56 protein-coding genes (1 of these 56 running past the window's edge) are annotated in these 56,605 nt (G+C 59.7%); 20 read left to right on the top strand and 36 right to left on the bottom strand.

Going from position 1 to position 56,605, the window contains the following annotated elements; all coding sequences use genetic code 11:
* Positions 1–163, bottom strand: partial view of an ATP-dependent RNA helicase HrpA gene (hrpA, locus tag BHE81_RS04855; protein ID WP_023301998.1) — the start only. 3,740 nt of this gene lie to the left of the window's left edge; 163 of the gene's 3,903 nt are visible here — the first part of the coding sequence; it begins with the start codon at positions 161–163; the stop codon falls past the left edge of the window.
* A gap of 204 nt (positions 164–367) precedes the next feature.
* On the opposite strand from hrpA, the gene azoR reads away from it, so the two are divergent.
* The gene (gene azoR / locus BHE81_RS04850) at positions 368–973 is read left to right on the top strand and encodes an FMN-dependent NADH-azoreductase (RefSeq protein WP_149888786.1); all 606 of its coding nucleotides are present in this window, start codon (positions 368–370) and stop codon (positions 971–973) included.
* Positions 974–1,009: 36 nt separating this feature from the next.
* On the opposite strand, the gene BHE81_RS04845 is transcribed toward azoR, so the two are convergent.
* From BHE81_RS04845 to paaA, 14 genes are all read right to left on the bottom strand, one after another.
* A complete protein-coding gene (locus tag BHE81_RS04845) occupies positions 1,010–1,420 on the bottom strand; it encodes a GFA family protein (protein ID WP_024622993.1) in 411 nt (136 codons plus the stop codon).
* An 8-nt stretch (positions 1,421–1,428) separates the two neighbouring features.
* Positions 1,429–2,025: a phenylacetic acid degradation protein PaaY gene (gene paaY, locus BHE81_RS04840; protein ID WP_002902883.1), complete on the bottom strand. Its 597-nt coding sequence runs from the start codon at positions 2,023–2,025 to the stop codon at positions 1,429–1,431.
* A 9-nt stretch (positions 2,026–2,034) separates the two neighbouring features.
* Entirely contained in the window at positions 2,035–2,961 is a 927-nt protein-coding gene (gene paaX / locus BHE81_RS04835; protein WP_004194367.1) for a phenylacetic acid degradation operon negative regulatory protein PaaX, read from the bottom strand.
* A gap of 99 nt (positions 2,962–3,060) precedes the next feature.
* Entirely contained in the window at positions 3,061–4,377 is a 1,317-nt protein-coding gene (gene paaK / locus BHE81_RS04830) for a phenylacetate--CoA ligase PaaK (protein WP_020803996.1), read from the bottom strand.
* Positions 4,378–4,403: 26 nt separating this feature from the next.
* Positions 4,404–5,609, bottom strand: coding sequence for a 3-oxoadipyl-CoA thiolase (pcaF, locus tag BHE81_RS04825; protein ID WP_004151578.1), 1,206 nt, complete (start codon positions 5,607–5,609; stop codon positions 4,404–4,406).
* Positions 5,609–6,031 carry a hydroxyphenylacetyl-CoA thioesterase PaaI gene (gene paaI, locus BHE81_RS04820; protein WP_002902876.1) on the bottom strand — a complete coding sequence of 141 codons (423 nt, stop codon included), beginning with the start codon at positions 6,029–6,031 and terminating at the stop codon, positions 5,609–5,611. Before paaI ends, pcaF begins: the two co-directional genes overlap by 1 nt.
* Positions 6,021–7,445, bottom strand: a complete 1,425-nt coding sequence (locus BHE81_RS04815; RefSeq protein WP_024622994.1) for a 3-hydroxyacyl-CoA dehydrogenase — start codon at positions 7,443–7,445, stop codon at positions 6,021–6,023. The genes paaI and BHE81_RS04815 overlap by 11 nt, the downstream gene beginning before the upstream one ends.
* Positions 7,446–8,234 (bottom strand): 2-(1,2-epoxy-1,2-dihydrophenyl)acetyl-CoA isomerase PaaG, encoded by a 789-nt coding sequence (gene paaG / locus BHE81_RS04810; protein WP_004140117.1) that lies wholly within the window; start codon positions 8,232–8,234, stop codon positions 7,446–7,448.
* A gap of 2 nt (positions 8,235–8,236) precedes the next feature.
* Positions 8,237–9,004 (bottom strand): 2,3-dehydroadipyl-CoA hydratase PaaF, encoded by a 768-nt coding sequence (gene paaF, locus BHE81_RS04805; protein WP_023342863.1) that lies wholly within the window; start codon positions 9,002–9,004, stop codon positions 8,237–8,239.
* Entirely contained in the window at positions 9,001–10,071 is a 1,071-nt protein-coding gene (gene paaE, locus BHE81_RS04800) for a 1,2-phenylacetyl-CoA epoxidase subunit PaaE (RefSeq protein WP_023302002.1), read from the bottom strand. The genes paaF and paaE overlap by 4 nt, the downstream gene beginning before the upstream one ends.
* A 7-nt stretch (positions 10,072–10,078) precedes the next feature.
* On the bottom strand, positions 10,079–10,576 hold the full coding sequence (paaD, locus tag BHE81_RS04795) for a 1,2-phenylacetyl-CoA epoxidase subunit PaaD (protein WP_016947247.1): 498 nt from the start codon (positions 10,574–10,576) through the stop codon (positions 10,079–10,081).
* An 11-nt stretch (positions 10,577–10,587) separates the two neighbouring features.
* Positions 10,588–11,343 carry a 1,2-phenylacetyl-CoA epoxidase subunit PaaC gene (paaC, locus tag BHE81_RS04790; protein ID WP_004224493.1) on the bottom strand — a complete coding sequence of 252 codons (756 nt, stop codon included), beginning with the start codon at positions 11,341–11,343 and terminating at the stop codon, positions 10,588–10,590.
* Positions 11,344–11,350: 7 nt separating this feature from the next.
* A complete protein-coding gene (gene paaB / locus BHE81_RS04785) occupies positions 11,351–11,638 on the bottom strand; it encodes a 1,2-phenylacetyl-CoA epoxidase subunit PaaB (protein WP_004224492.1) in 288 nt (95 codons plus the stop codon).
* A gap of 11 nt (positions 11,639–11,649) precedes the next feature.
* The gene (paaA, locus tag BHE81_RS04780) at positions 11,650–12,579 is read right to left on the bottom strand and encodes a 1,2-phenylacetyl-CoA epoxidase subunit PaaA (protein WP_004176377.1); all 930 of its coding nucleotides are present in this window, start codon (positions 12,577–12,579) and stop codon (positions 11,650–11,652) included.
* Between the two features lie 286 nt (positions 12,580–12,865).
* Between paaA and paaZ the strand changes: the two genes are divergently transcribed.
* The gene (gene paaZ / locus BHE81_RS04775; RefSeq protein ID WP_023302003.1) at positions 12,866–14,911 is read left to right on the top strand and encodes a phenylacetic acid degradation bifunctional protein PaaZ; all 2,046 of its coding nucleotides are present in this window, start codon (positions 12,866–12,868) and stop codon (positions 14,909–14,911) included.
* Positions 14,912–15,387: 476 nt separating this feature from the next.
* On the top strand, positions 15,388–17,655 hold the full coding sequence (gene tynA / locus BHE81_RS04770; RefSeq protein ID WP_023302004.1) for a primary-amine oxidase: 2,268 nt from the start codon (positions 15,388–15,390) through the stop codon (positions 17,653–17,655).
* A 2-nt stretch (positions 17,656–17,657) separates the two neighbouring features.
* Here tynA and BHE81_RS04765 read toward each other — a convergent pair whose 3' ends face one another.
* The 7 genes from BHE81_RS04765 to BHE81_RS04735 form a co-directional block, all read right to left on the bottom strand.
* Positions 17,658–18,641 carry a zinc-dependent alcohol dehydrogenase family protein gene (locus tag BHE81_RS04765; protein ID WP_024622995.1) on the bottom strand — a complete coding sequence of 328 codons (984 nt, stop codon included), beginning with the start codon at positions 18,639–18,641 and terminating at the stop codon, positions 17,658–17,660.
* Between the two features lie 22 nt (positions 18,642–18,663).
* Positions 18,664–19,482: a phytanoyl-CoA dioxygenase family protein gene (locus tag BHE81_RS04760; RefSeq protein ID WP_023302006.1), complete on the bottom strand. Its 819-nt coding sequence runs from the start codon at positions 19,480–19,482 to the stop codon at positions 18,664–18,666.
* 24 nt (positions 19,483–19,506) lie between these two features.
* On the bottom strand, positions 19,507–20,676 hold the full coding sequence (argE, locus tag BHE81_RS04755) for an acetylornithine deacetylase (protein ID WP_024622996.1): 1,170 nt from the start codon (positions 20,674–20,676) through the stop codon (positions 19,507–19,509).
* On the bottom strand, positions 20,669–21,343 hold the full coding sequence (locus BHE81_RS04750) for a DUF1028 domain-containing protein (RefSeq protein ID WP_016532663.1): 675 nt from the start codon (positions 21,341–21,343) through the stop codon (positions 20,669–20,671). Before BHE81_RS04750 ends, argE begins: the two co-directional genes overlap by 8 nt.
* Positions 21,340–21,774 (bottom strand): RidA family protein, encoded by a 435-nt coding sequence (locus BHE81_RS04745; RefSeq protein WP_004190423.1) that lies wholly within the window; start codon positions 21,772–21,774, stop codon positions 21,340–21,342. Before BHE81_RS04745 ends, BHE81_RS04750 begins: the two co-directional genes overlap by 4 nt.
* Before the next feature lie 24 nt (positions 21,775–21,798).
* Positions 21,799–23,058, bottom strand: a complete 1,260-nt coding sequence (locus tag BHE81_RS04740) for a flavin-containing monooxygenase (protein WP_004148215.1) — start codon at positions 23,056–23,058, stop codon at positions 21,799–21,801.
* A 168-nt stretch (positions 23,059–23,226) separates the two neighbouring features.
* Positions 23,227–24,141, bottom strand: coding sequence for a LysR substrate-binding domain-containing protein (locus BHE81_RS04735; RefSeq protein ID WP_004190428.1), 915 nt, complete (start codon positions 24,139–24,141; stop codon positions 23,227–23,229).
* Between the two features lie 488 nt (positions 24,142–24,629).
* On the opposite strand from BHE81_RS04735, the gene BHE81_RS04725 reads away from it, so the two are divergent.
* The 4 genes from BHE81_RS04725 to BHE81_RS04710 are packed head-to-tail and all read left to right on the top strand — an operon-like array spanning position 24,630 to position 28,640.
* Positions 24,630–26,150, top strand: coding sequence for an amino acid ABC transporter permease/ATP-binding protein (locus BHE81_RS04725; RefSeq protein ID WP_004148211.1), 1,521 nt, complete (start codon positions 24,630–24,632; stop codon positions 26,148–26,150).
* Between the two features lie 26 nt (positions 26,151–26,176).
* Entirely contained in the window at positions 26,177–27,049 is an 873-nt protein-coding gene (locus BHE81_RS04720; protein WP_016947241.1) for a phytanoyl-CoA dioxygenase family protein, read from the top strand.
* Positions 27,050–27,072: 23 nt separating this feature from the next.
* The gene (locus tag BHE81_RS04715) at positions 27,073–27,903 is read left to right on the top strand and encodes an ABC transporter substrate-binding protein (protein ID WP_016947240.1); all 831 of its coding nucleotides are present in this window, start codon (positions 27,073–27,075) and stop codon (positions 27,901–27,903) included.
* Between the two features lie 5 nt (positions 27,904–27,908).
* Complete coding sequence (locus tag BHE81_RS04710) at positions 27,909–28,640, top strand: class II aldolase and adducin N-terminal domain-containing protein (RefSeq protein ID WP_016947239.1); 732 nt, start codon at positions 27,909–27,911, stop codon at positions 28,638–28,640.
* A 17-nt stretch (positions 28,641–28,657) separates the two neighbouring features.
* Here the strand turns inward: BHE81_RS04710 and BHE81_RS04705 are convergent, their stop codons facing one another.
* Positions 28,658–29,548, bottom strand: a complete 891-nt coding sequence (locus BHE81_RS04705; RefSeq protein WP_023302008.1) for an oxidoreductase — start codon at positions 29,546–29,548, stop codon at positions 28,658–28,660.
* A gap of 124 nt (positions 29,549–29,672) precedes the next feature.
* Positions 29,673–31,172: an aldehyde dehydrogenase family protein gene (locus BHE81_RS04700; RefSeq protein WP_004140136.1), complete on the bottom strand. Its 1,500-nt coding sequence runs from the start codon at positions 31,170–31,172 to the stop codon at positions 29,673–29,675.
* Between the two features lie 235 nt (positions 31,173–31,407).
* Between BHE81_RS04700 and feaR the strand changes: the two genes are divergently transcribed.
* Positions 31,408–32,310, top strand: coding sequence for a transcriptional regulator FeaR (gene feaR, locus BHE81_RS04695; RefSeq protein ID WP_023302010.1), 903 nt, complete (start codon positions 31,408–31,410; stop codon positions 32,308–32,310).
* Here feaR and BHE81_RS04690 read toward each other — a convergent pair whose 3' ends face one another.
* From BHE81_RS04690 to BHE81_RS04680, 3 genes are read right to left on the bottom strand one after another with little or no spacing between them, the layout of a single operon-like run.
* On the bottom strand, positions 32,311–32,634 hold the full coding sequence (locus BHE81_RS04690) for a YdbL family protein (RefSeq protein WP_002902522.1): 324 nt from the start codon (positions 32,632–32,634) through the stop codon (positions 32,311–32,313).
* A 7-nt stretch (positions 32,635–32,641) separates the two neighbouring features.
* Positions 32,642–32,827 (bottom strand): YnbE family lipoprotein, encoded by a 186-nt coding sequence (locus tag BHE81_RS04685; protein WP_004140145.1) that lies wholly within the window; start codon positions 32,825–32,827, stop codon positions 32,642–32,644.
* The gene (locus BHE81_RS04680) at positions 32,824–35,463 is read right to left on the bottom strand and encodes a YdbH family protein (protein WP_004224451.1); all 2,640 of its coding nucleotides are present in this window, start codon (positions 35,461–35,463) and stop codon (positions 32,824–32,826) included. Before BHE81_RS04680 ends, BHE81_RS04685 begins: the two co-directional genes overlap by 4 nt.
* Positions 35,464–35,669: 206 nt before the next feature.
* On the opposite strand from BHE81_RS04680, the gene BHE81_RS04675 reads away from it, so the two are divergent.
* The 3 genes from BHE81_RS04675 to hslJ all read left to right on the top strand — a co-directional run bounded on the left by BHE81_RS04675 (position 35,670) and on the right by hslJ (position 37,870).
* Positions 35,670–36,170, top strand: coding sequence for a DedA family protein (locus tag BHE81_RS04675; RefSeq protein ID WP_023302011.1), 501 nt, complete (start codon positions 35,670–35,672; stop codon positions 36,168–36,170).
* 147 nt (positions 36,171–36,317) lie between these two features.
* Positions 36,318–37,307 (top strand): 2-hydroxyacid dehydrogenase, encoded by a 990-nt coding sequence (locus tag BHE81_RS04670; RefSeq protein WP_002902515.1) that lies wholly within the window; start codon positions 36,318–36,320, stop codon positions 37,305–37,307.
* Positions 37,308–37,429: 122 nt separating this feature from the next.
* Positions 37,430–37,870 carry a heat shock protein HslJ gene (gene hslJ / locus BHE81_RS04665; RefSeq protein ID WP_009309014.1) on the top strand — a complete coding sequence of 147 codons (441 nt, stop codon included), beginning with the start codon at positions 37,430–37,432 and terminating at the stop codon, positions 37,868–37,870.
* 45 nt (positions 37,871–37,915) lie between these two features.
* On the opposite strand, the gene BHE81_RS04660 is transcribed toward hslJ, so the two are convergent.
* The gene (locus BHE81_RS04660) at positions 37,916–38,179 is read right to left on the bottom strand and encodes a DUF333 domain-containing protein (protein WP_004140155.1); all 264 of its coding nucleotides are present in this window, start codon (positions 38,177–38,179) and stop codon (positions 37,916–37,918) included.
* A 362-nt stretch (positions 38,180–38,541) separates the two neighbouring features.
* Here BHE81_RS04660 and nifJ point away from each other — a divergent pair, with 362 nt between their 5' ends.
* The 5 genes from nifJ (at position 38,542) to ttcA (ending at position 45,591) form a co-directional block, all read left to right on the top strand.
* Entirely contained in the window at positions 38,542–42,069 is a 3,528-nt protein-coding gene (gene nifJ / locus BHE81_RS04650; RefSeq protein WP_004176395.1) for a pyruvate:ferredoxin (flavodoxin) oxidoreductase, read from the top strand.
* Positions 42,070–42,425: 356 nt separating this feature from the next.
* A complete protein-coding gene (ompK37, locus tag BHE81_RS04645; RefSeq protein ID WP_014907693.1) occupies positions 42,426–43,550 on the top strand; it encodes a porin OmpK37 in 1,125 nt (374 codons plus the stop codon).
* 143 nt (positions 43,551–43,693) lie between these two features.
* A complete protein-coding gene (locus BHE81_RS04640) occupies positions 43,694–43,906 on the top strand; it encodes a KTSC domain-containing protein (protein WP_002902432.1) in 213 nt (70 codons plus the stop codon).
* Positions 43,907–43,987: 81 nt separating this feature from the next.
* Entirely contained in the window at positions 43,988–44,422 is a 435-nt protein-coding gene (gene uspF / locus BHE81_RS04635; protein ID WP_004140161.1) for a universal stress protein UspF, read from the top strand.
* A 233-nt stretch (positions 44,423–44,655) separates the two neighbouring features.
* Positions 44,656–45,591, top strand: a complete 936-nt coding sequence (ttcA, locus tag BHE81_RS04630; protein ID WP_002902422.1) for a tRNA 2-thiocytidine(32) synthetase TtcA — start codon at positions 44,656–44,658, stop codon at positions 45,589–45,591.
* 45 nt (positions 45,592–45,636) lie between these two features.
* Here the strand turns inward: ttcA and dbpA are convergent, their stop codons facing one another.
* The 3 genes from dbpA to zntB all read right to left on the bottom strand — a co-directional run bounded on the left by dbpA (position 45,637) and on the right by zntB (position 48,518).
* A complete protein-coding gene (gene dbpA, locus BHE81_RS04625; protein ID WP_004151591.1) occupies positions 45,637–47,010 on the bottom strand; it encodes an ATP-dependent RNA helicase DbpA in 1,374 nt (457 codons plus the stop codon).
* 14 nt (positions 47,011–47,024) lie between these two features.
* The gene (locus BHE81_RS29005; RefSeq protein ID WP_303632692.1) at positions 47,025–47,201 is read right to left on the bottom strand and encodes a hypothetical protein; all 177 of its coding nucleotides are present in this window, start codon (positions 47,199–47,201) and stop codon (positions 47,025–47,027) included.
* 333 nt (positions 47,202–47,534) lie between these two features.
* On the bottom strand, positions 47,535–48,518 hold the full coding sequence (gene zntB, locus BHE81_RS04620; RefSeq protein WP_004148192.1) for a zinc transporter ZntB: 984 nt from the start codon (positions 48,516–48,518) through the stop codon (positions 47,535–47,537).
* A 279-nt stretch (positions 48,519–48,797) separates the two neighbouring features.
* On the opposite strand from zntB, the gene BHE81_RS04610 reads away from it, so the two are divergent.
* The 3 genes from BHE81_RS04610 (at position 48,798) to BHE81_RS04600 (ending at position 51,053) form a co-directional block, all read left to right on the top strand.
* Positions 48,798–49,541 (top strand): DeoR/GlpR family DNA-binding transcription regulator, encoded by a 744-nt coding sequence (locus BHE81_RS04610; protein ID WP_023302015.1) that lies wholly within the window; start codon positions 48,798–48,800, stop codon positions 49,539–49,541.
* Positions 49,504–50,622, top strand: a complete 1,119-nt coding sequence (locus BHE81_RS04605; RefSeq protein ID WP_023302016.1) for an oxidoreductase — start codon at positions 49,504–49,506, stop codon at positions 50,620–50,622. The genes BHE81_RS04610 and BHE81_RS04605 overlap by 38 nt, the downstream gene beginning before the upstream one ends.
* A gap of 236 nt (positions 50,623–50,858) precedes the next feature.
* Complete coding sequence (locus BHE81_RS04600; RefSeq protein ID WP_004176404.1) at positions 50,859–51,053, top strand: hypothetical protein; 195 nt, start codon at positions 50,859–50,861, stop codon at positions 51,051–51,053.
* A 112-nt stretch (positions 51,054–51,165) separates the two neighbouring features.
* On the opposite strand, the gene BHE81_RS04595 is transcribed toward BHE81_RS04600, so the two are convergent.
* From BHE81_RS04595 to BHE81_RS04580, 4 genes are all read right to left on the bottom strand, one after another.
* On the bottom strand, positions 51,166–51,912 hold the full coding sequence (locus BHE81_RS04595) for a hypothetical protein (protein ID WP_019705261.1): 747 nt from the start codon (positions 51,910–51,912) through the stop codon (positions 51,166–51,168).
* Positions 51,913–52,202: 290 nt separating this feature from the next.
* A complete protein-coding gene (locus BHE81_RS04590) occupies positions 52,203–52,871 on the bottom strand; it encodes a methionine ABC transporter permease (RefSeq protein WP_004892563.1) in 669 nt (222 codons plus the stop codon).
* Positions 52,864–53,877, bottom strand: a complete 1,014-nt coding sequence (locus BHE81_RS04585; protein ID WP_004152912.1) for a methionine ABC transporter ATP-binding protein — start codon at positions 53,875–53,877, stop codon at positions 52,864–52,866. The genes BHE81_RS04590 and BHE81_RS04585 overlap by 8 nt, the downstream gene beginning before the upstream one ends.
* Positions 53,878–53,885: 8 nt before the next feature.
* Complete coding sequence (locus BHE81_RS04580) at positions 53,886–54,692, bottom strand: MetQ/NlpA family ABC transporter substrate-binding protein (protein ID WP_002902393.1); 807 nt, start codon at positions 54,690–54,692, stop codon at positions 53,886–53,888.
* A gap of 220 nt (positions 54,693–54,912) precedes the next feature.
* Here BHE81_RS04580 and BHE81_RS04575 point away from each other — a divergent pair, with 220 nt between their 5' ends.
* Entirely contained in the window at positions 54,913–56,088 is a 1,176-nt protein-coding gene (locus tag BHE81_RS04575; protein ID WP_023285056.1) for an aminotransferase class I/II-fold pyridoxal phosphate-dependent enzyme, read from the top strand.
* A 44-nt stretch (positions 56,089–56,132) separates the two neighbouring features.
* Here BHE81_RS04575 and BHE81_RS28580 read toward each other — a convergent pair.
* A partial coding sequence (locus tag BHE81_RS28580) for a zinc-binding dehydrogenase (RefSeq protein WP_228268701.1) occupies positions 56,133–56,605 on the bottom strand: 473 nt, incomplete at its 5' end.

The raw sequence follows: 56,605 nt of genomic DNA, 5'->3' as shown, positions 1-56,605 counted from the left end.
TTATCTCCAGCGCCATCTCCTGCAGAATGGCCTGTTGCGATTCAGGATTTTTAACCTTCTTCACGCCGTGTAGACGGCGGGCAAAGCGCGTTTTGTCGCGCAGCATCAGGCCGTCGAGCTGTTGATAAAGCTGGGGGAAGGTGATTTTTTGTTGTTCTGTCATAGCGTTATCGGGCAGAGCTCTGCCGGGAAAATCTCTTTTGAAGTATTGCCTTAGAGTACCACATCTGTGTCATTCGTGCCTTGTTCAAAAAATCTGAACATAGGATTCGATATATTGCGCTATCTCTGTGGCGCGATTGTGAATACAGTGTCAACAAGCACCAGGGCATTGACCCGTCAATCACATTAAAAAAAGGAAACACCCATGAGCAAAGTATTAGTTCTGAAATCCAGTATTCTGGCAGGGTACTCACAATCTGGTCAGCTTTCCGACTATTTTGTTGAACAATGGCAGGAAAAACACCCTGGCGATGAGATCACCGTGCGTGACCTGGCCGCCAATCCGATCCCGGTTCTGGATGGCGAACTGGTTGGCGCCCTGCGTCCGAGCGACGCGCCGCTGACTCCGCGTCAGCAGGAAGCGCTGGCCCTTTCCGACGAGCTGATCGCCGAACTGAAAGGCAACGATGTGATTGTTATCGCTGCGCCGATGTACAACTTCAACATCCCGACGCAGCTGAAAAACTATTTCGACCTGGTGGCTCGCGCCGGCGTCACCTTCCGCTACACCGAGAAAGGGCCGGAAGGTCTGGTAACCGGTAAACGCGCGGTCGTCGTTACCAGCCGCGGCGGTATCCATAAAGATACTCCGACCGACCTGGTCACCCCATACCTGTCCACCTTCCTCGGCTTCATCGGCATCACCGACGTGAACTTTGTGTTCGCCGAAGGTATCGCTTACGGCCCGGAAGTCGCGGCCAAAGCGCAGTCTGACGCGAAAGCGGCCATCGACAGCGTGGTTGCAACCTAATATTTCACTCCTCTCGCTTCCTGCGGGAGGAGAGTTTTACTTTTTCTCGTAGCGTAAATACCCCACCACGCCTCCGCCGCCATCCTTTGGATGATTCACGCCGTCGTTGACCTCCACGCAAGGGAAATCGAAAGGCGAAACGCCGTCAATGCAGGCCACATTCACCCCATACTGCTCTGGGTTTGATCGCCGTTGATGAAAGGTGTAGATCCCGCATACCGAGCAGAAAAAGTGCACGGCTTCCCCTGTATTAAAGCGATACTCTGTGAGCTTATCCCCTCCGCGTACCACCTCTATTCCTGAACGCGGCGAAGAGACCGCGACCGCCCCACGCATGCGACAATATGAGCAGTTACAGCGCCGAACGGTGTTGAAGCCGTCGCTGAGTTCCACGGTAAACGCCACCGCACCGCAGTGACAGTGAGCGGATAATTTCTCTGCCATAATTTTACCCCTCAGGTTGCGGCTTTTGGCCGCAGGTTTTCATCAAACGCCAGCCGCTTACGCCCTGCTTCGACTTCCCGTAATGGCTCCACCTGGTGCAGCGTCTGCTTACAGCGTTCCACCAGCGCCTGGTATTCACGGGTACCTTGTTTTTTCCACGCCAGCTCCTGTTCGCTCAGGGTGCGAATCGCTTTTGCCGGGCTGCCGATAATCAGATGGTTGGCGGGCATCTCGGCGTTGGCTTTGACAAAGGCCGAAGCGCCGACAATGCTGTTTTCGCCAATGACCGCCCCATCGATAATCACCGCACTCATGCCCACCAGCGCGTTGCGGCCAATCACGCAGCCGTGCAGAATAGCGCCGTGGCCGATATGGCCCTCCTCTTCCACCACCGTATCCTGGCCGGGGAAGCCATGCATCACGCAGTTATCCTGAATATTGGCGCCGTCTTTGACCACGATGCGCCCGAAGTCGCCGCGCAGGCTGGCGTTGGGCCCAACATAGACCCCTTTGCCGAGGATCACGTCGCCAATCAACACCGCGGTCGGGTGAACGTAACTCTCCTCCGGCACCACCGGCGTCAGTCCATCAATCTGATATATCGGCATGCAACCTCCTTATGCGCCCGGCAAACCGCCAAAGCGCTGATAATAGAGCGGACCCGGCACCGGGAGCTCGCCCACCGAGCTCTCACCTTTCTCGCTGACGAACGCCAGCGCGCCGGGACTCACGCGTTGATAAATATTGATACACAGCTGGCGGGCGGTTTGCCCTGCCCAATGCGCCGGCAGGAGCTCTTCCGGCAGCAGCGGGTCTTTGAGCACCACCCGGCGATAGAAATGGATAAGGAGCAGTTGGATCTGGAAACAGCGATCCGGCGTCAACTCTGACGGGTCGCAATCGCGCAGCAGCGGCAGTAGAGGTCGGAACAAGGCGATAAACGCCTCGTACATCTCATTTTGTTCGGTGAGATGCCAGCACTCCTCCACCCGGCTGCGCAGGGCCGCTCTGGAGAGCGCCAGCGGCGAATGGGCTTCAAAACAGATGACATTTTCAGCGACGCCCGCTTCGTGGAGCAGAGACTGGACATCGGCCAGCTTTTGCGACGGCGAGGCCAGCAGGCTCGGCGCCAGCGCGCCAAACCCCTGCCACAGCAGCTGCTTTTTAACGTCGGCGAGCACATTTTTCTCCAGGCCTTCCGAAAGCAGCAGCAGCCAGGTACCGTCCCATTCCGGGGCACTGGCGCGATAAATTTTATGCTCCGCGCGCCGGGTCAGGCGCAGCCCTTTATCACTCAGGCGATAGAAGCTGCGCCGGCCGATGCGGACAACATCAAGCCACTCTTCTTTATTGAGGCGAAACAGCGCGGTGCGTACGAAGCGCTCGCCGAAGCCTAATCCTTCCAGCAGCGCCGCGACGCTGCCCAGCCACACTTCCCCACCGCGTTGTAATAAAGCGTCGCCATACAGCGAGGCAATTAATGACGTGCCGCTGATCGGCATCGCCGTCACCGCTTGTTGAATAAAGGCGTCGAGTTTACTCATCTGATTCATTCTGTTGTTATATTTTTCCTTTATGAATCATAGCACAGGAAATTCCCGGCTTACGGCGTAAAGGCCTCAGCCGGGTTATCGGGGAGAGGATTAACCGCTAACCACCGCTTTTCGCAGGTCGAATACCCGACAGGCTTTCCCTTCCGAGCGCGGAATGCTGCCGCAGTTGACGATAGTAATATCGGTGGAGATCCCGACCATCGACTTAATGCGGTGACGCAACTGATGGCAAATCTGGCAGCGTTGTTCATGACTCAGCGCCAGCCCGCTCTCTTTCAGCTCAACGCGCACCGCCAGCGAATCCAGATGACCGCGGCGATTGACCTCTAACTGATAGTGCGGCGCCAGATGTTCAAACTTGAGGATCTCCTCTTCCAGCTGCGAGGGGAAGACGTTAACCCCGCGGATAATCAGCATATCGTCGCTGCGTCCGCTGATGCGATCCATGCGGCGCATGGTCCGCGCGGTTCCCGGCATCAGGCGCGTCAGATCACGGGTACGATAGCGGATCACCGGCAGCGCTTCTTTGGTCAGGGTGGTAAACAGCAGCTCACCATGCTCGCCATCTTCCAGCGGCGTACCGTCGTCCGGGTTGACGATTTCCGGGAAGAAGTGGTCTTCCCAGATAGTCGGGCCGTCAACGGTTTCCAGACACTCCATCGCTACGCCCGGTCCCATGACTTCCGACAAACCGTAAATATCCAGGGCGGTGATCCCCAGCCGGCGCTCGATTTCCGCGCGCATCGCCAGCGTCCACGGCTCAGCGCCAAAGACGCCGACCCGCAATGAACAGCTGCGGGCATCGCCGCCCATCTGGCGCTCCAGCTCTTCAATCAGATTCAGACAGTAGGACGGCGTCACCATGATCATATCCGGCTGGAAATCGCGGATCAGCTGCGCCTGTTTTTCGGTCTGTCCGCCGGACATCGGGATCACCGTCGCGCCCAAACGTTCCGCGCCGTAGTGCGCGCCAAGGCCGCCGGTAAACAGGCCATAGCCGTAGGCGACGTGAATTTTATCTTTTGCTGAACCACCGGCCGCGCGCAGCGAACGGGCGACAATATTGGCCCAGTTATCAATATCGTTTTGCGTATACCCCACCACCGTCGGTTTGCCGGTGGTGCCGGAAGAGGCGTGAATGCGCACCACCTGCTCCATCGGCACCGCGAAGGTATCGAAGGGATAGTTGTCGCGCAGATCCTGTTTGGTGGTGCAGGGGAATTTTTGTAGATCGTTTAATTCCCGAAAGTCGTCAGGGTGCACGCCGGCGGCGTCGAATTTGCGGCGATACATCGGCACATTTTCGTACGCATGCTTCAGCGTCCATTTCAGGCGCTGGGTTTGCAGGGCCTGCAGTTCGTCACGCGATGCGGTTTCAATCGGATCTAATTTTGTAGTAGTTATCATTGTAGGGTACTCGCAGGTAAATTAGCTCACACTCGCTCGAGGATCATGGCAATGCCCTGACCCACGCCAATACACATCGTACACAGCGCATAGCGCCCGCCCCGGCGTTGCAGCTCAAGGCTGGCGCTCAGCGCTAACCGCGCGCCGCTCATGCCCAGCGGATGGCCTAACGCGATGGCGCCGCCGTTGGGATTCACGTGCGCCGCATCGTCCGGCACGCCGAGCTGTCTGAGCACCCCCAGCGCCTGGGCGGCGAAGGCCTCATTCAGCTCAATCAGATCCATATCGTTAATATTGAGTCCCGCCCGCTCCAGCACTTTACGCACCGCCGGTACCGGCCCCAGTCCCATCAGGCGCGGTTCGACACCCGCCGTCGCCATCGCCACGATACGCGCCCGCGGCGTGAGCCCCTGGATAGCGGCCTGCTGTTCGCTGGCGATGATCAGCGCCGCGGCGCCATCGTTGACGCCTGAAGCATTGCCCGCAGTAATGACGCCGCCCTGGCGGAACGGCGCTTTCAGTTTCGCCAGCTGCTCAAGCGTGGTTTCCGGGCGCGGATGCTCGTCCTCGCGCACGTCGCTAACCGCCCCTTTCCGGCCGACAATCTGCACCGGCACAATCTCCTGCGCCAGAATGCCGTCGCGCTGGGCCTGCGCCGTGCGCTGCTGGCTGCGCCAGGCGAAAGCGTCCTGATCGGCTCGGCTGATATTTAACAATTCAGCTACATTCTCGGCCGTTTCCGGCATGCTGTCAGTTCCGAAGTGTTGCGCCATGAGCGGGTTCACAAAACGCCAGCCAATCGTGGTATCAAAGAGTTCCGCCTGACGCTGGTACGGCGCGCTGGCTTTTCCCATCACGAAAGGCGCACGCGACATCGATTCCACGCCGCCGGCAATCAGCAGATCGGCATCGCCGGCTTTGATCGCCCTGGCGGCAAAGCCGATGGCATCCAGACCCGATCCGCACAGGCGGTTAATCGTGGTGCCCGGCACGGTATGCGGGTAACCGGCCAACAACGTCGCCATGTGCGCCACGTTGCGGTTATCTTCCCCGGCCTGATTCGCACAGCCGAAAATCACATCATCAATTGCTGCCGGGTCGAGCCCGGGATTACGACTCAGGAGCTCACGCAGCGGGATTGCCGCCAGGTCGTCGGCGCGCACACTGGCCAGCGCGCCGCCGTAGCGGCCAATCGGCGTACGGATCCCGTCACAAATAAAGGCGTCGCGCATTACACGTCTCCCGTGATTGTGCCGCCGATGCGGTGCGATTTGCCGCGGAACAGGGCCACAATCTTTTGCTGTTGATTAACAATTTCGATGTCGTAGACGCCGGTCAGCTTGCCCTGCTGTTTGACTCTGGCGGTGGCGACCAGCCGGTCGCCGGCAAACGCCGGACGAAGAAAATCAATGCTTGCCGCCGAGGCCACCGCCGCCAGCCCCTGGCTGTTACAGGCGTAGGCGAAAGCGGTATCGGCAAGCGTAAATAGCTGACCGCCGTGACAGGTTTGATGGCCGTTAAGCATGTCCGCCGAGACGGTCATACTCATCTGCGCAAAACCGTCGTCCATTTCGATAAGTTCGATCCCCATCTTTCTGGCGCAGGTATCTTTTTCGTACATCACGCGCGCGTTGCGCCACGGATCATTGCTCATGGTGCTTCTCCATCAGCGCCTTCTGGCGCAACAGGGAACAGGGGCGATAGCGCTCCTCGCCATAATGGTGTTGCAAGTTCTCCAGCAGTTGCAGCACCCGCCGCCAGCCAAGGCGTTCTCCCCATGCCAGCGGGCCATGCGGATAGTTGACGCCAAGGCGCATCGCGGTATCGACATCCTGCGGGCTGGCGACGCCTTTTTGCACCGCATCCAGCGCTTCGTTAATCAGCATCGCCACCGTGCGCCACACCAGCAGGCCGGGATAATCGGCAATACGCAGCACTTTCTTGCCCTGCTGCTGGAAGTAATGCACGGCCTTATCAGTGGCCGCAGGCGCGTTGGTTGCCGCTGCGGCCAGCACCACCGTATCGCTGGCGCACAGGTCATACACCACCACCGGGCGGTGATGCTTAACGCTTAGCGCCAGGGCGGTCTCGCCTTCAGTCTCCAGCAGCAAGACATCGTCTAATTCAGTGACGTTGTCACTTCTGACGGTAACGGATTCAGCACCCATCATTACCGGCGGCAGCGCCGCGTCCGGCAGTGTCTCAGCGGGCCAGCGATAGACGCCGTGGCCGCTCTTTTTACCTAGCCGCCCGGCAAGCGCCAGCTCTTGCTGGAAGAGCGATGGCAGGTAGCGGCGGTCCTGCCAGAAGGCGTTAAACACCGAACAGGTCACGGCGAAGTTGACGTCCTGGCCAATCAGGTCCGTCAACGCCAGCGGTCCCATCGGAAAACCGCCGCCGTCACGCAAAGCGGCATCGATAACCTCCGGGGCGGCGACCTGCTCTTCCAGCGCCCGCCAGGCCTCAGCGTAGAACGGACGCGCTACGCGGTTAACGATAAAACCGGGCGTTGAGCGGCAGCGCACCGGCTGTTTCCCCCAGCCGCTTACGCACTGGCACAGCTGCTCCACCACTTCTGTGGAGGTCGCAAGACCACTCACCACCTCGACCAGCTTCATCACCGGCGCCGGATTAAAAAAGTGCAGTCCGGCCACCCGCTCCGGGTTTTTGACCCCGGCGGCGATAGCGGTAATCGAAATAGACGAGGTATTACTGGTCAACAGCGTTGACGGCGCGCAGATCTCCGCCAGCTGCGTGAACAGCGCCGTTTTGACCTCCAACCGTTCAGAGGCCGCTTCGATCACTAAATCTGCATCGGCAAGCGCGGCTAAATCGTGGGCCGGATGCAGGCGCGCCAGCAGCGCATCGGCCTGCTCTGACGCCAGTTTGCCCCGCGCAACGCGCGACGCCAGACGCATAGCAATGCCGTCGATCGCCTGGGCAATCGCGGTTTGATTAATATCGAAAATACGCACCGGATGTCCGGCGGCGGCAGCCACTTCGGCGATGCCGGCCCCCATGGTGCCGCTGCCGATCACCGCCACGGTGGCTAAGGATGTCGTCATCATCTATTTCCCGCTGAACTGTGGTGGCCGTTTGGCCAGAAACGCGCTGACCCCTTCGCGGTAATCATCGCTGCGCCCGGCCAGACGCTGATAATCGCGCTCCAGGTCCAGCTGCGCGTCGAGACTGTTGGTTTCAGAGGCCAGCAGCGCCTTTTTAATCAGCCCAAGACCAAACGTCGGTTGCGCCGCCAGATGGCGCGCCAGTTGCAGACTGGTATCCGCCAGTTCTGAATCGTCCACCAGTTGCCAGATAATCCCCCACTGCGCGGCCTGTTCTGCGCTGAGGCTGTCGCCCAGCAGCGCCAGCCCCATCGCGCGAGCGCGGCCGGCCACCCGCGGCAGGAACCAGCTGCCGCCGCAGTCCGGCACCAGGCCGAGCTTGCTGAACGCCATCACAAATTTGGCCGAACGCGCGGCCAGCACGATATCGCAGCCCAGCGCCAGGGTAGCGCCCGCGCCGGCGGCCACGCCGTTAACCGCGCAGATGACCGGTTTCGGCAGCGCCGCCAGACGGCGCACTAACGGGTTGTAAAAGCGTTCTACCGACATGCCAAGATCCGGCGGCGGGCCGCTGGGGTCGACATTGCGGTCGTTCAAATCCTGGCCGGCGCAAAAACCGCGGCCGGCGCCGGTGATCAGCAGGCAGCGCACGCCATCATCGCGCTCGGCCTGCTTCAGACATTCCGCCAACTGGTGATGCATCAGATCGTTAAAACTGTTGAGGCGGTCCGGGCGATTGAGGGTAATGGTCATGACGCCCTGTTCCACTGCGCTGAGAATGAAAGCTTCCACGATTAGCGTCCTTTAAATTCCGGGGTACGTTTTTGTAAGAAGGCGTCGATGCCTTCGCGGCGGTCCTCGGTGGCGCTCAGCAGGCTAAACAGCTGGCGCTCCTGTTGTAGACCGGCCTGCAGGCTGACTTCCTGCGCCAGGCGCAGCGACTGTTTTGCCGCCCGTAGCGCCAGCGGCGAATGGCGGGCAATGGTGGTTGCCAGCTGCAGGGCATACTCATCGGTTAACGCCGCCGGATGGATATCACTGACCAGCCCGGCCTGCTGCGCCTGGCGGGCGTCAATACTCTCGCCGCTCAGCACCATCCGGCTGGCCAGCGCCTTGCCAACGCTGCGGATCAGCCGCTGGGTGCCGCCCGCGCCCGGCATTATGCCGAGGGTAATTTCCGGCAGGCCAAAGCGGGCGTTGTCCCCGGCGACAATCAGGTCGCACAGCAGGGCCAGCTCGCAGCCGGCGCCGAGGGCGTAGCCGTTGACCGAGGCGATGAGCGGTTTAGTAAAGGCATCAATTCGCCCCCATAACCGTGGGCGAATATCATCCAGGGTGGCAGGAAGATCTTTTTCCGCCATTTCATTGAGGTCAGCCCCGGCGGCGAAAAAACGCGCGTTACCGCGAATAACGCAGACGCCGACGCTGTCATCAACTGCCGCGGCCTCCAGCACCTCGGCAATCTGGGTTAATAAGGCATTGTTCAGCGCGTTGCGGGCCTGCGGGCGGTTCAGCGTCAACTGAAGCACCCGGCCATGACGGTGGATCAGCAGGTCGCTCATGCCATCCCCCGCGCGTCAAAGTCGACCACCACATCGCCGCTGGTCGGCAGCGACTGGCAGCTCAGCACGTAGCCCGCCGCCAGCTCATCCGCTTCCAGGCTGTAATTGGCGGCCATCGCCACTTCACCGCGCAGCACTTTGCATTTACAGGTGGCGCATACCCCGCCCTTACAGGCGAACGGCAGATCGGCGCCCTGACGCAATGCGGCATCCAGGATGCTGTCGTCTTCGGCGCTGAGGGCGATAAGTCGATCGCGCCCGTCCTGGCGGATGGTCACCGTGCGCCCTTCCGCCTGCACTCCAGCGGCCCGCTTCACATTGCCGCCTGGGGTATTAAAGCGTTCGAGATGAATCGATTTCTCCGCTACGCCAAGTTCACGTAACGTCGCTTCCGCCTCGTCCATCATCGCCGCCGGACCGCAGATAAAGGCCTCGTCGAAACGGCTGAAATCCAGCAGATGGTCAGCGAGCTGGCGCAGTTTGTCGCCGTCAATGCGCCCCTGTAGCAGATCGCTGTCCATCGACTCCTGGCTAAACAGGTGGATCACCTGCAGGCGCTGCGGATAGCGGTCTTTTAAATCGGCCAGCGCCTGGCGGAACATCATGCTATGGCTGCTGCGGTTGCCGTAGATCAGCGTAAAGCGGCTTTGCGGCTCGGTCGCCAGCGTCGCGCTAATGATCGCCATCATCGGCGTGATCCCGGAGCCGGCGGCAATCGCCAGATATTCTCCCTGCCGTTCGGCCTGCGGTTGATAACCGAAATACCCCTGCGGCACCATCACCTCCAGCTCCATACCCTGCTGGATATCGTGCTGGGCGTAGCGCGAGAAGCGTCCGCCGTCGATGGCTTTGACCGCGACGCTAATTTCGCCTGGCGTGCGGCTGTGACAAATGGAGTAACAGCGGCGCAGTTCTTCGCCGCCCAGACGGGCTTTTAGCGTCAGATGCTGGCCCGGGCGAAAACAGTATTCCGCCTGCAGGGCTTGCGGGATCGCAAAAGTGATGGTCACCGCATCGCGGGTTTCCGGCTCGACTCTCGCCACCTTAAGCGAATGGAACGTCGTCATGGCAACCTCAAATACATTTAAAGTAATCAAAAGGTTCCCGGCAGCTGTCGCAGCGATAGAGCGCTTTGCAGGCCGTGGAACCGAATTCGCTAATCAGCGAGGTATGGGTGCTGCCGCAGCGCGGACAGCTCACCTCAGCGGGCATGTCCGCATGGCAGGCGTGCCCCTGGGGCGGGCTGATGCCGTACAGGCGAAGGCGCTCGCGGGCATCCTGACTCATCCAGTCGGTGGTCCACGGCGGATCCAGCTGCAGGACGATATGTACCGGCTGAAAACCATGCTCGCTCATGACCGCGCGGATCTCCCCCAGCAGATGCTCCGTCGCCGGACAGCCTGAATAGGTCGGGGTAAAGCCAATCACCCAGCCGTCGCCATGGCGCGCGACGCTGCGTACCATACCGAGGTCGGTGATGGTGAGTACCGGCACTTCCGGATCCGGGATCGCGCTTAATAATCCCCAGATGGTGCGAACCTCTGCAGGAGCGATATCGGCAAGACGTTGCATAGTCACCTCACTTACCACTGCAGTCCGGGATGCGAACGCTGCAGATATTGCATCTCCGCCAGCAGCGGGCCGAGATGTTCACTGTGCAGCCCCTGTTTGCCGCCGCTGCGGAAGGCCGCTTCCTGCGGGATTTGTAAGCCGGAGTCGAGCAGCGCCGTGTGTACCGCGCTTTGCCATTCGGCCTGAAGCTCACGCGGATCAACCGCAATACCCTGCTCAACCAGGCTGAGCTCCACTTCATCGGCAAGGAACAGTTCGCCGGTGAAGCGCCACAGATTGTCGACCGCCTGCTGCATTTTGCGATTTGATAACTCGGTGCCGTTACCCAGACGCTCCAGCCAGCCGCGGCTGAAGCGCAGGTGGTAACGCACCTCTTTCAGCCCTTTGGCGGCAATGGCCGCCAGCTGCGCGTCGCGGCTGTTCACCAGCCGGCTGTACAGGGCGACGTGCCAGACATCGATAAAGAACTGGCGGGCGATGGTGTCGGCAAAATTGCCGTTTGGCTGCTCCACCAGCAGCAGGTTGCTGTACTGGCGCTCATCGCGACCAAAAGCCAGCGTATCTTCGTCGCCGCAGCCGTTAAGCTCGGCGGCATAGCTTAAAAAATTGCGCGCCTGGCCGAGCAGGTCGAGGCCGATGTTGGCCAGCGCAAGATCGATCTCGAGCTCGGGAGCATGGCCGCACCAGGCGCCTAAACGCTGGGCCAGAACCAGACCATTGTCGCCAAGCCGCAGGGCGTAGGTGGCTACGGGGTTAGGGATATTCATCGCCGCCTCACATATGTTCCATGCCATCCGGCACGGTATAGAAAGTCGGATGACGGTAGACTTTGCTTTCCGCCGGGTCGAAGAATTCGCCGCGCTCTTCCGGCTGCGAAGCAACGATTTCGCTGGCCTTCACCACCCAAATTGAGCAGCCTTCGCTGCGGCGGGTATAGGCATCGCGGGCATTCTCCAGCGCCATTTGATCATCGGCGGCGTGCAGACTGCCGACGTGACGATGGGATAACCCCTGTTTGCTGCGAACGAACACTTCATATAACGGCCAGTAAACTTTGCTCATGTTGTCTCTCCTCATGCCGCGCTGCGGGCCTGCTGTTTTTGCGCATGGGCCAGCGCGGCCTCGCGCACCCACTCGCCCTCTTCCCAGGCCTTACGCTTGGCGGCCAGCCGCTCGTGATTGCAAATGCCACGGCCGCTAATCACCTCGTTAAATTCCTGCCAGTCGATTTCGCCGAAGCGGTAGTGGCCGCTGGCTTCATCAAACTGCAAATCCGGGTCCGGGACGGTCATACCGAGGATCTCTACCTGCGGCACGGTGTTATCGACGAAGCGCTGACGTAGCTCGTCGTTGGAGTGCAGTTTGATTTTCCACGCCATGCTGCGGGCGCTGTTCGGCGAGTTGTCGTCGTTGGGGCCAAACATCATCAGCGCCGGCCACCAGAAGCGGTTAATGGCGTCCTGCAGCATCTGCCGCTGCGCGTCATTGCCCTGCGCCAGCGCCATGCAGGCTTCAAATCCCTGACGCTGGTGAAAGCTCTCTTCTTTGCAGATTTTGACCATCGCCCGGGCATAGGGGCCGTAGGAGGTCCGGCACAGCGCCACCTGGTTGACGATGGCCGCGCCATCGACCAGCCAGCCGATCACGCCGATATCCGCCCAGCTGAGGGTCGGGTAGTTAAAAATGGAGGAGTATTTCATCTGCCCGTCGAGCATCTTCTGATACAGGTCTTCCCGGGCGCAGCCAAGGGTTTCCGCGGCGCTATAGAGATACAGCCCGTGTCCAGCCTCATCCTGTACCTTAGCCAACAGGATCGCTTTGCGGCGCAGCGTCGGCGCGCGGGTGATCCAGTTGCCTTCCGGCAGCATGCCGACGATCTCCGAGTGCGCGTGCTGGCCTATCTGCCGAATCAAGGTCTTACGGTAGGCATCCGGCATCCAGTCCTGCGGTTCGATGGCCGTTTCCTGCGCGATGCGCTGGTCAAAGCGTTGTTCTTCTGTCACGTCATCACCTTTATGATTCCGATATTCACAACAAAAACATTTATGTGAATCACTTTGTTTATTGAAGGTTACATATTGGTTAAATAAAACCACAAATTTTGTTTGCTCTTTTTGTGATAATCTCCGCAAAACCTTTTGTAAACCACAATTAATACAGTAAGTTAAGCATAAGACGTAACGCCATCGCGATCACAATGTTAATAATTTATTAAATACGGGCTTGCATTTTATGATTCATAAAAGAACTATTTATAGATATCACACGTAACACATTTGGAGATTTGCGATGCAGCAGTTAGCCAGCTACTTATCCGGCGCCTGGCAGACCGGCCGGGGCCGCGCCCGTACTATCCATCACGCCATCACCGGCGCGGCGCTTTGGGAGGTGACCAGTGAAGGCCTGGATATGGCGCAGGCGCGCCGCTTCGCGATTGAGCGCGGTGGTAAAGCCCTGCAGGCGATGACCTTTATTGAACGCAGCGCGATGCTGAAAGCGGTGGCGAAACACCTGCTGGAGCAGAAAGACCAGTTCTACGCCATCTCCGCGCAAACCGGCGCCACTCGCGCCGACAGTTGGGTGGATATTGAAGGCGGTATCGGTACCCTTTTCACCTATGCCGGGCTCGGTAGTCGAGAATTACCGGACGATATCCTGTGGCCGGAAGACGAGCTCATCCCGCTCTCCAAACAGGGCGGTTTTGCCGCGCGTCATGTGCTGACATCAAAATCAGGCGTCGCCGTCCATATCAACGCCTTCAACTTCCCCTGCTGGGGAATGCTGGAAAAACTGGCGCCCACGTGGCTTGCCGGTATGCCGGCGATCATTAAACCGGCAACCGCTACCGCCCAGCTCACCCAGGCAATGGTGAAAGCGATTGTCGACAGCGGCCTGGTGCCGGAGGGCGCCATCAGCCTGATTTGCGGCGGCGCGGGCGATCTGCTCGACCACCTCGATAGCCAGGACGTGGTGACCTTTACCGGGTCAGCCGCCACCGGCCAGCAGCTACGGGCGCACCCTAACCTGGTAGCCAAATCCATTCCCTTTACCATGGAAGCAGATTCACTCAACTGCTGCGTGTTAGGCGAAGACGTCACTCCGGAGCAACCGGAATTCGCGCTGTTTATTCGGGAAGTGGTCCGCGAGATGACGGCGAAAGCCGGGCAAAAATGTACCGCTATCCGCAGAATCATTGTGCCACTGGCTCAGATTAATGCGGTTAGCGATGCACTGATCTCCCGCCTGCATAAAGTAACCGTCGGTGACCCTGCGCAGGAGGGCGTTAAGATGGGGGCCCTGGTTAATAGCGAACAGCGTCAGGACGTACAGGAGAGCGTCAATAAGCTGATAGCCGCTGGCTGCGAAGTACTGCTCGGTGGAGAGGCGGATCTCAGCGCGGCCGGCGCATTTTTCCCGCCGACCCTGTTGTACTGCTCACAGCCGGATGAAACGCCGGCGGTTCACGCCATTGAAGCTTTTGGTCCGGTGGCGACGCTGATGCCGTATCGTGACCGCCAGCATGCGCTGACGCTGGCGCGCGCCGGCGGCGGCAGTCTGGCGGGGACGCTGGTCACCGCCAGCGGCGAGCTGGCGCGCGAGTTTATCCTCGGCGCCGCCCGCGCCCATGGCCGTATTCAGATACTGAACGAGGCGTCCTCGGTCGAGTCAACCGGCCACGGCTCGCCGCTGCCGCAGCTGGTGCACGGCGGCCCCGGCCGCGCTGGCGGCGGAGAAGAGCTTGGCGGGCTGCGTTCGGTGAAACACTATATGCAGCGTACCGCGGTCCAGGGCAGCCCAACGATGCTGGCGACCATCGGTCAACAGTGGGTGCACGGCGCCCAGGTGAACGAAGACCGTATTCACCCGTTCCGCAAATATTTCGAAGAGATTCAGCCTGGCGACAGCTTATTAACCCCGCGCCGAACCCTGACCGAAGCGGATATCGTTAACTTCGCCTGCCTGAGCGGCGATCATTTCTACGCGCACATGGACAAAATCGCCGCCGCCGAGTCGATTTTTGGCGAGCGGGTGGTCCACGGCTATTTCCTGATCTCCGCCGCGGCCGGGCTGTTCGTCGATGCCGGCGTCGGGCCGGTTATCGCCAACTACGGGATGGAAAAACTGCGCTTTATTGAGCCGGTCAAACCGGGCGACACCATTCAGGTTCGCCTCACCTGTAAGCGGAAAACGGTCAAACGTCAGCGCAGCGCCGATGAGAAAGCCACCGGCGTGGTGGAATGGGCGGTGGAGATTTTCAACCAGCACCAGCAGGCGGTGGCGCTGTATTCCATTCTGACCCTGGTGGCGCGCCAGCAGGGAGATTTCCCGGCGTGATAGCGAAAAATAGACCGCTGGCGCTCTGTTGGCCGACCCTTTAGCCATTGATACAGCAATCGGTTTGCAACGGTTTCGCCCCGGGAAGTCCTTTATGTTATCCGTGGCTTCAGCGCACATTGCGCTCCCGGTTAATCGTCTGCGTTATGCCTGGCATAGCGCAGGGAGCGCACAGGGGGCGGCCAGTCGCCGCTGCCCCCTGTACCCCCGGGCTCGGGCCAGCAAGAATGGTGAATAAATTAACGGCAGGCCGCACGGACCGTAGGCCGGGTAAGGCGTCAGCCGCCACCCGGCAAAAAAATCAGCGCACGTTCTCAATGCCTCTGCGGAGGCATTTTTTACGCCCGTCTGGCAAAACTGACAAACAAGCTGGCAAAAGCAAACAAACGCCCCGGCGCCGCTGGCTGGTAGCTTAAGGATGACAAAGCCGACATTCGCAGCGGCAAGAGACAACACAACAATAAGATGAGGTCACAATGGCAAACGGCTTGAAATTTTCTCCTCGTAAAACCGCGCTGGCGCTGGCCGTGGCGGTGGTTTGCGCCTGGCAATCACCGGTCTTCGCTCACGGTAGCGAAGCCCACATGGTACCGCTGGATAAAACGCTGCAGGAATTCGGCGCCGATGTGCAGTGGGATGACTACGCGCAAATGTTCACCCTGATAAAAGACGGCGCTTACGTCAAAGTAAAGCCCGGCGCCAAAACGGCGATCGTCAACGGTAAATCCCTTGACCTACCGGTGCCTGTGGTAATGAAGGAAGGTAAAGCCTGGGTTTCCGATACCTTTATCAACGATGTCTTCCAGTCCGGTCTCGATCAGACCTTCCAGGTGGAAAAGCGCCCGCACCCGTTAAACTCGCTCTCAGCGGCGGAAATCAGTGAAGCGGTGACCATTGTCAAAGCCGCGCCGGAGTTTCAGCCGAATACCCGCTTTACTGAGATTTCCTTACACGAGCCGGACAAGGCGGCGGTATGGGCCTTTGCCCTGCAGGGAACGCCGGTCGATGCTCCCCGCACTGCCGATGTGGTGATGCTCGATGGCAAACACGTCATTGAAGCCGTGGTCGATCTGCAAAACAAAAAAATCCTCTCCTGGACGCCGATCAAAGGCGCCCACGGGATGGTGCTGCTCGATGATTTTGTCAGCGTGCAGAACATCATCAATACCAGCAGCGAATTCGCTGAGGTGCTGAAAAAGCACGGTATTACCGATCCTGGCAAAGTGGTCACCACCCCGCTCACCGTTGGCTTTTTTGATGGCAAAGATGGCCTGCAGCAGGATGCGCGTCTGCTGAAGGTGGTCAGTTATCTGGATACCGGCGACGGCAACTACTGGGCGCACCCGATTGAAAACCTGGTGGCGGTGGTCGACCTTGAAGCGAAGAAAATCATCAAAATCGAAGAAGGTCCGGTGATCCCGGTCCCAATGGAGCCCCGTCCGTATGATGGTCGCGACCGCAACGCCCCGGCGGTGAAACCGCTGGATATTACTGAACCGGAAGGCAAAAACTACACCATTACCGGCGATACCATTCACTGGCAGAACTGGGATTTCCACCTGCGTCTTAACTCGCGCGTCGGACCAATTCTGTCAACGGTGACCTACAACGATAACGGCACAAAACGCCAGGTGATGTATGAAGGTTCCCTCGGCGGGATGATCGTTCCCTACGGCGACCCGGACGTCGGCTGGTATTTCAAAGCCTATCTGGACTCCGGCGATTACGGCATGGGCACCCTGACCTCGCCGATTGTTCGCGGTAAAGATGCGCCGTCAAATGCGGTACTGCTGGACGAAACTATCGCCGATTACACCGGCAAACCGACCACTATTCCAGGCGCGGTGGCCATATTCGAACGCTATGCCGGGCCTGAGTATAAGCACCTGGAGATGGGCAAACCCAACGTCAGCACCGAACGCCGGGAACTGGTGGTACGCTGGATCAGCACCGTCGGCAACTACGACTATATCTTTGACTGGGTGTTCCATGACAACGGCACCATCGGTATCGATGCTGGCGCCACCGGCATTGAAGCGGTGAAAGGCGTGCTGGCGAAGACCATGCATGACCCCAGCGCCAAAGAGGATACCAGCTACGGAACGCTGATCGACCATAATATTGTCGGCACCACTCACCAGCACATCTATAACTTCCGCCTCGACCTCGATGTGGACGGCAAGAACAACACCCTGGTGGCGATGGACCCGGAAGTGAAGCCCAACACCGCCGGCGGCCCGCGCACCAGTACTATGCAGGTGAATCAGTACACGATTGACAGCGAGCAAAAAGCGGCGCAGAAATTCGACCCGGGCACTATCCGCCTGCTGAGCAACACCAGCAAAGAGAACCGCATGGGCAATCCGGTCTCATACCAGATTATCCCTTACGCCGGCGGCACGCACCCGGCGGCGACCGGCGCCAAATTCGCCCCGGACGAGTGGATATATCATCGCCTGAGCTTTATGGATAAACAGCTGTGGGTGACGCGCTACCACCCGACAGAGCGATATCCGGAAGGGAAATACCCGAACCGTTCCGCCCACGATACCGGCCTGGGCCAGTACGCGAAGGATGATGAGTCGCTGACTAACTACGATGACGTCGTGTGGATCACCACCGGCACCACCCACGTGGCGCGCGCCGAAGAGTGGCCGATCATGCCGACCGAGTGGGCGCACGCGCTGCTCAAGCCGTGGAACTTCTTTGACGAAACCCCTACTCTGGGCGAAAAGAAAAAGTAATCTTAACCAGCGGTGAAATCCAGCAGGATTTTTCCGCCTCTTCCCGGCTGGCCGGCGGCGGCAATCGCCTCCCGCCAGTCGTTCAACGCTATGCGCTGGGCCGGCGGCTGGGAGGTCGTCGGCAGGCGCTGCCAGATTTCGTCGAACGCTGCCCGCCACGCCGCCACGCTGAGTGTCGGCAACGCCTCCCGCAGATGAAACTTGCGCACCGTCGCGCTACCGCGCATCTGGGTCAGCGGCCGCCCGGATAACAGCCCATAGGAGATCAGGGTCGACGATGCGGGCAGCACCGACAGCAGCGTATTCGCCAGTTCGCCGCCCACCGCGTCAAACACCAGATCGCTGTGTTGGCTGACCTTCTCCATCAGCGCCCGGTCGGTATCGAGGATCGGATAGATCCCGGCCTGTTCCAGGCGCGCCCGGTGCTGCGGCGAGCGAATAATCCCGCTCACCGAGCGGGCGCCCATCGCCAGCGCCCACTGTCCCAGCAGGCTGGCGCAGGAGGACGATGCCGCGGTCAGCACAAGGTGTTTTCCGGCAACCGGCCAGCGCTTGAGCATCAGCATAGCCGTCAGCGGATTGATATACCCGCGGGCGGCCAGCAGATCGTCAACCGCTGGCGGCACCGGCACCAGCCAGGTCTCATCCAGATCGATAAACCGCTGCCAGGTGCCGCCTCCGCGCAGAGGCAGTACCCGCTGTCCCGCGGACAGCCGGCTGCCGTATGGCGCGGCGACCACCTCGCCAAGGCCTTCATAGCCGGCGACGGCCGGCAGTCGGGTGCGGTGGCGATAGGCGCCGGTCACGGGGATCAGATCCGAAGGATTCACCGGGGCAAAGCGCATCCTGACCCGCACCCGTCCGCCCGCCAGCGGCGCCAGCGGCAGGCGTTTCAGCGTTAGCACCGCGGACGGCGGCCCGTAGCGGTCATAAACAATGGCGTCGTTGAACATCGACAGGCTCCAGACAGCGAAAGGCGGGATCATAGCAGATCCCGCCGCCAGTGGCTCACGCCCGCGGCCAAACCTGGGGGAACAGCGGGGAATCCAGCGGGTCGCCGTCCCGCAGGGTCAGCTCGGGGAACGGTGGCGACGTCACGCCGCCGCGATCGGCAAACGAGGCGTCATCCCCCACCCAGCGGGCGGAGAAGACCCGTCGCGCCCGCGCGCCGGGGTTGCCGCGGGCGCCATGGACGGTGCGGAAATGGAAGGCCACCGCATCCCCCGGCTCCAGCGCCCAGCTGACGATATCGTACTCGTCCTCATGGGCGTCGATATCCGGCAGCGCGCTGAACCGGGTGTGCTCGTAAAGCTTAGTGCCATTGAAACGGGTAGGACTGTACTCCGCCTCCCAGCGATGCGACCCGCGAATGCAGCGCAGCGAGGTCGCCTCCGCCACCGGGTCCAGCGGGATCCAGAAGCTGACGTTCTGCCTGCCGGAGACGCAATAGTAAGGCTGGTCATGATGCCAGGGAGTCACCGTGCTGCCCCCGGCGGGTTTGACCAGCGTATGCTCATGGAAAAATTTCGCCGTCTGCGACTGCATAAGCGCCGCGGCGATCTCCGCGGCCGCCGACTGGAAGACAAACTCGCTAAACGCCGGGATCCGCGCCCAGTTGCAGTAATCCTGAAAAAAAGGCGGCGAACCATCTTTGGGGATCACCGTGCGCGCATGACCATATTCGCTGGGGCTGGCCATCAGCGCCGTGACCCCCTCGGCGAGGCGCTCGACCCAGGGGGTAAAAACGCCCTTCAGTAATACCACGCCGTCCGCCTGCCAGCGGTCGACAGTCGCTTGATCGATATGGGGAGAGTGTTGATTGTGCATCGCTTGGGTTCCTGTGTGGGTGGATCAGGTAAGCGGTTCCGCCGGTTCGGCGCGCATCCAGGCGCAAAGCTGGCCCAGCATCGCCATGCAGCGTTCGGTCTGGTCGATGCTGATGTACTCATCGGCCTTATGGCCCTGGGCCATGCTGCCCGGCCCGCAGACCAGGGTCGCGACGCCCATCTCATCGAACAGTCCCCCTTCGGTGCCGAACGCCACGGTGGAAAACCGATCGCTGCCGCACCACTGCGCCAGCCAGTGGGCGAAGTCGGACTGTGGATCGCTGAGCAGCGGCGGGTAGTGGCTCAACAGCTGAAACTGGATGTCGCTCCCGCCGCCGACCCGGCGCATCTCCGGCAGCAGTCGGCGGCGGGCGTAGGCCGCCAGCGCCTCGGTGACCGCTTCAGGACGCATCCCCGGCAGGTAGCGGATTTCAAAATCAAAGCGGCAGGACTGCGGAACGATGTTCAGCGCGGCCCCACCCTGAATGGTGCCCACCTGTAGCGTGCTGAAGGGCGGCGAAAAGCGGCTGTCCTGCTGCCGGGCCAGACGCACGCCCAGCCGATCCAGGTGGTTGATCAGCCTGGCCGCGTAGCGGATGGCATTCACCCCCTGCGGGGCGTAGGCCGAATGGCAGGCCTGCCCCTCGATGCAGCAGCGCATGGCCAGTTTGCCTTTATGACCGAACACCGGCTGCATCTCTGTCGGCTCGCCGATGAGGCACAGCGCCGGTTTCTCCGGCGAGGCCTGCAGAAAATCCACCAGGCTGCGCACGCCGAGACAGCCGACCTCTTCGTCATAGGAGAAGGCCAGATGCAGCGGCATGCGCAGCGGCACCGCCAGAAAGTCATCCACTGCCGCCAGCACGCAGGCGAGAAACCCCTTCATATCGGCGCTGCCGCGGCCATAGTAGCGGCCATCGCGCTCGGTCAGGCTGAAAGGCGGAACGCTCCAGGCCTGGCCGTCCACCGGGACCACGTCGGTGTGGCCCGAGAGCATCACCCCACCGCCGCCGGACGGCCCCAGCCGGGCGTAGAGATTGGCCTTACCGCCCGACGGGTCATAAAAGCGGCGGGACGCCACGCCGCGGGCGGCGAGAAAATCGGCGATCCAGTCGATCATCGCCAGGTTCGAATGGCGGCTGGTGGTGTCAAAAGCCAGCAGCGCGGCAAGGATCGCTCCCGGCGTGTTATTCATCGCCAGGCACGCCATAGGCCGGCGCTTCTCGCGGGTCGAGCGCCCGGGTAATATAGGCCTCCATTTGCGGCTCCCACGCCAGCCACAGCTGCTCAAGGGCCGCCAGCGGATCCACCTCCGCCCAGTCAATGCGCAGGTCGACCACCGGCCACGGGTAATCGTCCACCACCTTCACCGCCGCCGAGTGGACCGGCCCGGCCTCGCCCCCGGCGACGATCCCGGCGCGCAGCCCGGCCAGCAGCCGGCTGGCCAGCTCTCCGGTGGCGGCCTCAAAGGCGCCCACCATCGCGGCGATTACCCCCTGACCGGCCAGCATGTTACCCGCCGCCACGCAGTTATCCCCCGCCAGGGCGCCGCCGATCCCGAGGGTGAACTCCCCGCTGAACACCGCCGTGTCGCCGTTGGCGTCAATCGCCGCGACCTGGCGATATTCGCGGAAGCGATCCTCCGCCAGGGCCAGGTTCAGGGCCTGCTCAACGCTGGCCCCCGCTTCGAGCGCGCTGAGGATCTGCGGCCCCAGCGACGGCAGGGTTATGTTCTGACTGGCGACCGCGCCGACGCCGGGCAATAGCCACGGACAGCGCGATCCCACGGCCATGCTCGACGAACTAATGGCAATGCCGAGCTGACCTGATTCCGGGCAGCGGGCGCTAATAGAGAGAGTCATTCTGCTGCCTCCCCCTGCCAGTCGTCAGGGATCACCGCCGTAACGTCAATCTCCATCAGCCACTGCGGCTGCGCGAGGGCCGACACCACCACCCCGGTGGAGATGGGAAAGACACCTTTTAACCATTTGCCCACCTCCTGATAGACCGGCTCGCGATAGCGGGGATCGATCAGATAAGTGGTGGTCTTGACGATATGCGAGAGGTCGCTTCCCGCCTCTTTCAGCAACTGTTCAACATTCTTCATTGCCTGCTCCGCCTGCGCCCGCGGGTCGCCGAGGCCAATCAGATTGCCGGCGAAGTCGGTGCCAACCTGGCCGCGAACGTAGACGGTATTGCCGGCCCGCACCGCCTGGCACAGATCGTTGTTCAGCGCCTGGTTCGGGTAGGTCTCTTTGGTGTTAAACATGCGAATACGGGTATGAGTTGGCATCAAAGCACTCCTTAAGGAAAACGGTTAACAGGACGGCTGGTAACGCTGGTACTGGCGCTGAATGGCGATCTGGTCGGCAATATATTTGGCATCGTGCCAGACGCCCCAGATAAAGGTGGACCCGCGCCGCGAGAGCCACGGCAAGCCGAGGAAATAGACGCCCGGCTCCGTCGATACGCCGCGGTGATGCTGTGGCCGCTGTGCGTCATCGAAGGCGTTGACCTTCAGCCAGCGATAGTCAGTGGTGTAGCCCGTCGCCCAGATGATGGTGCCGATCCCGGCCTCGGCCAGATTGAGACTGAGCAGCGGGTCGGTAACGCAGGCCGGATCGGGCAGAAATTCGCGGGCGGAGGGCTCTTCGGGCAGGTCCATGCCGTTGCGGGCCACCCACGCGTCCGCGGCGTCGAGCAGCGCAAGGTAGGAGGCATCGCCGCGGCGGATATTCTCCGCCAGGTCGGGGTGAAACAGTGCTTTGTCACCGTCAAAGCCGCGGGTCTGCCCCACTAACGTGACCCCCTGATGCGCCAGCTGGCGAAAATCGACGGTATGGCCACCGCGCGCGCCGCTCACCGCGATAGTGACATGCTCTTTACCTGGCGCATTGGCCGCGGCATCCCACATTCCCAGCACCCCGAGCCACCAGCAAAAATCGCGCTGACGATAGCGACGCGGCGGGCGGTCGTGCGCTCCCACCGACAGCCACACCGCGCGTCCGGCTCGCTGTAGCTCATCGGCAATCTGCACGCCGGAGGATCCTGCGCCAATCACCAGCACACCGCCCTCCGGTAGCTGCTGCGGGTTAAAATAGTGCGCGGAGTGGAGCTGCTGAATAGCCTGACTCTGTGGGGCGATGGCCGGGATCACTGGCCGCTGAAACGGCCCGGTGGCCGCTACGATCCGCTGCGCTTCAATCCCCCCCTGCGAGGTGTCAATACGAAAGCCCGGCCGTCCGACGAGGCGTTCGGCGCTGAAAACCTCCACCCCGGTACGGATCGGCGCATTGAAGCTGCGGGCATAGGCGGCAAAATAGTCTGCCACCTGCTCTTTGCCGACAAAGCTGTCTGCCGGGCAGTCCGGGAACACCATCCCCGGGAACCGATCGTGCCAGGCCGGGCCGTTGGCGACCAGCGAATCCCAGCGTCCGCTGCGCCAGGCCTGGGCAATACCCTGCTTTTCCAGCACCAGGTGGGGGATATCCAGCCGGGTCAGATGCTCGCTCATGGCGACGCCCGCCTGCCCCGCGCCCACCACCAGGGTATCGATCTCGGTAATCTGTTCAGTCATTTCGCTATCCTTCAAGCACAGTTGCCGACGACGTCGCCGGAATTGACGGCTTTCAGGTTATTTAACTGTGACGAATTGGTAAAATATTATAAAACGATCGACTGAATAGAATTTTGCGAGGCTGAGTGACGACAAAAAATAATGCCTGCCGGATCGACAGGCGTTATTTCAGGCGTGAGTTGGGGTTAATTCGATGCTGCGACAATAATCCATAAACAGTTGCGTCGGCCGCGTGGGCTCATTATTCGCGAGATGCGCCATAATTAAGGTCGAGGCGGGCATCTCGTCGGCAATATCCCGCTGCACCACTCTTTCACCATCGTAGGTCATGTCGCAGCAGGGCCGGGTGACCAGTACCGAAAAACCCAACCCCTGACCCACCATACAGCGCACCATTTCAATGGAGGGGGAACTGTAAGCCACTTCCGGGTGATAACCCTTTTCCTTAAAGATGGAGATAAAATAATTTTTACTGGGGACCGCATCGAGGAGGATCATCGGCTCACGGCTCAGCTCCTGCAGCGTCACCTGCGCCTTCTGCGCCAGCGGATGCGCGGCGGGCAGCAGCGCGTAGGGTTTATGCGGGGCATTGAGCCGTTCTTTATTGATCGAATGGCCGAGCTCCAGATCGTAGACCAGCGCCAGGTCGAAGCGGCCGCGGTGCAGGCCATGCATCAGCTCATGCTGTTCGCCGTCGTACAGATGCAGGGTGATTTCCGGATAGCATTTCTTAAACCCGGCCACCAGCTTCGGCATATACAGCGGGGCCACCGATTCAAAGCAACCGATGGAGATCATGCCAGAAACCAGCTCTTTATCCGCTCGCGAATTCTGTTCGAACTCCCAGGACAGGCGCAGCAGCTCTTTCGCTTTATCGTAGATCCGCCGACCGCTGGAGGTGAGCGAAACGCCCTGCGCGTGGTGGCGAATAAACAGCTGCTGGTCGAAGGTGCTCTCTAGATTCTTGATGGCAATCGAAATCGACGGCTGCGCAATGTGCAGCTGGCGGGAGGCCTCGGCGATACTCTCCGTCTCCACCACGGTGACGAAATATTTGAGCTGCTTCAGGGTAAATCGGTTCATAGCATCACCATTGATAAAATATGGTCCGGCGCACGTGGGGAATAGTTTTCCTCTAAGTCCCAAGCAATCCGCGTGCCACCCCCGGAAAAGAGCGGCGCGTTGCCCGACAAGGGGCGGCAATATTTATTATTGCTCTACGCCCGCGTGGTTTATTTCCGCCGTTGCACCATCATGCGCCACGCTGCACGCCAGACAGGCAGCAGCTGCCCCAGTTTCGCGCAAAATACCCTTCCCCCACAAAATAGCGTTATTGAATTACTGTCATTGTTTTTAAATTGTTTACACAAAGTATCTCAGCAATCACTTTAAATTCCATATCGTTAATATCGTTGTATAGTTTTTTTAAACTTAAAGGCCAAAAATTTACTAATTGCCTCTGAAAGCATCCTGCCAGCATAGTGTATTCGCACGATGAATACCGGTGGCTCCCCATTACGGCACAGCCGAGCCACTTTAATTTTTGATAATTATGACGAGTGAAATAGCCCATGACGTTTAACTGGAACTACATGTTAAGCCTGCTCAGCGATGCCGATTTTTGGTGGGCCACCTGGACCGTCATTAAATTAAGTCTGCTGACCTGGGGCTGCAGTATTGTGCTCGGATTTATTCTGGCGCTGGCCAAACAGTCGCCGCGCGGCTGGTTATCCACCCCAGCCCGGCTGTATATCTGGTTATTTCGCAGTATGCCGCTGCTGGTCCTGCTGATTTTTGTCTACAACATGCCGCAGGCGCTGCCCTCCTTCGCCCCGGTGCTGAACGATCCCTTCTGGGCCGGCCTGCTGGCGATGGTTCTCAGCGAAGCGGCTTATATCGCCGAGATCCACCGCGGCGGATTGCTCTCCATCCCTCGCGGGCAGAGCGAAGCCGCGCGGGCCCTGGGGTTGCGCTACGCCGGGATCCAGTGGCGGGTGATCATCCCCCAGGCGCTGCGCGTCGCCCTGCCGGCGCTGGCCAATGAATATATCGCCATCGTGAAGCTCAGTTCACTGGTGTCGGTGATCTCCCTGACCGAAATATTGATGGTCGGCCAGCAGCTCTACTCGCAGAACTTTCTGGTCATGGAGACGATGACGGCCGTGGCGTTTTATTACATCTTTATCGTCACGGTGTTCGATTTTCTGCTGAAACGGCTGGAGAACTACCTTGACGTAACCCAGCGCAATACCGCTCGTCCGGTAGATGCCGAGATGCAGCGGCTGGCCAGCGCCCGCCGCCCGGCGATGGCGCGCAGCGTCACCCAGAGTCATGAGCCGGCACTGCAGGCCTCTAAGCTGCATAAGGCCTACAACAACGTCGAAGTGCTGGGGGCGGTGAGCCTGCAGATCCAGCCCGGCGAGGTGGTCTCGGTCATCGGTCCGTCAGGCTCGGGGAAAACCACCCTCATTCGCCTGCTGAACGGTCTTGAGCAGATCGATAACGGCGAAATTCAGATTAACGGCCAACCCTTTATTCACCTCGACCGCCAGGGGCAGCAGAAGCCGCGCTTTATGGAGAATGCCGAACATCGCCTGAACATCGGCATGGTGTTCCAGAGCTTTAACCTGTTCCCGCATCTGACCGTGTTCGGCAATCTGCTGCTGGCCCCGCGCTATCACCATCTGGCAAGTGACGCGGAGCTGCGCCAGCACGCCTGCGAACTGCTGCACAAAGTGGGCATGCTGGAGCACGCCTGGAAGTATCCACACCAGCTCTCCGGCGGACAGCAGCAGCGGGTGGCGATCGCCCGCGCCCTGATGATGCGTCCGCAGATCATGCTGTTCGATGAGCCCACCTCGGCGCTGGATCCGGAAAAAGTGAATGAAGTGCTGCAGGTTATCGAATCCCTGGCCCACGAAGGCATCACGATGGTCATCGTCACCCACGAGATGAACTTCGCCTTCAAAGTGTCTGACCGGATCGTGTTTATGGAGAAAGGCCGGGTGGTGTGCGATGACACGCCGCAGGCGATGCGTAGCGGGCATCACCCGCGGGTCGAGGCCTTTCTGAAAGATGTTTCTCTGGCTTAACTATCGGAACGTGAAGAGGAAAAACTATGATTGCGCAGTGGCAAATTGATCAGTTTCATCAGCAGGGTTTTCTAGTGGTCGAAGAAGTGCTTTCCAGCGCTGACATCGCCGCCCTGCAGAGCGATTTCGACGGCTGGGTCGAGGAGAGCCGCCGCCACGCGACGGCGTGGGGAGAAACCCTCGACGGGCGGCCACGTTTCGATATCGAACGCGACCATGCTCCCGACCATCCGTCGCTGCGCCGGGTCGCCTCACCGACGGAGATCTCCGAGGCCTATCGCCATACTGCGCTGAATTCGCGGATGGCTACCATCGCCGCGCAGTTGATCGGCGGCAGCGGCACCCGCTTTCATCACAGCAAAATTAACTCCAAGCTGCCGCACACCGCCACCGAGGTGAAATGGCATCAGGATTTCCTCTTCACCCCACACAGCAATGACGACATCATCACCGCTCTGCTGATGGTCAGCGAGGTGACGCCGGAGAATGGCCCGCTCAACGTGGTGCCGGGCAGCCATCAGGGGCCGCTGTGGACCCACTGGCAGGAGGGGCGCTTCACGGGGGCGGTGGATGATGAGGTGGTGGCGACGCACTGCCAGCAGCCGCAGGCCTGTTTTGGCCCGGCGGGCTCGGTCTGCTTTATGCATACCCGCCTGCTGCACGCCTCCAGCCCCAACGAGACCGCCCTGCCGCGCACCCTGTTCATCAGCGTCTACGCCGCCGAGGATGCGCTGCCCTTCGGCGAAAACCCGCTGCCGAGCCGCCATGCCGGCCAGCTGGTGGCCGGGGAAGAGAGCGGTCTGGTGCGCAGCACCGATAACCAGCTTCGCCTGCCGCAGAAGCCGCGCGGCGCTTCGTTTTTTGTTCAGCAGGCCGGTACCGATCGCGCCAGCATGTAATTCGCCCACACTCCGGAGGTTTTATGACACGCTTTTTCGCACCACGCCCGCTGGCTCTGCTGCTCTGCGCAGTGGGGGCTCTGACATCCCTGAACGCGCTGGCCTTCCAGCAAAGCGGTAAGATCACCGCTGGTTCGGACATGACCTTTTTCCCTTACGAGTACATGGAGAACAATAAGCCGGCGGGGTTTGATATTGAACTGCTCAACGGCCTGGCGAAGAGCATGGGCCGTGAAGCAGTGAATATCGATACCCGCTTCCCCAACCTGATCCCCGGGCTGCAGGGCGGGCGCTTCGATATCACCAACTCGTCGATGTACATTACCGCCGAGCGCCTGAAGGTGATCGACATGGTGCCGTACCTGAAAAGCGGGGAGGCGATCCTCGCCCGCAAAGGGAGCGACTACCAGCCTAAGACGCCGGAAGACTTCTGCGGGCATAAAATCGGCTCGATGGGCGCCACCTCGTGGCTGGCGCAGTTACAGAAGCTTTCCGCCGACTACTGCGTGAAGAAAGGGCTGAAGCCAATTGCGTTGAGCGTCTATACCACCGACCCGCAGACCACCCAGGCGCTGCTGTCGCGCGCAGTGGATGCGCAGATCACCGACGCCGCCGTGGCGCGCGGGGTGGTGGAAAAGCTGGGCAACCGGGTGGTTATCTCCTCTGACACGCTGATCTATCCGGTGCTGAACGGCTTTGGCGTTAAAAAAGGCAACATGGAGGTGAAAAACGCCCTCGAAGAGGCGCTGAAAAAATACAGCGCGACGCCGGAATATGCCGCCCTGCTGAAGAAATATCACTTCCAGGCGCCGACGGAAGAGGATCTGCAGACCCTGATGCCGAAAGCGGAGTAATGCCCATGCGCGATTCCGATGAAGAGCAGATCCGCATCGACCTGGCGGCCACCTTTCGCATCATTGCCCATCTCGGCATGCATGAGGCGGTGGCCAACCATTTCAGCGCCGCGCTCTCCGCTGACGGGAAAACGTTTTTACTCAACCCGAAGTGGAAACACTTTTCGCGCATCCGCGCCAGCGATCTGCTGGTGCTGAACGCCGATGATGAACGTTGCGCCGCGCGCCCTGACGTCGATGCCACCGCGTGGGCCATCCACGGGCAGATCCATCAGCGACTGCCCGACGTGCGGGTGGTGCTGCATCTGCACCCGGTGTACACCACCAGCCTCGCCTGTCTGGCGACGCCGCAGATCCTGCCCATCGACCAGAACACGGCCCGCTATTTTAACCGGGTCGCCGTCGATACCCTGTACGGCGGGATGGCGGACACCGCGGCAGAAGGCGCCCGGCTGGCGGGGCTGCTGGCAGATAAACGCCGTCTGCTGATGGGCAACCATGGGGTGCTGGTGACCGCCCCGAACATCGGCGAAGCGTTCGACGATATCTGGACCCTGGAGCGCGCCTGTCAGATCCTGATCACCGCCTGGTCAACCGGCCAGCCGCTGAAGGTGCTGTCAGACGCGGTGGCGGAAAAAACCGCCCAGGACTGGGAGAAGATTGCCGATTTCTCCAGGCAGCACTTTGCCGAGATGAAGCAGTTGATGATCGACCTCGATCCCTCCCTGGTGGACTAACCCCGCGCCAGCCCGGGTCAGCCCGGGCCGTCGCTGGCCGCCGCCAGCAGCGGCACGATGATATCGCTGAGCGGCGTCGGAATGCCGTGCTGACGCCCGCGACGCTGCACCACGCCGTTACGAATATCCCACTCCAGCGGTCGGCCATTGAGGCGATCGATCAGAATAGAGGTGCTTAAGTCGGCAGGCGCCCGATGAAAGCCGGCGATAATCTCCTCCGGCACGCTGTCGCTCAGGGCGGCCCCTTCCGCCCGCGCCACCTGTAGGCATTCGCGCAGATAAGCCAGTCCGAGGGCAGTGATGTCCTCCCGGGCGAACATCCCGGCGCGGCGTCCGGTCAGCACCATCAGTCCGGCAACCGCGTTCTGCAACAGTTTGCGCCAGGCCACGGTGGTAAAATCAGCCGCCAGGTCCACCGCGCAGCGGGTTCCCGCCAGCGCCTGCTGCACCCGCTCTGCCCCCGGCAGATCCGGCAGCGTCAGGCGCGGCGTGGCGCGCAACCAGACAGAGGCATCGGCATCGCGCTGCGCCGGGAACCAGACCACCGACGGCAGCACCGTCGCGCCGCCGGTCAAGGGGGCAAACTGCTGGCGCTGCTCAACGCCGTTTTGCAGCACGCACACCACGGTGTCAGGGGAACACAGGGCCGTCAGCCAGGGGGCGATGGCCTCCGTCTGGGTGGTTTTCACCGCGACAAAGACCAGGTCGAAGGGGGCGGCTATCGCCATCGGGTCGGTGTACACCGGGCCGGGCACCACGATCTCACCCTCGTCAGTGCGCAGCACCAGCGCCGAATGGGCGGTACGCCCGCAGACCATCGGTGCCCTCCCCCTCTCAAACAGGGCGGCGGCAATCGTGGTGCCGATGGCGCCGGGACCAATTAGCGCAACCTTAGGAAATGCTGTCATGCCGAAGACCTCCTGATGATTCACCGCCCAGATTAGGCAAAGATTGCCCTCCACAGTAGCGAGAAAGACCGGAGGTCGGCAAGGGGCGCGTCGGGAAAAGCCTTTCGCCTTCCCCGACGGAGGGTTAGTAGCGCACGCAGACGGATTTGGTTTCGCACCAGCCGTCGAGCCAGTCAGGGCCGAAATCGCGGCCGGTACCAGACTGCTTCATGCCGCCGAAAGGCAGGTTGGCGTCAATCAGGGTATGGCTGTTGACCCATACCGTTCCCGCCTGCAGACGGTCGGTGTAGTTCAGGGCCTGGGTCAGATCGCGGGTCCAGACGCTGGCGGTCAGACCAAAATCGCTGTCGTTGGCCAGGCGCAGCGCCTCCTCGCCATCGGCCACTCGCACCAGGTTCACCACCGGGCCAAAAACCTCCTCACGGCTGAGACGCAGTCCGGCGTCGGGGTTTACCACCAGCGTTGGCGGAATATAGTACCCTCCCGCATCTGGTCCGGCGCTGCCGCTGATGAGCTCTGCCTTCTGCTGGCGAGCCTCTTCGAGGTAGGCCGCCACCTTGTCGCAGTGGGCCCGGGAGACCACCGGGTTGATCTGCGCCGTCTCCTGCATACCCGGCCCCACCTGCAGCGATTTCACCGCCTGCTCGAAGCCGCTGACCAGGGTGTCAAACAGCGGCGCTTCGATGTAGATCCGCGAGCTGGCGGCGCAGACCTGCCCCTGATTGAGGAAGCTTCCGGTCATCAGCCCCTCAATAACCCACTGGGGGTCGGCGTCTTTGAGCACAATCGCCGGATTCTTGCCACCCAGCTCCAGCGTCACGCGGGTCAGGCGGTCGGCAGCCACGCGGGCAATCTGTTTCCCGGTCGCCGTCGAGCCGGTAAAGCTAACCTTCGCCACCTGCGGATGGGCGGTCAGCGCCGCGCCGCAGCCGGCGCCGCTGCCGGTGACCACGTTGAACACCCCGTCAGGAATGCCCGCCTGGGTCGCCAGCTCCGCCACCCGCAGCAGGGTCAGCGGGGTGGTTTCCGAGGGTTTGATGACGATCGAACAGCCCGCCGCCAGGGCCGGCATGACCTTCCACATGCCGATCATCAGCGGGAAATTCCACGGGACGATGCCCGCCACCACCCCGACCGGCTCTTTTTTGGTCCACGCCTGGTAACGCGCCCCTTGCGGGAACGGGATCGAAACGTCCAGCGTCCGGCCGCTGATCTTGGTGGTCAGCCCCGCGGTGTAGCGCATCCAGTTCAGGGTGCAGCCGACCTCAAAGGCGCGGGAGATGGCAATGGATTTCCCCTGCTCGAGGGTTTCCAGTTGCGCCAGCTCTTCGCCGTGCTGCTCCACCAGATCGGCAAAACGCAGCAGGATGCGTTCACGGTCAGCCGGGGTGCGCCCGGCCCAGCGGCGATCGACAAAAGCGCGCCAGGCGGACATCACCGCCCGGTCGACATCCGCCGGGCTGGCGTCGGCGGTGGTGGCAATCGCCTGCCCGGTGGCCGGATCCCAGACGGTTAACCGGTTTTCGCTCTGCGCGGCGCAGGGGGCGCCGTCGATATACAGGCCATGCTGACGGTCTAAAAACTGCTGGACGCTGGCAAGCAGCGCTATCTGTGAGGTGGACATACCCTTTCCTTATTCATCGCGGATAGTGCTTTCAGTCTATGTCTGGTTGGCGGTTGGCGCTTTTTTCTCTGTGACATTCGTTTGCGCCGCTGTGACAGTCGCCGCAATTCCGTCGTCTGCCCTCGCAGAAATGTGCCGCGGGTAATAGTTCTTTCATATACCCGCCATCGCGCCCTTGCCTGAGGCGACACAAATGCAACAATGCGGAAACATTGTTATTACAGGAGAAGGGCGAATGATGACCACGGCAGAGGGGGGGCTGGCATATCAGCGCTGGCTGGCGACGATCAATCAGGTCTGCGGCCATTTCGCCGCCCGGCCGCTGGAGGGGCGCTTCCACGGCGAGATTGACACCCGCTACGCCGGTAACCTCAAGGTCAGCACGGTCACCGCCGCCGGCGTTAATCTCTACCGCACACACAATGAGATAAAACGCGATAACGACGCCTGGTTCTATACCGTGTTTCAGCTCGCCGGCGAAGCCATCATCGAACAGGACGATCGCCAGGTGACGCTGGCGGCAGGCGATATCACGTTAATCGACGCCGCCCGCCCCTGCTCGATTGTCTGGCAGCAGACCTCGCGTCAGGCCTCGCTGCTGCTGCCGCGCCAGCGGGTGGCGCCCACAGGGGACATCACTACCGCCTGCCGGCTGGACAAATCTCTGCCAATGGTCCAGCTCAGCCAGCGACTGCTGCTGGAAAGCATGGGCGGCACGACGCTCTCCGCCAGCGAGAGCGAAGCCGCGCTGGAGGCGATCGCCTGCCTGTTGCGCCCGGTGCTGCATCAGCGCGATCCTGCCCCTTCCCGGCGGGAAAAGCAGTTTCAGAAGATTATTGCGTTAATCGATGCGTCCATTCAGTCGGAGCATCTGCGTCCGGAGTGGCTGGCCAGCGAGACGGGCATGTCGGTACGCAGCCTGTACCGGCTGTTTGCCGACCAGGGGCTGGTGGTGGCGCAGTATATTAAGAACCGGCGGTTGGATCTGTGTGCCCAGGCGTTACAGAATGTCCATGACGATGAAAAGCTGGCGGGGATCGGCTACCGCTGGGGCTTCAGCGACCACAGCCATTTCTCCACCGCCTTTAAGCAGCGCTTTGGCGTCACCCCGGGGGAATACCGCAAGCGCTGTCGCTAATTATTTGCGCAGCCACTGGCCGTTCAATCCCTGGACGTACTCCCCGGGCTGCGCGCGGGCCACCAGCTTCTGCCCGGCCATTTTCGCCACTTCATCCACCGGCAGATTGTTGTCATCCGCCAGCTGCTGGTAGCTTTCGCTGCGCGCGGCGTTAATCTGCTTTACCAGCGCCAGCGTCTCTTTATCCTGACGCAGCGGCGCGAGATAGCCGTTCAGCGTCTCCCCCACTCGTCCCTGCTGGCGCGCTTCGCTCAGGGTCAACGCCAGCGCGGGCGCGCTGAGTAAAGCCAGCGTCAGCGCCGCGGTTAACAGTCGTTTTCTCATCGTCGCCTCAGAACAAATCGCTGCGGGATTTGAGCAGGTTTTCCACATCCTTATCGACCTTGATATGGATCTCATGCTCAATTTTGACATTCATATTGATGGTGATGGGCTCTTTCGACGCCGCGATTTCGATGCGCGGCGTACAGCCGGCGAGCAGCATCGACGCCACCATGGCCAGTAACAGCTTCTTCATTTAGGTTCCTTACATGTCTTACCGTCCGTACAGCGCCGTACGGGCAGCGTAGCATTCTGCTCGAGCCACGCCTGTAAATTGTCGCCGAAGCGCAAACTGCGCCACAGGTCGAAAATATTCTCTTCATGAGCGTAGTTTAAATGCACGGTACTGCTTTTCCCTTCCACCCGGCTGGTGCCGTTGATGCTGGCCTTAAGCGTCAACACGCCCAGATTATCGAGGTTAATCTGCGTCCACGAGCGGGAGATTTCCATATAGCGCAGCCAGTTAATCGCCGCCCCGGCGGAGACGTTATCCGCCACCAGCGCATCGGCGGTGTCTTTATCCAGCCGCAGGGTCATCGGTCCGTCATTGCGCAGCCAGCCGTCGTGGATGATCCATTGATTATTCTCCAGCCACAGCGGCAGCGCGCCGCTCACCGCGCCGGACATGGCGAACTGTTTCACCTTGACGGCGCTGGTCAGTTCGCTGCTGGAGATATGCTGCAGGCGGATCAACGCCGGGTCGCGCTGCGGCATACGCAGCTGCAGCAGTGTCAGTTTCCCGCCTAACAGATCGACGCTGACGTCGCTGAGCTGCAGCGGATTGGCCTCGCTCCACGGCCAGGTGCCCTGCAGGTCCGCCGTCAGATTACGCGCTGTGACCTGGTTGACGATTTCGCCAATGCGCAGGGAGACCGGGCGGCGGATGCCCAGCTGCCAGTGACCGTCGCTGAAGCGGAACGGCAGGACGAAGTCGACGCCGTTGATCTGGTTATCCGGCATCCAGGCGCTGCCGCCCTTCAGGACGCCATGGCCGCCCGCCTCAAATCCCTGCCCGGCTGCCGCCGAGAAGGCCACCTGCGCGTAGAGACTGCCTTCGCGCAGATTCATCTTCCAGTCCGGCGGCACCAGCGGCTGGAACACCGTTAGCGACTGTTTTGGCCACCACGCCTGGCCGCGCAGCCGTTCGCCATCCCAGCGCCCGGACAGACGCACCGGACCGATAGCCTCGGCATGCAGGGCGCCGGTGAACTGGAACCACGTCGGGTCCCGACCGTCGAGGGCGAATTTCAGCGTTGAGGCCGGGAGATAGCTGCCGCCGGAGAAGGTGGTTTTGGCGGCGTCCAGCGACAGCGCGCCGGTCAACCGCGGATGCTCAGCATCGCGCAACCAGCGGATCGGCTGCTCGAGGGTCAGACGCGGGGTGCTGACCCGCATTGTGCCGTACTCAAGCTTATCGAAGCCGGTGGAGAGGCTGCTCAGGGTAATAGCATTGTCGCGCCACTCCCCGCTGCCCTTCACATCCCAGCGCGCCTGCATCGGGGTAAAATGTCCCTCGCCCCAGTAGCGCCACTGCCAGCGGCCGCTGTCGGGCAGAAAATCGCTCGCCTGACCGTCCAGATGCAGCGTAAAGTCGCCCATCTGCTGCTCATGGGCGCGAAGGATCGCCTGCAGGCGGCCATCGACGCCCTGCTGAGTGACCTTAACCCCGGCCAGCGGCCAGCGGATTTCGTCAATATTCAGCGCGTCGATCACCCGCCCGCGCGAGCGCAGCAACGCACCGGGGTGAAAAGCCAGCTGCGGGCTGATCAGCGGCCCGCTGAGCTGAGCCGGCAGCGCCGCGTATAGTATCATCTCCCCCAGCTTGGCCTCGCCGGTGAGCCGCAGCGGCAGATCGCTGTTATCCATGCTCAGCTTGCCCGGACCAATATTCAGTACCGCATTGCCCTTCCCGGCATGCCCCTCGGTGAGAACATTCAGGCGACCGCTGACGATCATCTGTTCGGTGCCCTGCTGCCAGTTACCCACCGACAGCGCCACCCGCCCGCGCAGCGGATACGCCTCGTAACGGGTGCGCCAGCGGCCGTCGCTGATAGTGATCCGCTCCGGGGTGATCTCCCACGGCAGGTCCAGAATAGGCTCTACCTCACCCCGCGGGGTGACCAGCAGCTGGCCGCGATTGTGCTGCCACTCGAGCTCAGCATCGATCCATTCCGCAGTCTGCGGGAATTCGAAGGTGCCCTGCATCTGGCCGTCGACCGGCAGACCATCCGGCACCAGTGGCAGATGGAAGGTCCCCACCAGCTTCACCGGCGGCTGATCGTCAGTCAGCCGGGCGCTGAACTGGCTGACGGTGAGCGCCTGGCCGCGCAGGCGCGCCTGCAGACTCAGTTCCTTCCCGGCAAAGCCGATATCCTGCTGCGCAGGCGTTAATGACATTACCAGCCGCCCCTGCCATTTCTCCCACGGCGAGAGCCGCAGATTGTCAATGGTTAACCAGCTATAGGGCAACATCGATTGCCATTCGGCAAGCGTGCGCGGTGAACCGGGAGAGGGATCGCTGGCCGGCAATTTGCTCAGGCAGGCGCTGTTGATCTCCAGCTGGCCAATATGCAGCCGCCAGCGGCTGGGACGCGAGAGACGGGCATCGGTCACCCGGGCGATTTCACAGTCGCCCACCAGATAACGCAGATCGGGGATCAGCAGGGCCGACCGCGTCAGGCGCGGGCTCTCCTGCAAAGAGATACGCGTGCCCACGGGCAGCCAGATGCCCGCCAGCGTCGGCACCCAGTGGGTTAGCGTCAACAGCAGGGTTAGCGGCAATAACACCAGAACTAACACCAGCGCGATGGCGGCTTTATATTTACCCTTCATGGGCAGTTAATATCCTGATTCAACATAAGTAAAAGCCGAAAGGCGTCCATTGTGACACGTTCGACCAGTGAGTGAAAGTTTACGGCCTGTTAAAGCATAGTTGCCAGCCGGACTCGCGGCGCGACGTTCGGCCATAATCATTTAACTGTTGTTTAAGTCGCTCCTGCCACACTCCAGCCAGACGGGAATAGCTTGCGGGAGAGGCGGTGTCGTTAATTATCTCGCTCATAGAGAGCGCACAGGACCACTATCCATGGGTATTGCTGATTGTTTTTCTGCTTACCTTCACTAAATCCTGCGCATTGGTCTCGCTGGCAATCCCCGGCACCTCCGGCCTGCTGCTGCTGGGGACATTCGCTTCCGCCAGCCTCGGACATTTCCTGTTAATGTGGTCCAGCGCCAGCCTCGGCGCCATCGGCGGATTCTGGCTATCGTGGCGGCTGGGCATTCGCTACCGTCATCGCCTCACCCATCTATGCTGGCTGACCGCCGAGCGTCTGGCCCGCAGCCGCCTCTTCTTTCAGCGCTATGGCCCGTGGGCTATCTTTTTCAGCCGCTTTCTCTCTCCCCTGAGGGCTACGCTGCCCTTCGTTAGCGGCGCCAGCAGTCTGCCGCTGTGGTCGTTTCAGCTGGCTAACGTCAGCTCCGGTCTGCTGTGGCCGCTTCTGCTGCTCGCCCCCGGCGCTTTCAGCCTCAGTTTGTGGTGAAAAAACTTTGTCTTTCAAAGAGATTCCGCAAGTCCGCGATATGCTCTAGAATTAGGATTAGCACCCTCTCATTAAACTATTTTTTAATAATTGTACGATTATTTTAAATATGCTACCGTGACGGTATAATCACTGGAGAAAAGTCTTATGAAAATCGCGGTTTATAGTACGAAGCAGTACGATAAAAAGTACCTGCAGCACGTTAATGATGCATACGGCTTTGAACTGGAATTCTTCGATTTCCTGCTGACAGCGAAGACTGCCAAAACCGCCAACGGTTGCGAAGCGGTATGTATCTTCGTCAATGACGACGGCAGCCGCCCGGTGCTGGAAGAGCTGAAGGCCCACGGGGTGAAATATATCGCCCTGCGCTGCGCCGGGTTTAACAACGTCGACCTTGAGGCGGCAAAGGAGCTTGGCCTGCGCGTCGTGCGCGTTCCAGCTTACTCTCCGGAAGCGGTCGCTGAGCATGCGATCGGTATGATGATGTCGCTCAACCGCCGCATCCACCGCGCTTACCAGCGTACCCGCGATGCCAATTTCTCCCTCGAAGGCCTCACCGGCTTCACCATGTACGGCAAAACCGCCGGGGTGATCGGCACCGGGAAAATTGGCGTAGCGATGTTGCGGATCCTCAAAGGCTTCGGCATGCGCCTGCTGGCGTTCGACCCGTACCCAAGCGCCGCCGCGCTGGAGCTGGGGGTGGAATATGTTGACCTCGCCACGCTGTACAAGGAATCGGACGTGATCTCCCTGCACTGTCCGCTGACCGACGAAAACTACCACCTGCTCAATCGCGAAGCTTTCGATCAGATGAAAGACGGGGTGATGGTGATCAACACCAGCCGCGGCGCCCTGATCGACTCTCAGGCGGCCATCGACGCCCTGAAGCACCAGAAAATTGGCGCGCTGGGGCTGGACGTTTATGAGAACGAACGCGATCTGTTCTTTGAAGACAAATCCAACGACGTGATCCAGGACGATGTCTTCCGCCGCCTCTCCGCCTGCCATAACGTGCTGTTTACCGGCCACCAGGCGTTCCTCACCGCCGAGGCGCTGATCAGCATTTCGGAGACCACTCTGGGTAACCTGCAGCAGGTCGCCAACGGCGAAACCTGTCCGAACGCCATCGTCTGACGCCTTTCCCTTTTGTGCTCCTCTCCCGGGGGGAGCACATTCAGATAATCCCCACAGATCCCTGCTGCGATACCGTTACACTGGCTTGGTTTTATTAGTTATATGATTGTTTTGGAGTGAAAATGAACAAATTTGCGGCGCTTCTGGCGGCAGGTATGCTGCTGTCCGGCTGTGTCTATAACAGTAAGGTGTCCACCGGTGCGGAACAGCTGCAGCATCATCGTTTCGTGCTGACCAGCGTCAACGGCCAGGCGGTCAACGCCAGCGACCGGCCGCTGGAGCTAAGCTTCGGTGAGAAGATGGCTATTACCGGCAAGATGTATGTATCCGGCAATATGTGCAACGGCTTTAGCGGGGAAGGTAAAGTGTCGGACGGCGAGCTGAAGGTCAAATCGCTGGCGATGACCCGGATGCTGTGCCACGACGCCCAGCTCAATACCCTGGATGCGACGATCGGCAAGATGCTGCGCGAGGGTGCGCAGGTCGATCTGACGGAAAACCAGTTGACGCTGGCGACCGCCGACCAGACGCTGGTCTATAAGCTCGCCGACCTGATGCACTAGCCGGCGTTGAGGTGCCGCTGACGCTGCCCCGCGACGGGGCCGCTGTTAGTAGCCGCAGCTGCCGCCCGCCAGCGCCTGCTCGCTGCAGCGTTTGCCGTTCGGCAGCGCGCACATGCCAATCGCCGAACCATCGAGCTGACGAGCCACCGATAACGAGCCGCCTATCATGGCGCAGTTGGCCTGACCGGCGTCGCTCATCGCCGCCCGCATTCCCGGCGTGACGTGCGCCGCCGTGGCCTGCTGAACGGGTTCACTACTGCACGCGGACAGCAACAGCGCCGCACATCCTACTAACATCGCAGCTCGCATTCTCTCTCCCCTCGGAAACGTCTTAAAAAAGCAAACCCCAGAATAATAGGCAGCGTGGCGGGCGGCGTCGAGAGGGGAAGTACGTATTTATGCGCCTCATTAACATTTTCTAGCAAATTTTCGCCGAAAGCTTGATCTGCCTCGGCCATGTCGCCCGGCGCAGGTGGTTCCTCTCCCGGCAGGAAGCCATTTTCTCCGCGAACCACGCAAAATATTGATCTGGTCACGGGTACCCGGCGCATTGAGGACACAAATGCAAAAATGGCGGGGTCAGCGGTTTGCTAAACTACCCCTTATATAATTACAGGGCGCGTCGCGGTTTCACGCGTCCATTCTTTTGCGCAATGTAAGGGTGTCTTCATATGATTACGATTGATGGTAATGGCGCGGTCGCTTCCGTCGCGTTTCGCACCAGTGAAGTTATCGCCATCTACCCGATCACGCCCAGTTCAACGATGGCGGAACAGGCTGACGCCTGGGCCGGCAATGGGCTGAAAAACGTCTGGGGCGATGTTCCCCGCGTGGTCGAAATGCAGTCGGAGGCGGGCGCCATTGGCGCCGTACATGGCGCGCTGCAGACCGGCGCCCTCTCCACCTCCTTTACCTCATCGCAGGGCCTGCTGCTGATGATCCCCACCCTGTACAAACTGGCCGGCCAGCTGATGCCGTTTGTGCTGCACGTCGCCGCCCGCACTGTCGCTACCCATGCGTTGTCGATCTTCGGCGACCATTCCGATGTCATGGCCGTCCGCCAGACCGGGTGCGCCATGCTGTGCGCCAGCAGCGTCCAGGAAGCGCAGGATTTCGCGCTGATCTCGCATATCGCCACCCTGCAAAGCCGGGTGCCGTTTATTCATTTCTTTGATGGTTTCCGTACTTCGCACGAAATCAACAAAATCGCCCCGCTGGCGGATGACACTATTCGCGCCCTGCTGCCGCAGGATAAGATCGCTGAGCATCGCCAGCGCGCGCTCAACCCGGAACACCCGGTGATCCGCGGAACCTCGGCCAACCCCGACACTTATTTCCAGTCCCGGGAGGCCACCAATCCGTGGTACGACGCGGTGTATGACCATGTCGAGAAAGCGATGGACGATTTCGCTGCCGCCACCGGCCGTCAGTACAAACCGTTTGAGTTTTACGGCCACCCGCAGGCAGAGCGCGTGATCGTCATTATGGGCTCGGCCATCGGCACCTGCGAAGAGGTGGTCGATGAGTTGCTGAGTCGCGGCGAGAAAGTCGGCGTGCTAAAAGTCCGCCTCTATCGCCCGTTCTCCGCCGCCCACCTGCTGGCGGCGCTGCCGGAAAGCGCCCGCGCGGTTGCCGTACTGGATCGCACCAAAGAACCCGGCGCGCTTGCCGAACCGCTTTACCTCGACGTGATGACCGCCCTGGCGGAAGCCTTTAACCGCGGCGAGCGCGAGACGCTACCGCGCACTATCGGCGGCCGCTACGGTCTCTCCTCCAAGGAGTTTGGTCCGGAATGCGTGCTGGCGATATTCAGTGAACTGCAGGCCGCCCAGCCGAAGCCGCGCTTTACCGTCGGGATCTATGATGACGTGACCAACCTGTCGCTGCCGCTGGGCGAAAATACCCTGCCGGCAGAGGCCAAGCTCGAGGCCCTGTTCTACGGCCTCGGCAGCGATGGCAGCGTGTCAGCCACCAAAAACAACATCAAAATCATCGGCAACTCGACCCCGTGGTTCTCCCAGGGCTATTTTGTCTATGACTCGAAGAAAGCGGGCGGCCTCACCGTCTCGCATCTGCGGGTCAGCGAAAAACCGATTCGTTCATCGTATCTGATTTCGCAGGCTGATTTCGTCGGCTGCCACCAGCTGCAGTTTATCGATAAATACCAGATGGCCGAGCGGCTGAAGCCCGGCGGCATTTTCCTGCTCAACACGCCGTACAGCGCCGATGAGGTCTGGTCCCGCCTGCCCCAGGAAGTCCAGGCCACCCTGAATCAGAAAAAAGCGCGTTTTTACGTGGTCAACGCGGCAAAGATCGCCCGCGAATGCAGCCTCGGGGCGCGCATTAATACCGTGATGCAGATGGCCTTTTTCCATTTAACCCAGATCCTGCCGGGTGATAGCGCGCTGGCGGAACTGCAGGCAGCCATCGCCAAAAGCTACAGCAGTAAAGGTCAGGAGCTGGTGGAGCGCAACTGGCAGGCGCTGGCCCTGGCCCGTGAATCACTGGCGGAAGTACCGCTCCAGCCGGTGAACGCCAGCAGTCCGAACCGCCCGCCGGTGGTCTCCGACGCCGCGCCGGATTTCGTCAAAACGGTCACCGCCGCGATGCTGGCCGGGCTCGGCGATGCGCTGCCGGTCTCTGCCCTGCCGCCGGACGGCACCTGGCCCATGGGCACCACCCGCTGGGAGAAACGCAACATCGCCGAAGAGATCCCCATCTGGAAGGAAGCGCTGTGTACTCAGTGCAACCACTGCGTCGCCGCCTGCCCGCACTCGGCGATCCGCGCCAAAGTGGTCGCCCCGGAAGAGATGGAGAACGCCCCTGCCAGCCTGCATTCGCTGGATGTGAAATCCCGCGATATGCGCGGGCAGAAATACGTTCTGCAGGTCGCCCCGGAAGACTGCACCGGCTGCAACCTGTGCGTCGAAGTGTGTCCGGCGAAAGACCGCCAGAACCCGGAGATCAAGGCCATCAATATGATGTCCCGCCTGGAGCATGTGGAAGAGGAGAAGGTCAATTACGAGTACTTCCTCAACCTGCCGGAAATCGACCGCAGCAAACTGGAGCGCATTGATATTCGCACCTCGCAGCTGATAAGCCCGCTGTTTGAATACTCCGGCGCCTGCTCGGGCTGTGGCGAAACGCCGTATATCAAACTGCTGACCCAGCTGTACGGCGACCGAATGCTGATTGCCAATGCCACCGGCTGCTCCTCCATTTACGGCGGCAACCTGCCCTCGACACCGTACACTACCGACGCCAACGGCCGCGGCCCGGCGTGGGCCAACTCGCTGTTTGAGGATAACGCCGAATTCGGGCTCGGCTTCCGCTTGACCGTCGACCAGCATCGCCAGCGCGTGATGCGCCTGCTGAGCGAATTCGCCGACAAACTGCCGGTAGAGCTGAACGCGGCGCTGCACGCCGAGGCGACGCCGGAAGTTCGCCGCGAACAGGTGGCAGCCCTGCGTCAGGCGCTGGCCGGCGTGGCGGGAGCTGAAGAGCTGCTGACCGATGCCGACGCACTGGTGGAGAAATCCGTCTGGCTGATCGGCGGCGACGGCTGGGCTTACGATATCGGCTTCGGCGGCCTGGACCATGTACTGAGCCTGACGGAAAACGTCAATATTCTGGTGCTGGACACCCAGTGTTACTCCAACACCGGCGGGCAGGCGTCAAAAGCCACCCCGCTGGGAGCAGTGACTAAGTTTGGCGAGCATGGCAAACGCAAGGCGCGTAAAGATCTGGGCGTCAGCATGATGATGTACGGGCATGTTTATGTGGCGCAAATTTCGCTGGGCGCGCAGCTGAACCAGACGGTAAAAGCGATTCAGGAAGCGGAAGCCTATCCGGGGCCATCGCTGATCATCGCCTATAGCCCTTGCGAAGAGCATGGCTACGATCTGGCGCTCAGCCACGACCAGATGCGTCAGCTGACCGCCACCGGCTTCTGGCCGCTCTACCGCTTCGACCCGCGTCGGGCAGACGAAGGCAAGATCCCGCTGGCGCTAGATTCCCGTCCGCCATCAGACGCGCTGGCCGAGACGCTGCTTAATGAGCAACGTTTCCGCCGCCTGAACGCCCAGCAGCCTGAAGTGGCGGAGCAGCTATGGAAAGACGCCGCCGCTGATCTGCAGAAGCGCTATGACTTCCTCGCCCAGCTGGCTGGCAAAGCGGAGAAATCGCCAAGCGAAGGTTAACCGCCCCGTCACCTCTGTCCATAAAAAAAGCCCGAACACAACGTTCGGGCTTGTCGTTTTACCGATAAACAACATCATTCCGCAGAATGAGACGGCAACAATAAATTATTGGCATGACAATAAAGGCATATAACGCGCAAATAATACGTGATTAGCCCGGGCATGTATAATTTTTATTTTGTATATTATCTATAAATGCATTCAGCATAATTATCACCATTTCATTGGTATTATTTATTTTAGATTTTACTTATATCGTAACAATTGAGTCTTACCGGATCTCAGACCGCTCCTTTAGCATGAGTTCACTTCCCACCCGGAAGTTAAAACATAAAAACAGTTAAAGGAATTTCTTCATGAAAAGAAAAGTACTGGCCCTCGTTATTCCGGCTTTATTAGCCGCCGGTGCCGCGCATGCGGCGGAAATTTATAATAAAGACGGGAATAAATTAGATCTCTATGGCAAGGTAGATGGTCTGCATTATTTCTCCAGCGACTCGAAAAAAGACGGCGATCAAACTTATTTACGTTTTGGCTTTAAAGGCGAAACCCAGATCAACGATATGCTTACCGGCTATGGCCAGTGGGAATATAACGTTCAGGCCAACAACACCGAGACCTCCAGCGATCAGGCGTGGACCCGTCTGGCATTCGCCGGTATCAAAGTGGGCGATTATGGCTCCTTCGACTACGGTCGTAACTACGGCGTGCTGTACGACGTTGAAGGCTGGACCGATATGCTGCCGGAGTTCGGCGGCGACTCCTACACCTATGCGGATAACTTTATGGCAGGCCGCGCCAACGGCGTCGCAACCTACCGTAACAGCGATTTCTTCGGTCTGGTGGAGGGTCTGAACTTCGCCCTGCAGTATCAGGGTAAAAACGAAGGCCAGAACGCGCAGGATATCAACGTCGGCACCAATAACCGCAGCAGCGACAGCGATGTTCGCTTCGACAATGGCGATGGTTTCGGCCTCTCCACTTCCTACGACTTCGGCATGGGCATCAGCGCGGCGGCAGCTTACACCTCGTCTGACCGTACTAACGATCAGATGACCCAGACCAACGCGCGCGGCGATAAAGCGGAAGCATGGACCGCCGGCCTGAAGTACGACGCCAACGATATCTACCTGGCGGCCATGTACTCTGAAACCCGCAATATGACCCCGTACGGCAATGACGGCGTGGCCAATAAAACGCAAAACTTCGAAGTCACCGCGCAGTATCAGTTCGACTTCGGCCTGCGTCCGGCCATCTCCTACCTGCAGTCCAAAGGCAAAGATCTGTACAATAACGGCCGCTATGCCGATAAAGATCTGGTCAAATATATGGACGTTGGCGCGACCTATTACTTCAACCGTAATATGTCCACCTATGTTGATTACAAAATCAACCTGCTGGATGGTAACGACAAATTCTACGAAGACAACGGTATCTCTACCGATAACATCGTCGCCCTGGGCCTGGTTTACCAGTTCTGATGCGCCTGCCCGCCGGTTCCGGCGGGCTTTCCCCCACCCGCCTCGCTGCAGATAAAACAAAACGCTATATCTCGCGGACTAAAATAGCCGTCCGTTTAATGATATAGTCATGGCCAGTCAGTGCTTGCCCGAGGACGTCCATCATGCACCACCATCCGGTTAAATCTTCCCGAATTATCTCCGTCGCCTACGATGACGCCTCCGCCACCCTGGAAATCTATTTCTATCACCAGCCGCCATTACAATATACCGGGGTCCCACCGCGTATTTTTCATGATTTTTTACAGGTGGTGTCAAAAGGCCGGTATTATGACGGGGTGATCAAAGGAAAATTTCCCGAACGCAAGCTACGTTAATGTCAAAGTGTGACTGCGGTCATGATACAAAACGTGCCCTAATACCGTACAATATGAAGGGATACTTAAACAGGAGGTTTTATGAGCAGAATGATTCTTGTCCCTATCGATATCTCTGATAAAGAATTTACTGAACGCATTATCAGTCACGTTGAATCGGAAGCGCGGATTGACGACGCCGAGGTGCATTTCCTCACCGTGATCCCTTCTCTGCCCTATTATGCCTCACTGGGAATGGCCTATACCGCTGAGCTTCCCGGCATGGATGAGCTGCGTGAGGGTTCTGAAACGCAATTGAAAGAGATCGCGAAGCAGTTCTCCATCCCGGAAGACCGGATGCATTTTCACGTCGCGGAAGGATCGCCAAAAGATAAAATCCTTGCGCTGGCCAAGTCGCTGCCAGCCGACCTGGTGATCATCGCTTCGCACCGACCGGATATCACAACTTATCTGCTGGGCTCCAACGCCGCCGCGGTGGTTCGTCACGCCGAGTGCTCGGTACTGGTGGTCCGCTAACGCCGCAGCCCGCCGCCCGGCGGGCTTTTTATTTCCGCATCAGCCGCCCCCGCCTGGCTGCTCGCTGCCGAAAGTGCCGGAAAGATGCTGACATTCCGCCCCTGAATCCGTACCATACACGCCACGGTTGCCTGTCAAACCTCAATAATTGCTACGCGCCAGCGCCACGTTGTTCAGCGGCTGGCAGAATGCGTGCTCTTCTGATGCCACACTATGAATTGAGCCACTATTACATGCTGCAAAACCAAGAAATCAGTAAAAAAGAAAAGTACAACATCGATAAGCTGCAGAAACGTCTGCGCCGCAACGTCGGTGAGGCGATTGCCGACTTCAATATGATTGAAGAGGGCGACCGCATTATGGTTTGTCTTTCAGGCGGCAAGGACAGCTATACCATGCTGGAGATCCTGCGCAATCTGCAGAAAAGCGCGCCCATCTCCTTCTCGCTGGTGGCGGTGAACCTCGATCAGAAGCAGCCAGGGTTCCCGGAGCATATTCTGCCGGCGTATCTGGAGCAGCTGGGGGTTGAATACAAGATTGTCGAAGAGAACACCTACGGCATCGTCAAAGAGAAGATCCCGGAAGGAAAAACCACCTGCTCGCTGTGCTCTCGCCTGCGTCGCGGCATCCTCTATCGTACCGCCACCGAGCTCGGGGCGACCAAGATCGCCCTCGGCCATCATCGCGACGATATACTGCAGACGCTGTTTTTGAATATGTTCTACGGCGGCAAAATGAAAGGGATGCCGCCGAAGCTGATGAGCGACGACGGCAAACACATCGTCATCCGCCCGCTGGCCTACTGCCGCGAAAAGGACATCGAGCGCTTCTCCCAGGCCAAAGGCTTCCCGATTATTCCGTGCAACCTGTGCGGTTCGCAGCCAAACCTGCAGCGCCAGGTGATCGCCGATATGCTCCGCGACTGGGATAAGCGTTATCCTGGGCGCATTGAAACCATGTTCAGCGCGATGCAGAACGTGGTGCCTTCGCACCTGAGCGACGTCAATCTGTTTGATTTTAAAGGTATCACCCACGGCTCAGAGGTGGTGGATGGTGGCGATCTGGCGTTTGACAGGGAAGATATTCCCCTGCAGCCCGCCGGCTGGCAGCCGGAAGAAGAAGACGCCCGTCTCGATGAGCTGCGTCTGAACGTGGTGGAAGTGAAATAACCCTCACGCGTCTCAGGCAGCCGCCTGAGACGCACTCTCCTGCCCTTACTTCAGCAGTCGTACGCGGCAGGATTTACCTTTGATCTTGCCATTTTGTAACTGCTTATACGCCTTCTGCGCCATATTCTGGCGGATCGCCACATAGACGTGGGCCGGGTGGACGGTAATTTTGCCGATATCGGCACCATCAAAGCCCATATCCCCGGTCAGGGCTCCCAGCACATCTCCCGGGCGCATTTTCGCCTTTTTCCCGCCGTCGATACACAGCGTCGCCATCTCCGCCGTCAGCGGCGCGATGGTGTTGCCCGTCGGCGCCGGCAGCCAGTTCAGGGAAAGCTGCAGCATGTCGGCCAGAATAGTGGCGCGCTGCGCCTCTTCCGGCGCACAGAAGCTGATGGCCAGCCCTTGTTCACCGGCGCGGGCGGTACGGCCGATGCGGTGAACATGCACCTCCGGATCCCAGGCCAGCTCGAAATTCACCACCAGCGCCAGGGATTTGATGTCCAGACCGCGGGCAGCGACGTCGGTCGCCACCAGAACCCGGACGCTGCCGTTAGCGAAGCGCACCAGCGTCTGATCGCGATCGCGCTGCTCAAGGTCACCATGCAGCGACAAGGCGCTCTGCCCGGCGGCGTTGAGCGCATCGCAGACCGCCTGGCAATCGCGTTTGGTATTGCAGAACACCACGCAGGATGCCGGCTGATGCTGGCTGAGCAGGCGCTGCAGCAGGGCAATCTTACCGTGGCGGGAAACTTCAAAGAACTGCTGTTCAATCGCCGGGAGCGCGTCGACAGTGTCGATCTCAATGGTCTGCGGATTGCGCTGCACCCGGCCGCTGATCGCCGCGATTGCCGCCGGCCAGGTAGCAGAAAACAGCAGCGTCTGCCGGTCAGCCGGTGCGAAGCGGATCACCTCATCAATGGCATCGCTGAAGCCCATATCGAGCATGCGGTCCGCTTCGTCCATCACCAGGGTCTGCAGCGCGTCAAGGGAGACCGTTCCCTTCTGCAGATGATCGAGCAGACGGCCCGGGGTGGCGACGATAATATGCGGGGCATGCTGCAGGGAATCTCGCTGGGCGCCAAAGGGCTGCCCGCCGCAGAGCATCAGAATCTTGATGTTCGGCAGGCAGCGCGCCAGGCGGCGCAGCTCGCCGGCGACCTGATCGGCCAGCTCGCGGGTCGGGCACAACACCAGCGACTGGGTCTCGAAGCGCGCCGGATCGATATGCTGCAGCAGACCCAGCCCAAATGCGGCCGTTTTTCCGCTGCCGGTTTTTGCCTGCACGCGCACATCTTTCCCCGCGAGGATCGCCGGCAGGGCGGCGGCCTGAACCGGGGTCATCGACAGATAACCCAGCTCGTTAAGGTTGGCTAATTGGGCGGCAGGTAAAACAGTCAGGGTAGAAAAAGCGGTCACAATGTATTCTCGTATTAAAAGGCAGACAATCTGCAGGCGCGTATCCTCGCAGATCTCCGCGCCTGATGCGACAATTTAATCGGCTCTTCGTCAGGCGGCGGATCGGGCTGGGGCTGCGGACGCGGTCGTGGATCGGGTAAAGGAGCCGGATCGTTCGGCTCGGGCGAGATAGGGATAGACTGGGCTGTCAGCTCTGAAGCGTAATACATAGAGGCCTCCCGGAGAGTGATACGGGCGTACCCGCAGGCGTCAACGGCCAGAAACCGTCGGGTGTCTTAGTAAGGGTAGAAGCTGGTCCGGAGAGCGCAAAAAAAAGCCGACTCAACAAAGCCGGCGTCGTACGAATCAATTGTGCTATGCAGTAATTCAAAAAAGGAAGTAAGACAATATGGAGCGCAACGCCCATCGCTTGACGTTGCATTCACCTGCGAGAGAGATATTGCCCTGAATGGGTAGATGGTTTATTGATTTCGCTCAAACATTGCCGGGTTTTCCCGGCACTACAGCCGCTAAAAGGCGATTCTTTACAGCCATTTACTGCGATGTAACCACCACGCAACACCACCGATGACAACGACTAACATCAAGCAGAAAAGGCTAAACCCCAGATGCCAGCTGTTGCCAGGGATCCCGCCGAGGTTGACGCCGAACAGGCCGGTTAAAAAGGTGCTGGGTAGAAACACCATCGCCATCAATGACATGGTATAGGTCCGCCGCGCCAGCGACTCCTGCATAATCTGGGCGATCTCGTCGCTCATGATCGCCGTCCGCGCGATACAGCTGTCGATCTCATCCAGACCGCGCCCCAGCCGCTCGGCGATATCCTGCATTCGCCGCCGCTGATCGTCACTCATCCACGGCAGCCGCTCGCTGGCCAGCCGGGCATAAACGTCGCGCTGCGGCGCCATATAGCGGCGCATCACAATCAGCTGCTTACGCAGCAGCGCGAGAAATCCGCGCGGCGGCACCTGCTGATCGAGCAGGTCGTCTTCCAGGTCGATAATGCGATCGTGCAGTTGTTCGATAAACTCGCTGGCATGATCGGTCAACGCATCGCAGACCTCCACCAGCCAGCTGCCGCCGTCCGTCGGGCCATTACCTTCCTTCAGGTCGCCCAGCACATCGTCCAGCGCCAGCACTTTGCGCTGACGAGTGGAGACGATCAGCCGCTCATCCATATACAGGCGCATCGCCACCAGCTGGTCGGGCCGCTCATCGGTACTGCCGTTGATACAGCGCAGGGTGATCAGCGCCCCGTCACCGATCCGCGTCACCCGCGGCCGGGTGCTCTCCCCCGCCAGGGCATCGCGTACGTTATTGGGCAGCAACGGGGTGGCCGCCAGCCAGTCGGCGCTGTCGCTATGGGTATAGTTGAGATGCAGCCAGCAAGGCTTGTCTTTGTCGATAATATCGTCATCGGCGAGCGGCTTAACGCCCCCCTGCCCGTCGAGCACCCACGCGAAGATCGCGTCCGGTATCTGCAACTCCGAGCCTTTAATCGCGTCCACTCAACCTCCGTTAATCCATATCTGCTAAATTACGCGCCTTCTCTATAAGGTACGCGAAAGCGCGCATTCTTGCTTTTAATGACCCGGAAATACAGGCCTAGTCGCTTCATTGAAAAGCGCTTTCGCCCCCGGTCGCGGCGCTCCCCTCATTTAACGTTAAAACTTAGTGAAATCAAGTTCTTCACGATTCAACACATACAGAGCGACGTTTTGCCGTTTATTTTGCAACTTCTTGCTGTATTATGCTGTTTATTGCGTTAATTTGCGGAGTCAATGGCCATGCATAAGCTCGCCAGGCAAAAACATATTCTCGACAGGCTTAGCGAAACCGGTCAGCTGAGCATCAGCGAACTGGTTGCAGAGCTGCAGGTGTCGGCCGATACCATTCGCCGCGATCTGAGCGACCTGGAACAACAGGGCGTGCTGCAGAAAAGCCACGGCGGGGCCATCGCCCTTAACGTCCCGGCCATGACGCGCCAGGGCAGAAACGCTCTTCTCACCCAGACCAAGCAGCGCCTGGGTCAGCAGGTCGCCGCGCGCATTCCCTCTGGCTCGACGCTGTTTCTCGACGCCGGAAGCACGCTGCTGGCGGTGGCAGCCCAGCTGAAAGGGCCGTTAACCGTGATCACGGCTTCTCTGGATATCGCTCAGCTGTTCAGCGACCGTGCCGATATCCAGCTGATCCTGCTTGGCGGCCAGTGGGATAGTAAACAACGGCTGTTCGCCGGCAGCGCCACCCTGTCGCTGGTCACCCGCTACCGGGCCGATATCGCCATTCTCGGCACCTGCGCGCTCCATGCCGGGCTGGGGCTGAGCGCCAGCCAGGAAGCTGATGCCGACGTTAAACGCGCCATGCTGGCCGCCAGCGCCGAGCACTGGCTGGTGGCGGACCATACCAAACTCAACCGCTGCGAACCGTGGCGGGTGGCCGGGCTCAGCGACATTCACCATCTTTTTCTTGATCGTCCCTGGGCTGAGCTGGGGGATGATCCCGCCCTCTCTGTACATATTGCTGACGCTTAACAACGTGGAGAACCTGATGAGTAACAACACGATAAATATCGCCCTGATTGGCTACGGATTCGTCGGTAAGACCTTCCACGCGCCGCTTATCCGTTCGGTGCCGGGGCTGAACCTGGCGTTCGTCGCTTCCCGCGATGAAGAGAAGGTCAAACGCGACCTGCCGGACGTCACGGTGATCGCCTCCCCGGAAGCTGCGGTCCAGCATCCGGACGTTGACCTGGTGGTCATCGCCTCCCCTAACGCCACGCACGCCCCGCTGGCCCGCCTGGCGCTGAACGCCGGCAAACATGTGGTGGTGGATAAGCCCTTTACCCTCGATATGCAGGAGGCCCGGGAGCTGATCGCCCTGGCGGAGGAGAAACAGCGTCTGCTTTCCGTCTTCCATAACCGCCGCTGGGACAGCGACTATCTCGGGATCCGTCAGGTGATTGAGCAAGGCACCCTCGGCGCGGTGAAACACTTCGAGTCGCATTTCGACCGCTTCCGCCCGGAAGTCCGCGTCCGCTGGCGCGAGCAGAACGTCCCGGGCAGCGGCTTGTGGTTCGACCTGGGGCCGCACCTGATCGACCAGGCGCTGCAGCTATTTGGTTTGCCGCAGTCGGTGCAAGGTAACATAGCCACCCTGCGCGACGGCGCGGAGATCAACGACTGGGCGCATGTGGTATTAAACTACCCGGCGCATAAAGTGATCCTGCACTGCAGCATGCTGGTCGCGGGCGGCTCGTCGCGCTTCACCGTGCACGGCGATAAAGGTAGCGTTATCAAAGCGCGGGCCGACCAACAGGAGAGCCAGCTGCTGGCGGGCGTGGTACCGGGCAGCGCCGGCTGGGGCCAGGATGACGACCCGCTGGTTATCTATGATGCCTCGCTGCAGGCCCACGCGCAGGCTACCCCGCAGGGCGATCAGCGCCAGTACTATATGCTGATCCGCGATGCGCTGAAGGGCCAGATCGCCAATCCGGTGCCGCCGGTGGAAGCGCTGGCGGTGATGGCCGTTCTGGAAGCGGCGGTGCGCTCTGCTGAAAGTGGTATGGTGCAGACCCTGGACCTGTCCGACGACGAGCGCAACACGCTGCGCTAATCCGCCCTGTTCTCCGGTTACCTGCGCGGCCCGCAGGTAACCGCTTCTTTTGCGCCACCTTAGAAAAAATCACTATCTATCCGCAGATTAACATTGCTTTATCCTGCTCCATGGCGCAAAGCACCGCTGGAAATTTCAGCCAATTGGGAGGAGGATAGAATGCAGATCGATCGTAATGAGAAAGAGGTTGCTGACGCTGTGGACGCAGCAACCGTACTACCGGACAGGAGAAGCGCATGTATTACACGTTAGGAGATACCACTCTCCATTTTTATCGCTATCAGTGCAAATTTTACGTCGCCCACTGGGAAGGGGGTAACGTGATGAGCGAAAAATTTAAATCGTTTATCGAACAGATCACTGAGAAGACCGGGCTGGATGCGAAACGCGTCGAGACCGCCGCGCGCGATTATTTTACTAACGTGGATTAACAGGCAGTGCTGTTCGTAAGAGACAAGCTGGTGCGGTAGCCGCGCAGGCTAACCCCACCTTTCTCCGCCAGGACGCCTCGCGCCGCCTGGCGGCTTCTCTATTCTGCCAGCATTAAACGGTAGTCAGTTTTGCCAGAATGGCGGCGAAGGCGTCATTAACCTTATCGCCGGCGAGCAGTTTTTTACGCAACGTGAAGCTTCTGCCGCTGGAACGGATCAGCAGCCGGACTTTCGCATCATTATTGCTGCGTTCAACTACGGCAACATCCCGCAAGGGAATAACGTAGGTATCGGCATAGAGCCCCGGCGTAAATATCATCGACTCGCCGCTCACGCCAATCACCACCCGATTTTGCAGACGATAACCATTGCACAGCGCAACAATACCAGCGGCAATAAATACTCCGCCTATCCCCATGCCAATCATTAAAATAATGATCCCGGCGATGAGCGCCAGCGCCCCTTGGGGATAAAAGCCTGAGGCATTAAAGGTTAATAGCTGCTGGTTATCAGCCTCGCCCACTGCCGTGGTTGATCGCCAGGGCGTAAATCCGGCGTTAATCCGCGTTTGCAAGCTGAACAGACTACCCACCAGAAAGATCACGCTGGCGGGCACCATCACGATGCCGCCAACAAACGCCAGGACGATGGCCAGATAAGGATAGCGGCCAGACAGCATAATGCTGAGCGTCTGAACCACCACGGCGATAAACAGGGCAAGAACCAGCCAGGACCACATGCTGTCCACCCCACGATGGAAATTCAGTTGTCCTTCATCGAGTAATAAATTACGCGCGACAAAACAGATAATAATATTAACGAACAGGCCAATCCAGGCCAGCTTGTGAACATGCTTCATTTCATACTCCATTATGTATTTTGCTATTCCATTATCAGACATTATTAAATAAAATAGAATGCCGCCCGGATAGTAGCAAAGCCGTTGGCAAGATCAATCAAAAAGCGTGCCCCCCCCTCTCCTTTAGTTATTTTCAGATTGATATAAGCAATTAGCATACATCGTGATTATATAATCCATTATATATATTCTCAGAATTTCTTTACGCCGCATTAATATCGCCCTGCCATTCTGGAGGGCGTTGGAGATCGTCTTACCTTTATTGCGCGGATCCCGGTGCGAATTGGCAGTTATTCACGGCGCAGTCGGCGAGCCAGTCGGGTGCCCAGCGTCTGGATAAGCTGGACAATCACAATCAGCACCAGGGCGGTAGTGAGGGTGGCGAAAGCGTCGAAGCGCTGATAGCCATAGGTAATAGCCAGATCCCCGATTCCCCCGCCGCCCACTGTACCCGCCATGGCTGTGGCGCCGAGCAGACCGATGGTCGCCGTGGTGAGGGCCAGAATCAGCGATGCCGCCGCCTCCGGCAGCATAAAGTGCCAGACAGTCTGCAGCGGGGTTGCGCCCATGGCGTCCGCGGCCTCGAGGATCCCCTCATCCACCTCCAGCAACGAGCTCTCCACTAGTCGGGCAATATAGGGGGCGACAAAGACGATCAGCGGCACGATGGCTCCCGCGGTGCCGATAGTGGTGCCCACCAGCAGTCTGGTAAAGGGCAGGATCACAATCAGCAAAATGATAAACGGCAGCGAGCGCAGCACGTTAATCAGCGGATTCAGCGCCTGATGCACCACCGGGTTGGCCACGATGCCGCCGGGACGGCAAACCACCAGCACAATCCCCAGTGGGACGCCGATCAGCGCGCCAAAGCCCAGCGAGACGGCGACCATAATCAGGGTGTCATGCAGCGCCAGCAGAAACTGATCGCCGGTGATGGCGGTATCAATAAGATCAAACATGGGTGATTTTCACTCCTGCATCGACCAGATGGGTGATGGCGCGTTCGGTTTCGTCAGGCTCGCCGAGAAGCTGCACAATCATAAATCCCAGAATCCGGCCCTGAACTTCAGACATGCTGGCAAACAGGATATTCACCTCGACAGCATACTCGCGGATCAGGTGGTTAATAATCGGCTGCTGCGCCGTCGCGCCGACAAATTCGAGGCGTAAAGCCCGGGCGCCGTTATCGCGCTGCAGGAACGACGCCACCCGCTGCGGCAGGCGGTCGTGCACCACCGACTGCACGAAACTGGCAGTGACCGGATGCTGCGGCTGAGCAAAGAGATCAAAAACCGCCCCCTGTTCAACGATACGGCCCGCCTGCATCACCGCCACCTTGTGACAGATTTTCTGGATCACCGACATCTCATGGGTGATCAGTACGATGGTGATGCCATACCGACGATTAATCTCCTGCAAAAGCAGTAAGATCTGCACCGTAGTGTGGGGGTCGAGCGCCGAGGTGGCTTCATCGCACAGAAGGACCGACGGGTTGGTGGCCAGCGCCCGGGCAATACCGACCCGCTGCTTTTGTCCGCCCGACAGCTCATTAGGGTAGCTGTGGATTTTGTCGCTCAGATCGACGAACGCCAGCAGTTCCGCCACCCGCGCCTGGATAAAGGCCTTGTCGCGCCCCTGTAAAATAAGCGGGATGGCGATGTTATGAAAAACGGTTTTCGAATTCAGCAGATTAAAATTCTGAAAGATCATGCCGATATCTTTTTTGATGGCCTGCAGGCGCTGGCCGCTGCAGGCCTGTAGCGGCTCGCCGTTTAACAGTACCTCGCCCTCGCCAGGCGTTTCCAGACGATTAATCAGCCGTAATAAGGTGCTTTTTCCTGCCCCGCTGTAGCCAATAATGCCAAAAATATCGCCTCGCTCAATGCTGAGATTAATATCCTGCAAGGCCAGAACCGGATGTCCTTTCCTGGAAAAGCTTTTACTGACGTGGCGAAATTCTATCATCGCGTTATTCATTTTAAATAGTCAGGCAGCAGGTAACCATCATACTGCGGATGGCTGAGAATATATTTTTTGAACTCGGCCGAGTGGTAGCCATCGATAATATCTTTGGCAAACTGCGCCTTCTGATTTTTACCGGCGACGGTCACGACATTAATAAAATGGCTGGTAGCTGCTTCCAGCTTTAAGGCCGAGGTCAGGGACATACCGCTGGAGACGGCAAAATTGCCCTGAATCAGGCCATAGTCGACGTCCGGCAGAGCGCGAACCTGCTGGGCATTATCCATCTCTTTTAGGACAATTTTGTAAGGATTATCTACGATGTTACGCTGCGAAAAAGTGGCCGGATCGCTGTCTGGTTTAATTTTCACCCAGCCAAGGCTCTCCAGCACCAGTACCGCGCGATATTCATTTGACGGCTGGTTTGGTACCGACACGACGGTGCCCGCCGCCGGGGTCCCCAGGGTGGTCAGTTTCCCACCATACAGCCCCATCGGCGGCGTGGGAACCTGCACAATGCCCACGTTATCGATCCCCAGCCGCTCATTAATTGCTTTCAGATATACCGGATGCTGCATAATATTCGCTTCGATATCGCCGCGGGCTACCGCGTCATTCACCTGAATACCGTCGCTGAAATCCTTATATTCGATTTTATACCCTTTACTCAATAAATAGGGCGCGACGCCTTTCTCAAATTGTTCTTTATACGGCCCGGGGTTAAAGCCGACGCGGATAAGATGAGCGTCGGCGGCGGCATAAAAAGAGGTGGCCGACAACAGGGCGAGAGCGATCCCGCGAGCAACTGACTTGTTCATAAGGTATTTTCCTGGAGGGTTGGCGATATTGAACGATTAAATCACAGCCGACTGTGGGTTGTAAGCCAGAACGCCGAATTTCCTTTTGCTAATTCCTCATTAACTTTTGCTATACCGACATATCTTAAAAACAAGAATCTTTTGCGTATATTGTTATTTAGCCAGCCGCTATAAATCCCTTAAAGATGGTTAATTATTCGTGATTTAAACCGGGAATGTTATGCCTGATTTTACTGCTTCGCCGCTGGTGGACGCCCTGGAAGAGAATCTGTTCAGCCTGCTGGAAAAACTGGCCGCGGAGGTCAACACCGAAGCGCTGCCGCTGATCGATCTTTCCAGCGGCAGTCCGGATCAACCCACCCCGCCGGAAGTGATCGACTCGCTGCAGAGCGCTATTCATCGTCGTGAAAACCATGGCTACCCGTCGTTCTGGGGCAAACCACAGGTCCGCGAGGCGATCGCCCGGTTCTATCGCCGGCAGTATGATGTGGAACTCGATCCGCACAGCGAAGTCGCCGTGTTTCAGGGGTCGCATATCGGTATAGGCGGCATCCCGCGGGCGCTGCTCAGCCCCGGGCAATACCTCATCTCCACCGATCCCTGCTATCCGATTTACCGCTCGGCGGCGCTGCAGTCCCAGGCGGCGTTTTATGGCCTGCCGCTCAGGGCGGAGAACCATTTCCTGCCGGATTTTAACGATCTTCCCCGGGAAGTCGCTGACAAGGCCGGGCTGGTGGTGCTTAACTATCCGCATAATCCAACCGGCGCCCTCGCCACGCCGGCGCTGTTCGCCAGCGCGCTGCAGTTTGCTCGTCGTCACCAGGTGCCGATCCTCCATGATTTTGCCTATGCGGCCATCGGCAGCGCGGCCAGCGATGCGCCGCTGAGCCTCTTCTCCCAGCCCGACGCGAAAGCATGGGGAGTGGAAACCTATACTTTTTCCAAGACCTTTAATATGGCCGGCTGGCGCTTCGGCTTCGCGGTCGGCAACGCCTCGATTATCCGGGCGTTTAAAAAGCTGCACACCCATAGCTACAGCACGGTGTTTGGCGCGATTCAGGATGCGGCGATCGCCGCGCTCAACCTGCCGGCCGAACGGATTGCGCAGCTGACGGCGGTCTATCATCAACGTCGGGAGTGGGTTCTGCGTCGACTGGCTGCGCTGCGCTGGCCGGCGCGTGACGCACAAGGCACTTTCTTCCTCTGGCTCGGCGTGCCGCCCGGCTACCGTTCGCAGGAGTTTGCCCGCCTGCTGCTGCAGGAAGCGAATATTCTGGTGGCGCCGGGCACGGGTTTTGGCGCAGGGGGAGAAGGATTTATTCGCATCAGCCTGACCGCAGGGGACGAGGCGCTGAGCAACGCGCTGGACCGTCTTGCCCGGCTGGCGCTGTTTTAGTCCGCCACCGGGAGAAGCAAAAACGCAACCCTGGCCGTTGGGGATTACCCGGCTGACGAGTCCATCACCGACAGCACGATTTTGCCCTCAAGATGCCCCTGCGCTGCTCGCTCATGCGCCATCTGCACCTGCGCAAGGGGGAAAACGCTGTCAATTGCAACCTGGATGACCCCGGCGTCCAGCAGGTCGGCAAGCCGGGCGAGCTGCGCGCCGCTGGAGCGTACCTGGGTGGTGGAGACCGTCACTCCGCGCTGTCGCGCCTCTTCCGCCCCGGCAAAGCCGAGCGGAAAGATCGGGTACAGCGCGCCGCCGGGTCGCAGGGTACGCAAAAAACGGCCGCTGGCCGGCCCGCCCGGCGCATCAATGACCAGGTCCAGGTCACGCACCGTCTCTTCCACTGCGGTGGTTGTATAGTCGATAACGCTATCGGCGCCGAGCTGACGTAAAAAGGCTTCATGGCGGCCCGCGGCGACGGCAATCACGATGGCCAGATAAGGATAGCGGCCAGACAGCATAA

The sequence above is a fragment of the Klebsiella sp. AqSCr genome, from assembly GCF_008452795.1.
Classification (GTDB): domain Bacteria; phylum Pseudomonadota; class Gammaproteobacteria; order Enterobacterales; family Enterobacteriaceae; genus Klebsiella; species Klebsiella pneumoniae.
This window is presented reverse-complemented; position numbering and strand designations above follow the sequence as displayed.

Bases quoted from the DNA above. Each gene is read 5' to 3' on its own strand.
- azoR (WP_149888786.1), top strand. From the start codon at position 368: ATGAGCAAAGTATTAGTTCTGAAATCCAGTATTCTGGCAGGGTACTCA.
- paaY (WP_002902883.1), bottom strand. From the start codon at position 2,025: ATGCCGATATATCAGATTGATGGACTGACGCCGGTGGTGCCGGAGGAG.
- paaX (WP_004194367.1), bottom strand. From the start codon at position 2,961: ATGAGTAAACTCGACGCCTTTATTCAACAAGCGGTGACGGCGATGCCG.
- paaK (WP_020803996.1), bottom strand. From the start codon at position 4,377: ATGATAACTACTACAAAATTAGATCCGATTGAAACCGCATCGCGTGAC.
- pcaF (WP_004151578.1), bottom strand. From the start codon at position 5,609: ATGCGCGACGCCTTTATTTGTGACGGGATCCGTACGCCGATTGGCCGC.
- paaI (WP_002902876.1), bottom strand. From the start codon at position 6,031: ATGAGCAATGATCCGTGGCGCAACGCGCGCGTGATGTACGAAAAAGAT.
- BHE81_RS04815 (WP_024622994.1), bottom strand. From the start codon at position 7,445: ATGATGACGACATCCTTAGCCACCGTGGCGGTGATCGGCAGCGGCACC.
- paaF (WP_023342863.1), bottom strand. From the start codon at position 9,004: ATGAGCGACCTGCTGATCCACCGTCATGGCCGGGTGCTTCAGTTGACG.
- paaE (WP_023302002.1), bottom strand. From the start codon at position 10,071: ATGACGACGTTCCATTCGCTTAAGGTGGCGAGAGTCGAGCCGGAAACC.
- paaD (WP_016947247.1), bottom strand. From the start codon at position 10,576: ATGCAACGTCTTGCCGATATCGCTCCTGCAGAGGTTCGCACCATCTGG.
- paaC (WP_004224493.1), bottom strand. From the start codon at position 11,343: ATGAATATCCCTAACCCCGTAGCCACCTACGCCCTGCGGCTTGGCGAC.
- paaB (WP_004224492.1), bottom strand. From the start codon at position 11,638: ATGAGCAAAGTTTACTGGCCGTTATATGAAGTGTTCGTTCGCAGCAAA.
- paaZ (WP_023302003.1), top strand. From the start codon at position 12,866: ATGCAGCAGTTAGCCAGCTACTTATCCGGCGCCTGGCAGACCGGCCGG.
- tynA (WP_023302004.1), top strand. From the start codon at position 15,388: ATGGCAAACGGCTTGAAATTTTCTCCTCGTAAAACCGCGCTGGCGCTG.
- BHE81_RS04765 (WP_024622995.1), bottom strand. From the start codon at position 18,641: ATGATCCCGCCTTTCGCTGTCTGGAGCCTGTCGATGTTCAACGACGCC.
- BHE81_RS04760 (WP_023302006.1), bottom strand. From the start codon at position 19,482: ATGCACAATCAACACTCTCCCCATATCGATCAAGCGACTGTCGACCGC.
- argE (WP_024622996.1), bottom strand. From the start codon at position 20,676: ATGAATAACACGCCGGGAGCGATCCTTGCCGCGCTGCTGGCTTTTGAC.
- BHE81_RS04750 (WP_016532663.1), bottom strand. From the start codon at position 21,343: ATGACTCTCTCTATTAGCGCCCGCTGCCCGGAATCAGGTCAGCTCGGC.
- BHE81_RS04745 (WP_004190423.1), bottom strand. From the start codon at position 21,774: ATGCCAACTCATACCCGTATTCGCATGTTTAACACCAAAGAGACCTAC.
- BHE81_RS04740 (WP_004148215.1), bottom strand. From the start codon at position 23,058: ATGACTGAACAGATTACCGAGATCGATACCCTGGTGGTGGGCGCGGGG.
- BHE81_RS04735 (WP_004190428.1), bottom strand. From the start codon at position 24,141: ATGAACCGATTTACCCTGAAGCAGCTCAAATATTTCGTCACCGTGGTG.
- BHE81_RS04725 (WP_004148211.1), top strand. From the start codon at position 24,630: ATGACGTTTAACTGGAACTACATGTTAAGCCTGCTCAGCGATGCCGAT.
- BHE81_RS04720 (WP_016947241.1), top strand. From the start codon at position 26,177: ATGATTGCGCAGTGGCAAATTGATCAGTTTCATCAGCAGGGTTTTCTA.
- BHE81_RS04715 (WP_016947240.1), top strand. From the start codon at position 27,073: ATGACACGCTTTTTCGCACCACGCCCGCTGGCTCTGCTGCTCTGCGCA.
- BHE81_RS04710 (WP_016947239.1), top strand. From the start codon at position 27,909: ATGCGCGATTCCGATGAAGAGCAGATCCGCATCGACCTGGCGGCCACC.
- BHE81_RS04705 (WP_023302008.1), bottom strand. From the start codon at position 29,548: ATGACAGCATTTCCTAAGGTTGCGCTAATTGGTCCCGGCGCCATCGGC.
- BHE81_RS04700 (WP_004140136.1), bottom strand. From the start codon at position 31,172: ATGTCCACCTCACAGATAGCGCTGCTTGCCAGCGTCCAGCAGTTTTTA.
- feaR (WP_023302010.1), top strand. From the start codon at position 31,408: ATGATGACCACGGCAGAGGGGGGGCTGGCATATCAGCGCTGGCTGGCG.
- BHE81_RS04690 (WP_002902522.1), bottom strand. From the start codon at position 32,634: ATGAGAAAACGACTGTTAACCGCGGCGCTGACGCTGGCTTTACTCAGC.
- BHE81_RS04685 (WP_004140145.1), bottom strand. From the start codon at position 32,827: ATGAAGAAGCTGTTACTGGCCATGGTGGCGTCGATGCTGCTCGCCGGC.
- BHE81_RS04680 (WP_004224451.1), bottom strand. From the start codon at position 35,463: ATGAAGGGTAAATATAAAGCCGCCATCGCGCTGGTGTTAGTTCTGGTG.
- BHE81_RS04670 (WP_002902515.1), top strand. From the start codon at position 36,318: ATGAAAATCGCGGTTTATAGTACGAAGCAGTACGATAAAAAGTACCTG.
- hslJ (WP_009309014.1), top strand. From the start codon at position 37,430: ATGAACAAATTTGCGGCGCTTCTGGCGGCAGGTATGCTGCTGTCCGGC.
- BHE81_RS04660 (WP_004140155.1), bottom strand. From the start codon at position 38,179: ATGCGAGCTGCGATGTTAGTAGGATGTGCGGCGCTGTTGCTGTCCGCG.
- nifJ (WP_004176395.1), top strand. From the start codon at position 38,542: ATGATTACGATTGATGGTAATGGCGCGGTCGCTTCCGTCGCGTTTCGC.
- ompK37 (WP_014907693.1), top strand. From the start codon at position 42,426: ATGAAAAGAAAAGTACTGGCCCTCGTTATTCCGGCTTTATTAGCCGCC.
- BHE81_RS04640 (WP_002902432.1), top strand. From the start codon at position 43,694: ATGCACCACCATCCGGTTAAATCTTCCCGAATTATCTCCGTCGCCTAC.
- uspF (WP_004140161.1), top strand. From the start codon at position 43,988: ATGAGCAGAATGATTCTTGTCCCTATCGATATCTCTGATAAAGAATTT.
- ttcA (WP_002902422.1), top strand. From the start codon at position 44,656: ATGCTGCAAAACCAAGAAATCAGTAAAAAAGAAAAGTACAACATCGAT.
- BHE81_RS04610 (WP_023302015.1), top strand. From the start codon at position 48,798: ATGCATAAGCTCGCCAGGCAAAAACATATTCTCGACAGGCTTAGCGAA.
- BHE81_RS04605 (WP_023302016.1), top strand. From the start codon at position 49,504: ATGATCCCGCCCTCTCTGTACATATTGCTGACGCTTAACAACGTGGAG.
- BHE81_RS04600 (WP_004176404.1), top strand. From the start codon at position 50,859: ATGTATTACACGTTAGGAGATACCACTCTCCATTTTTATCGCTATCAG.
- BHE81_RS04595 (WP_019705261.1), bottom strand. From the start codon at position 51,912: ATGAAGCATGTTCACAAGCTGGCCTGGATTGGCCTGTTCGTTAATATT.
- BHE81_RS04590 (WP_004892563.1), bottom strand. From the start codon at position 52,871: ATGTTTGATCTTATTGATACCGCCATCACCGGCGATCAGTTTCTGCTG.
- BHE81_RS04585 (WP_004152912.1), bottom strand. From the start codon at position 53,877: ATGATAGAATTTCGCCACGTCAGTAAAAGCTTTTCCAGGAAAGGACAT.
- BHE81_RS04580 (WP_002902393.1), bottom strand. From the start codon at position 54,692: ATGAACAAGTCAGTTGCTCGCGGGATCGCTCTCGCCCTGTTGTCGGCC.
- BHE81_RS04575 (WP_023285056.1), top strand. From the start codon at position 54,913: ATGCCTGATTTTACTGCTTCGCCGCTGGTGGACGCCCTGGAAGAGAAT.